The sequence below is a fragment of the Vibrio chemaguriensis genome, assembly GCF_012275705.1.
Taxonomy (GTDB): Bacteria; Pseudomonadota; Gammaproteobacteria; order Enterobacterales; family Vibrionaceae; genus Vibrio; species Vibrio diabolicus.
In genome coordinates this window covers 57672-115342 of the sequence record NZ_SHOE01000006.1, presented here as the reverse complement: position 1 = coordinate 115342, position 57671 = coordinate 57672, and the positions used below count along the sequence as shown (strand labels likewise).

The following is a 57671-nucleotide window of genomic DNA, read 5'->3' as shown; positions in this document are numbered from 1 at the left end:
CATCAATTAACCCACCTAAAACACGCAATTATCCTATCAATAATTTTCATGTTTTAAATTTGTTTTATTTTGCACCGTAAAAACATATGTTATGCGACCTATTTTTAATATTCTTTAAACTTGTCATTAAATTTTCATTGAAATAGCAGCTTACATTCCAAAAAAGCAAGCAAAGGGAAACGTTTGCCTTGGGTAACATTAGTAATCTTTAATATTTATTTTTGAAAAATAACTGGCGTTAAATTATTTGGGGAGATTTTAGTGAAGCTAAGTAATATTAGTATCGCGTGTTTTGGTTTGCTAATACCACTGGTTTCTAGCGCACAAACTTTAGAACAAGCAATAGCGACAACATTTGCAACGAACCCTGATATCAAAAGTGCGTTTAACGAGTATATGAGTAGTCGTTATATTATCGATAAATCACGTGGAGCATATAAACCTAGTCTCGATATTGACGCGGGTATCGGTTACGAGAGCATTCACCCTTCCGACTCTACTGGTAAGAGTGATACCGAGATGAGCCGCAAAGATATGGCAATTACTCTTACCCAGTTGATCTGGGATGGTTCAAAAACCCTATATGACATTGATCGTACCTCTGCAGATGCAGAGTCTGTGCGTTATCAGTTACTTGCAGATGCCCAAAATGTTGCGTTAGAAGTCATCAAAGCTTATTTGGATGTAGTAAAAACACAAAAGCTGACTGCGCTTTCCACTAGCAACCTAAACACACATAAGCGAATTTATACTGATATTAAAAAGCGTACAGAGTCAGGAATTGGCTCAGTTGCCGACCTTAACCAGGTTAAAGCTCGTTTAGCAAAAGCTCAAAGTAATGTTTTAGCTGCACAAAATAACCATAAAGACGCTCAAACAGCATTCTTTCGCTTAGTTGGTGAAGCACCAACTAACCTTATTTTTCCGCACGCAGACCAAAACTTTATCCCCAATTCTCTAGACGAGGCCCAATCGCAGGCTTTTGACAATCATCCTGTCATAAAAATAGCACTCGCAGATGTCGATTCTGCCAGGTTCCAATATAAACAAGCAGATGCAAACTATTTCCCAGTCATCTCATTTGAAGCGAAACAAAGCTGGAACGATGATGTAGGAGGAGTAAATGGTCTCAACTCTGAAACACAAGCAATGCTCCGTGTCCGATACAACCTTTACAACGGTGGCCGAGACTCTGCGAACAGCGACAGTATGGCCTATCAACTCAATAAAGCGAAAGACCTCAGAGAGCGAGCATACCGAAGTGTGGAGCAAGAGCTCCGCCTTTCGTGGAGCGCTCTTGAACTGACTAAACAACAAAAGTCTTTTTTAATACAACACGTTGATTCCATGTCAAACACCGTTATTGCATACCAAAAACAATATCGTATTGGAAAGCGCACCTTACTTGATCTGCTGAACACTGAAAACGAGTTGTTTGAATCACGCAAAAACTACTTAGAAACACAATTTGCACAGCAATACGCACAATATCGGACCCTGACTTCAACCGGGCAGCTTTTAGACGCATTGCGCGTCGACATACCGGAAGCGTGGACTCAATCGGTGGAGTACTAAATACAATGAAAAAGAACCTTCTAATCACTCTGGCTTTGGTCATAATGAGTCATCATAGTGCGTACGCACAAGATGAGCTGACGTACATTCCTATACCAAAGGCGAATCAGATTGCTGACCTAAACGACTTGGACAAAGATGGTGTGATAAACGCTCGTGATCTTTGCGCAGGCACTCCAATAGGGGCAGAAGTGGACAATGATGGTTGTGAAACCTATTTGCATAAAGAAGAGCAATACCAACTTAAGATTTTGTTTGATAATGACTCTGCTCTTATTAACCAAATTTTTAAAAACAAGATAGATGAGTTGGCTGCATTTCTTAAAAAGTATCCAACCACTTCTATAGAGATACAAGGATACGCAAGTAAGGTAGGACGCGCAGAATACAATTTAAACCTATCTCGCCATCGTGCAGAGAATGTACGCAATCTATTGATAAAAAAAGGAATCCCGGGTGACCGCCTCGCAATTATTGCTTTTGGCGACACACAGTTAGCAGAGCCGGGTATGGATCGTGTCAGCCACGCATTAAACCGCCGCGTTACTGCCACTGTTGTCGGCCAGCAAGGGATGGTTAAAGATGAGTGGACGATATTCACTACCTTCCCAGAAGTAAAATAAACTTATACCCCTGCTTATTTGCATAGATGAGTGGGGGTATTTTCATGTCATTACGCCTAACTAATTAGACACAACTAATAAAACAAACACTAACATTAATCATAACTCACTAATATTATAGTAAAAATTAAAAAGTGAGCCTTTGCTCTATATTAGTAGTAATATATTAGAGTCAAAATTAAAACCACCAATACTTTTAAATGGGAAGAAGATAAGCCAATCAATAACACTGAGGGGTTTAAGCAATCACCTTTCTTCACCACAATATGAAATCAATTTATTATATAGCTTTAATAAATCAATCATCTATTGAGGAAACATAATAAAACATGACAGAAACATGTCTTCGTAGATTGAGCCAGTTATTAAAACATTACAAACACTCTCAAACGTATCAGGTAAACCTCGACGATTTAGAACTGGTTTTTTCAACTTCTAGACGCAACATATCTAATATACTGAGAATACTTGACAGCTACAATTGGATCCACTGGGAGCCAGGTCGTGGCCGTGGGAAAGCCAGCACACTAAAAGTGACGGTAACAATACATCAAGCCCTATACTTTACGATTCGTAATGAAATCAACAATGGTAGCTTTGACGTCATCTCGAGGTTACTTGAGCATTACCGTAGCACTGCTGTAAGCGCACTTAGCCAAGCACTCGCAGAAGTTTCAGAAGAAAACAAAGATTCAAATACACTCATCGTCAGCCAGTATCCTTGGGTAGATGAGCTAACCCCTTCACTGACTTATCGCTTTTCAGAACTGCAGGTAATACGCAGCTTGTATGACACCCTATTTACCGTTGATCACTACGGTCAATTAAAAAATCACCTCGCTTGTGAGTACAAAAATGAAGGCAGTTGTATATATATTTGGCTCCGCCCTGATATCTACTGTCACGATGGGCTAACATTACAAGCAGAAGATGTCGTACACTCTTTAAATAAGCTCGTTACAACAGATGGCCCCGTCCAAAAATTACTTCAGCAAGTCACTCGTATCAGCTTCGATAATGCCAAACAAGCTATACGTATTGACTTAAAGCAGCCTAATAACTTATTCATTTACTGCTTAGCAACCGCAAATGCGTCTATCACTACTCGACGTCAGAAGAGCTTTAAAGGTCGCAGTATCACAATAGGTACTGGCCCATTTGTACTTAGGCATTGGGATACCGACAAAATAGTACTGAAGAAACATCATAACTATTTCGCAAAAAAGGCATTATTGGAGCAAATAACGCTCTCTCATCAAGGGACTGAGCTGGATCAATACATCAGTTATAATCAGGAAACTGACGATACCGAATGTTATATGATTCAGGCATTTTCTTTTCTAGCACGTAATCGTCGCGCCGAGTGCTCACTAAGCGAGCAAACTTGGCAGCGCCTATTTTCTTTTATCGAGAGTCGTAGATTTGAATTTGCCAAAGCGAATGGCTTGGAAACGATGCACATTCTCGATGATAGCTCTCACAACGAGAATGTTCCTCAGCTTGAGGGAGCGTTGGTCATAACCCATCCAAAGTGGACGATTGATTATTTAAGTAAAGCGAACCAATGGATCGTAGATTTAATCCGTCAAACTGGGTTGCATGTAGAATTTGTGGAGCTAACTGACGCTAGTAATCCTCAACTTGTAAAAGAACAAGCCGACTTGCTCTTTGTCGAAGATGTCGTTGAGCCACCTTTAACCTATGGAATTTATGAGTGGCTATTAACAGGTACAGGTATTCGATTTGCTCTTCACTCTGATGAATTTGAACAGCATGTTAATCACGTACACGATGCAGTCTCAGATCCCACGCCTGAAAAACGTTTGGAGGGAATACTCTCAGAGCTCAGAGATGATACAACAATCTTACCATTGTTCTGGGGGCAAGAAAAAATCACCAGAGCGAAAGGTGTAAGCGGTGTTCAACTCCGTAAATCTGGGTACAGTGATTTCTACAAACTAAGAGTCAGGGCCGGACAAGACTAATCTGTTAGAAGCTTCTGTTTGCTAATTACTTTTGTAATCTACGATGTGAGTTTTCAAAATAATGCTTAATCGCATTAAGCGAGCACAAAATTGAACTCACCGACGACTCGACCATCAATGTTGACAGGCTTAAACTGCAAATAATCACGGGCTTTTCCTCCCCACCACTCGTTACCAGTTCGCCCTTTCAAATAAAGCTGAGTCGTTAACAGCTCTTTCTCTCCACTCCATAGTTTGACGTGGATGTGGGGAGGTCGAGAGCTATATGGAACCGGAAATAACGTTTGAAAAAGGTAATTCCCATCTTCGTCAGTTAAAACTGCACCAAAGCCTGCGAAGTGAGGATCAAACTTATTATTGTTAGGTTGATTCGGGTGTTCATAGATGCCTTGTCCATCACATTGCCATATTTCTATTTTCATTCCAGACAATGGATTCCCTGCTGTATCCATTACCTTACCCTGAAGAAAAATGGGCTCACCAATAAGACCTTTCGACTGCAAAATCAAATTTTGACGAAATGGCACTGGAACCACGGGATAGAATGGTCCTTCCGTTTGAGGCGGTGTCGGCTTCATTGGGCTAGCGGATTTTAGCGAAGGCGCAAATATTAGCGACCATAAAGCTAAGAAGTGTCGACGTTCCATATCATCACCAGTGATTGTTTACCTTACTTAAGTTTGGTGATTCTTGATGATTTTTCCAGCATAGCAGCACACTAAAACAAATATGCCTCTGTTCAGGGCAACGCTGAACAGAGGCATTTACAAATTATCTGCTAATAATTAAACGGCTTCAAAGGCTAGTGCTTTCTTCTCTACCTGACGAAAAATAAGAGTGAGCACACCATTTACCGTTAAATAAAATGCGCCCGCAATACCAAATACCGTCAACGTATCGTAAGTTTGTGCGTTAATGCGCTGCGCGTAACCCATCAGATCCATGATCGTGATCGTGCTCGCTAATGACGTGCCTTTGAAGACCAAAATCACTTCGTTCGAATAAGCCGGAACGGCACGACGAATAGCGTATGGCAGCAGCACTTTTAGCGTTGCGGTTTTGTTCATCCCTAGAGCACGACACGCTTGCCATTGACCAGAAGGAATCGCGTTAAACGCGCCTTTAAACAGCTGAGTGCTGTACGCCGCGGTATTAAGCGCTAACGCTAACATCGCACAGAACCAAGGTTGGCTTAACCATGTCCAGAATACGCTTTCTCTTACGACATCAAACTGACCCGGACCGTAGTACACCAAAAAGATCTGTACCAACAAAGGCGTACCAGTGAACAAGGTGATGATGCCACGACTTACCCAATGCAAACCCGGAGTACGTAGGATCAGAGTTAGCGTCATCATCAAAGCAAGAATACACCCCACAACCAAAGAGGCCGCTGTCAATTGAAGGCTAGTGCCTAAGCCATCCAGCATTTGCCAAACGTGTTGTTCGTTCATGCGGTTGCCTCCTGTCCCATGCTCATACCTTGAATTGAGAACTTCTTATCAATCAGTTTGACGGCACGTTGTGTAATGAGTGTAATGACCAAATAAATTGCCGCAGCGGTTGCGTACCAAGTGAAAGCCTCGTGCGTAGCTGCAGACGTTAGCTGCGCTTGTTTCAGCAAATCCGTTACACCGATCAGTGATACAAGTGCGGTATCTTTCAGCAGAACCAACCATTGGTTAGTTAAGCCTGGTAGTGCGTGTCTTACAGCTTGAGGCAAAACAATGCGAACAAAAGCGTGTGCTTGACTGATGCCTAATGCACTTGCTGCTTCTCTCTGTCCTCTTCCTACGGCTTTCAATGCGCCACGTAGAGTTTGAGAAGCGTAGGAAGCGAAGATCAATGACAACGCCACCACGCCAGACAAGAACGGGCTTACCTCAATAAAGTCTCCGGTGATTAAAAACAGAACCTGCGTCGAACCAAAATAGATGAACAACACGACAAGGATTTCTGGCAAGCCACGTACAATCGTCACAAACGCCGTCATTGGCCATTTAACGAAAACGCGGCGAGACATTTCACCACTGGCGAATACCACTGCCAGAATCAAACCGACTAATAGGCTTGTGAAGGCTAGCTGGACAGTCATCCAACTAGCTTGAACAAGTGATAGAGAGTAACCCGTTAGTGCCATATTACTTACCGAAGTACTTGTTGTAGATTACGTCGTATTCACCGTTCGCTTTCACTGTTTTCAGTGCCGTGTTCAGCTTGTTCACTAACTCGTCGTTACCTTTATTTACCGCGATACCGAAACCGTTACCGAAGTATTTAGGATTAGTTACGTGTTCACCTACGTACGCTAGGTTGTCTTCTTTCTTGAACCATTCTGCTACGACTGCTGTGTCACCGAATACAGAATCAATACGGCCATTTTTCATATCGATGAACGCGTCTTGGTAGCTTGAGTAAGGAACCGCGGTTACGCCCGGCATTTGCTCAATCAGGTAACTTTGGTGTGTTGAACCATTTTGAACACCAACACGCTTACCTTCTAAACCTTTTTGGTCAGCCACTTTATCCTTAATAGATACAAATGCAGCTGAGTTATCGTAGTAAGGTGCAGAGAAATTAACTTGCTCTAAACGCGCTTCGGTAATGTCCATTGCAGAAATAGCAGCATCGTAACGCTTGAATTTTAATGCAGGGATCAGGCTGTCAAAAGATTGGTTGTGGAAAGTACATTTTGCTTCCATTTCTTTACACAATGCGTTCGCCAAATCGACATCGAAACCTTGAATTTGGTTGTTTTCATCCATGTACTCGAATGGTGCGTAAGTCGCTTCCATCGCGAATTTAATCTCTTCTTGTGCTGCTGCGTTTGCTGCCATGGTTGCAGAAGAAAGGCCGATTAGTGAAGCTAGTAGAATCTTTTTCATTGCAATACTCCGTGTGTACTTAGTGGGCTGACACTCGCAATGACAGCCGAGCTTATCTGTTAAATAGACTGAACTTTAAAAACGTAATTTAGTGATTTAGGTAATCAGCAAACTGAGTGGTTTGCGGGTTAACAAACGCGTCGTGCGTGCCATGCTCCACAATATGTCCTCTCTCGAGGTACAGAACGTGACTAGCAATCTTTTTAGCAAAATCGACTTCGTGAGTAACAACGACTTGAGTGATGCCGGTTTCGCTTAAATCGTTAATGATCTTAACCACTTGATTTGTGATCTCAGGGTCGAGCGCTGCGGTAGGCTCATCAAAAAGCAAGACTTCTGGTTTCATCATCAGTGCTCGAGCAATCGCCACACGTTGCTGTTGACCACCAGAAAGTTGCATCGGCCATGCATCCGCTTTGTCTGCCAAATGCAACGTTGCGAGAATTTGCATTGCCTGCTTCTTCGCTTCTTCTTTATCCATGCCAGAGACTTTTACTGGAGCCTCAATCAGGTTCTCCATCACTGTCATGTGTGGCCATAGGTTGTACTGTTGGAACACCATGCCCACTTTACGACGAAGCGCTAAACCTTGCTTCTCTTTGATTTCAGTTGAAAAGTCGAATGCGTCATCAGCGATGTTTAACTGGCCGTTATCCGCCCCTTCAAGAAGGTTAAGAACACGTAGCAGAGAGCTCTTCCCTGCGCCACTTGGACCGAGTAAAACCAGTGTTTCCCCGCTTTCACACTTAAAGCTGACATCGTGAAGCACTTGTGTCTCACCGTAGGATTTATTGATTCCGCTTACCTGAATAGTCATGCTGACATACCGCATTAATTGTCACTTGGTATTTATATTACTCAATTGGACTTTTTATGCAATAAAAATGTATAAAAATTTAACTTGTTAATTTTTTGTATGATCAGAAACCACCAAGACAGAGTATCTGACTGGTTTGAAGAGTTAGTTTTAACTGAATTTGTTGAAGAAAAATCCAACAACATGGTGACGACCGAAACAAGGTTAAAATGGTGGTTATTTTTGTGCTGACGTGTAGAGGAAGTTTTGACTCTATGAGGATGATCTATTCCAAGTACACCCGCTCATTTTTGCACAGCATCCCCTGTTAGTTTTCCTGTAAAGTCCTCTATGGCAGGGTCCTGATTACGACTTCGCGAATGGACTATAATTTCTCTTTGTATCTGACTCTTAATTTGAGTCATCTAAGTATTAATGGGATAACTCCATGTTGAAGTCGCATTGTTTTTCTCTCGTTACACTCATTTCTTTGAGCTTGCTTTCTGTACCCAACGTTTGGAGTAGAACAGCAATCGTGTTACCTGGGTTGCATGAACAGGGTATTGATCTTCAAGATAAGCCTATCTCTGCTGCCGCTGCACTTGAATGGGAGTTGGATAATGCCGATATCGTGTTTGGAGCTTACGAAAATAAGAGTGATAACGAGCGTGTAAAAGCGCTTGGTTACATGTACAACCAAAAGCTGGAACTTAACTCAGGTTGGCTGGAAAACGATATACGTAACCAAGCAGAAATAAATAACATCGATTATGAGGACTTTTTTCTTCATTTTTCGGAAGACACTGTCCTAGCTGAAGTCGACTCAAGCCATGGTGAAAATACCTTACTCAATCGAAAACCGATGATCGTTGGCTATACGGCTAGCGCTGACCACGCCGGTTTTTGGCTATATCAACCACCGCCATGGGATGCTGATGTATTCGGTCAGGCGAATAATGGTGGTGCCCTCTATGTTTATCACTCAGAGAAGTTCGACCGCTTGACCCTTACGTTTTCCCAGTTTGCTCAAGGTGGCAACTTCACAATTGAATACCCTTCTGCCATCGATTCATTCGGTCTGGTAACAGAATGGAAAAGCTTCGCAATTAAAAAAGACAAGACTGAAAACATGACTAAAAACCAAACGGTAAACTGGTCTGTTCCTTTGGATTGGGTTCGCGCTACGACACACGATGGTAGCGGACAAACCTATGGTGGCGGTCAGTATTTTGGGTCCACTTTTTTACGCGACGGCGGCCGCCTTTACGTTGCGAAAATTACTTGGCATGACGACAACATAGAAAACCGCCCACGCCTCGAAAACATTCAACTCAAAGATAGCTTCCCTGTCGCCAATGTCTCAGGAGCACCAACGGAGACACCTGAAGGTCAAACCATTCAGCGCTGGCGACAAATTCGAGGTTTTGACGAATCAGCCGATCGAAACCAAGATAATTATCTTTCTTGGCAAGAGTTCAAGAGCCGCTCAAATAAGAATGCAACCGCACGATTTCGTTGGGAGTCACGCGTTATTCCATTTGGTCGCATGTGGAATCAAACCTCTTCTTGGGCATTAACCAACCTCGGCAATCCCGATCTTGCCAACGCAATACACCACTATTACCAAGCTGAATGGGCAAAACAAGGTTTAAACGGTGCGTACAACGACGATACGAATAAGTTACTCGGAGAAAATCAGTTCTACGTTTATTCCGGTGGTACGGTGGATGAGCTTGGTTTGGTGGCGGGAAGCCAAGCCGCTGATGATGCATACAAAGCGCAATTCTCGGCGTTCTTAAACAAATTGGCGACGCTGGATGCGGATGCGTTAATTGGCCTCAACATAGGCGCGGCCAACTTATTCGGTCGTAACGGCCAAAACCACTTGGTTGGTGCTGGCTCCTTGTACTTGCGCGAGCACTACCTTTTCCCTTCTACCGGCTTTAGTGGCTATGCTGGCTTGGCTAAATTTTGGGATAACTCTGCACTCGCCAAAGTTGGCCAGAAAGTGATTTATCAAGCGACAACGCGTTATGGTCGCGTTCAATACTTTGGTAACACAGAAGACAATTGGAAACAGGACCAATACTCTGCACTAGCGGTGTTCTACTTAAACTATCACCCTGAGCGCAGTTACTTTAATCAGTGGAACAATGGCTACTTATATGGAAGTAATAACACAACAGGTGACAACTTCTGGAAGGCAGGCGTACCAAAGAATATTGCTTATCAACCTAGCACCTTGCTTGCCGTTGATTTAGGTACACCAGCCAATCAAACCCCAGAGGGGTATCAGGCGACTCCGGTAATGATGTCCACCAGCACGCCCTATTCCGCCGATTACACGGTGATTGGAGATGCTTCTATGAGCAAAGTGGCTCATCCTGACTTGCCTAATGGCGCTATCGATTTGTTACCAACCCATACGTACTTTGCGTATCGCTCAGAAGATACAGTAGTGATGCATGGCCCTACGGAGATGGTATTAGCCCGCGAATTCACCAAAGGCCGAGTGCTGTATCGGACTGATTTCTTTGGCAAGAATATCGATTATTTCTCCTCACCGAAGATAACTATCGCACTTCCAGAGCCTATGCGACCTGTAGATCAAGACGGTAACATCGGCGACTATGTTTCTCACATTGAGATCGGCGGCTACGAAGGGGTGTTCTTGCTGTATTAACTCCCTTTCAAACACTCTCACTCAACGCTTCATAAATCGCCGTTTTTATGCTTAACGTCACTGAAAAAACCTTGTTCACTGAATCTTTATAAACCGATGTATATACTGAAGTAAATGACAACGACAAGGAAATTCAGTCACATGAAGACGACACTTTCAATGCTCTCTGTTCTGCTGCTCTCAGCATTATCAACTCATGCAAATGCGGATGAATGTGGAAAAATAACCATCGCGGATATGAATTGGAATTCGGCCAGCTTAATGGCGCACATCGACCAATTTGTCTTAAATGAAGGCTACCAGTGCGATGCGGAATTGATCCCTGGTGATAGCGTTCCTACAGGCACCTCTATGATTGAAAAGGGGCAGCCTGACGTTGCGCCAGAGTTATGGACAAACGGTATTAAAGAAGCACTTGATAAAGGGATTGCGGATAAACGCTTGCGCATCGCTGGTGAGTCGCTTGTCAATGGCGGTGAAGAAGGCTTTTGGGTTCCCGCCTATCTGGTAAAACAGTATCCAGAGCTCGCGACGATAGAAGGCGTCATTAAACACGCCAAGCTGTTTGAACACCCTGAGGATGATGACAAGTTCGCCTTTTATAGCTGCCCTGCTGGTTGGACATGCCAAATCACCTCCGGTCACTTGTTTAATGCATTAGGGTTAAGTGAGCACGGCTTTGAGATGGTTGACCCAGGCTCTGGCGCAGCATTAGCTGGCACCATCGCCAAAGCCTATGATCGCAAAATGCCTTGGTTTGGTTACTACTGGTCACCAACACCCGTATTGGGCAAGTATGATATGGTCAAAGTGGATTTTGGTAGCGGAACGGATCTGGAAGAGTATCGCAACTGTACCACCCAGCCTGATTGTGCTTCACCAAAAGTAACAATGTACCCACCTTCTCCAGTTCGCACAGTAACAACTGAGGCATTTGCGAACAAAGAACCCCAAGCATTCGCGTACTTGCAGCAACGCGGATTTACCAACGAGCAAATGAGTGAAATGCTGGCCTGGATGGAAGATAACTACGCAGATGGTGAAGAAGCGATGTTTTACTTCTTTAATACCTATCCTGACTTATGGAAAGGTTGGGTATCTGAAGACGTAGCGGTGAGAATCGAAAAAGCGCTCTAGTGATTGACGTCTAACTCGTACCAAATAATTTAGCCTCCCATACCGTTTGAGTAAATAGTATTGGAGGCTAATCAACGATTCGTTAATACATGGTGTGACCATTCAATGTTTCTTTAGGAATCTCTTGCAGAGCGTCCCAATGTTCGACGATTTTCCCATTATGATCAAAACGAAAGAAATCCATCGTCACGTATTCAATATCATTAGGCCATGTTTGGTGAGTGTGTAGTGCCACCAAATTCCCCTCAGCAATGGCTCGCACAAACGTAATGTCTTTATTGGGATACTCGTTTTGCATCCGCTCAAAATACTCGATAAAAGCCTCGGGGCCATTTCCAACTAATGGATTGTGCTGGATGTACTCATCGCCAACGTACTCTTCAACCGCCTTTCTTGGGTTACCTCGATAGGCGGTTTCGTAAAACGCAATGGCATTTCTTTTGTTCTCTTGCAGGTCCATTTTTCTTCCCTATGTCGCTCTACTTGGTATTTAACGATAATCATAGCCTTAGAACCTAAGAAGTGACCGAACATCGCGCACAAAAAAGGCCGCTAAACCGCAGCCTTCATCACTTGAAACTTGTAATCACAGTCCCTTCAGAGCTTAAACCACACCACCAGCGCCCTGCATGGAACGCTCACTGTTCTCCACTAGCAATGCAGTTGCGGTTTGTTTCAATGTTTCCCACTCTTGGTCTTCGACAAAAATACCATTTTGCCAAGAGGCTTGTTGCGTGTTGCTTAACTCATCGCCTTCAATGTGAATGGTGTATCCCTGTGCGCTTTTCTCGATATCGAAATCGTTCACAGAGAGTTCGATAACCATACTATGCAAATTCGTATCATGCCCATCAAACTGATCCGAGAAAAAGACTTCTGGCGCGATTCGTCCACGGTTTAACACATAAAGCGTTCGTTTTGGACTAGAGCCATTGACCCATTGTGCACGGCACGCGATGCCTTTTGCAGAGAGCTTCAACAACTCACTAAAACCTAGCCAACGGTTATGGCACTGTTTCAATGTGATATTAATCGACTTGCTGTTGATCATTTTCTCAAGTGCGAAATCCAACACGGCGGGTAAGTGGCACGCCACACTGCCATTGTGCAAATCCATCTCGATACTCGATGGCGTGCTGTTGGTCACCGATACGGCGCAGTCCGAATCTAACCCAAGAAACAGGCTGGCGTTATTAAAGTGACGCACCCCGTGCAAGCCAACCATTTGCAAGTCCGCCACCATGTTCGCAATGACATCCGCCTCACCACAGTGACGGCGCATGCCAAGAAATGCCTTATTAACCGCGGCCACCAATTCGTTGTGAGAGACGATCATAATGCAAATCCTCCGTTGATTTTTTGATTGTCACTTTGCGCAATTTCTTCTCGTTCCGGCATGCTCGGGAAAATCCATGTGTCCGCCAGTTTAGGATCGTGAATTTCATCTAACAGCGGCGCACCTTGGAAGAAAGTAACTCGAACCCAACGATCCGAGCGCGGATCAAACTTAGTCGCACCAAAGATCGCCAACTTACAGCGCAATAAGTGCATTGGTAACGCATCTTTACGCAGCACGTTCATATGAATATCACCCATTGCTCGGTTGCCTAACGTCCATACGCGACGTGTGATCGAACGGTAAGTCGGATTTTGCAACAGAAACTCTGCTACGGACATTTCTTCATCACAACCAAGCAAGGCGTGGTACAAGCGATTCACTTGTCTGCCGATATCAAGCGGCAGCTCTTTTTCTTCTCCTGCTTCCTCACCACGAACACCAAGCCTTGGTTCTTCTTTGTCTTGTGAACGATACCAGAACCAGTAGTTGTTCTCGGCTAGTGAGTAATCCGCATCAATCGCCCAGCGGTATTTGCTTTGCAACACCTCAAGTAAATCTTGGATCTTTTTCCCGCCCGGAATCGATAACGTTTCATCCGTATTCATTTGGCTAGCAAATTCATCCACCAAAGATGGGTACAGTTCGATCAAGCAAGAGGTGAGGATTTCTTGGGCTTCCACACTCATTGTTTTCTTTTGCTCGACCAAACTCGCCCAGTTAGGATGTGATGCCATTAATGTTGTTAGCTCCGATAGCAGTTGTTTGATGTCTGCTATCGCTTGATGATTGAGCCTGTCTTGATGTTCATTGATGGTGATGACTTGCTCTAGATGGCGCTGTGCTTTTTGTAGTAATCCTTGCAAAGGAGCATGGAATGACGCTTCACACGGCATCGCAAAGACTCGCGCTACCGCACGCTCGCGAGAGGTCATCCATTGGTCAACGATGCACGGGTGATTAATCAAGTATGGAGCCATGCCTAAGCCAGTAGCATTGCCGACACCAAGGTAGCGCTGCAAGCCACGATGCAAAGCCACCGCGTTGTCGCCTCCTTGCTGAAGTGCTAGGTAGTGCACCCAATCCAGGCTGAATTCGCGCAACATATATACGGCACACATTTGCGCACTAAAAGACTGGCTGAAATCTGAGTTGTTCTCTAGCAGTTTGAAATCGGCGATGCCAAACTTGCCGTTCCCATAAACAGCTGTGGTACGCAGGATATAACCCACTTCCGCCAGCTCTTTTGGCTCGGGCTGCTTGCCTTGAGAAAGGGCGCTAACAATGTGTTCAAACACACGCACGCTTTTGTTTGCGCGAGCCAGAACAAGCACGTTATTCGGATTGCGTCCCGCTTCTTGCAGCGGTACATTTGCTCGCAATCTTTCCAACAAAGTAACATCAACATCGCCTTGAACCAGTGCGAATGTGACGTCCCACTTTTCAGCAATGACGCGGTCATTACGCTCGTCATCAGCAATTTCATCACAGAACACCACCAAATGATAAACGTGCTCTGGCGTGGTCAACTTGTAAATAACGTGACCATAACCACGCGGACAAAGTTGCCACTCATGCTTGGTTACTTGCCAGTTTTGGCTTGCCATATTACGAATCAGACTACGAACAAAGCTGATTCGGTTTTGGTGCATTGCGCCAAGCCTTTCGGCTGCCATGACAATCGCTGCGTCGCGCATAGTTGCTTCCGTATAAGTAGAACGATGTGCATCCATTTTGCTCACCACCTATTTGTTATTGTAAGAATACTAGGGTTTGTGCGGATGTAGGAGGAAAACACCCGCACAAGCTCCACGTTGTTTGAATTAGATAATTGTTATAGCCCTTGCTCTTTCGCCATTTTGATTGCGATTTGCGGTGCATTCCAAAGTGACGGCAACAGAATCAGCGAAACCGGAACCGCGGTAATCACAATGAAAGATTGCAGTGCAGAGATGCCGCCAGAGCCAAGCGAAATCAGGATCAGAGCTGTCACACCCATCATTACGCCCCAGAAGGTACGGATGATCGCATTCGGCTCCGTTTCACCACTGATCACGACACTGATTGTGTAGGTCATTGAGTCGCCCGTCGTGACGATGAAGATCGTGGTTAAAATCAGAAATAGAATTGAAGTCAGCATTGGCATTGGTAGTTGCTGAGTCACCGCAAGCAAAGCACCTGGCAAGTTAAAGCCTTCAAACGCCGCACTCACACTACCCGGCTCAGCAATTTCAAACGCAAGGCCAGAGCCGCCTACAATCGTGAACCAAAAACAGGTGGTGAGCGGAGCCACAATACTGATGGTTGAAATAACTTGGCGAATAGTGCGACCACGAGAAATACGCGCAATAAAGATTGCCATCATCGGACCATAACCAAGGAACCAGCCCCAGAAAAATACTGTCCACCAGCTTAGCCAACCTTCGTCACCGCGATAGGTCGCCATTGGGATAAAGTTATCCAACATGCTTCCGACCCCTTGAATGTATCCGTTAAAGATAAAATTCGTAGGACCAAAAAACAGGATGTAAACCATCAATGCCATTGCCAGAATCACGTTGTAACGACTAAGCAGTTGCATGCCTCGGCTTAATCCACTGAGTGCTGACAAGGTGTAAAGCGCAATCGCAAACAAGATGATGATAAGCTGAGTCGTAAAGCCATCAGGAATATCAAACAATGCATTTAACGCGTAGCTAACCTGCAAGCCAAGAAACCCAATTGGACCAATGGTGCCCGCGGCTACCGCGATAATGCAGCATGCGTCAATCAATGCACCGAGTTGGCCTTTAAGTGCTCGTTCGCCCAAGACTGGGTAAAGCAAAATACGGGGTTTTAGCGGTAAGCCTTTGTCGTAATGCAGGTGCATCACCACGATGGAAGTTAAGCTACCTACAATCGCCCAAGCCAGAAAGCCCCAGTGCATAAAGGATTGCGACAACGCATTCACCGCACCTTGCTGCGGGTTATCTTGCGCGCCGTATAGAGGTGGCGGGCTAACATAATGCGCGATAGGCTCAGCCGCGGCCCAGAAAACGCCACCACCAGCCAATAAGGTACAGAAAATAATCGCCATCCAGCGGAAAGAGTCCATTTCTGGTTTTGCAATCCCGCCCAACATCACCTTGCCTGTTCGCCCTGCAGCCAAGCCAAGACCAATAAGAAAAGTGAGAAGCAGCAGTAACTGCCAGTAAGGACCAAACACCTGAACTGCCCAGCCAAAGCCGGCGTTAACGATCGTAGATAACAACTCGCCGTCATAAAGTGCAATAGCAACGAACAACGCGATAAAACCACCGCTATACCAAAAGGCCGGGTTATTCAGTCCTAATTTGTCCGTCGTGTTTTCTGTTGTTGATGTGTTGTGTGTTGCTTTTGACTTGCCCGATGACACGCTCATCGTGGAAGCTTTCATGCTATTGGTTAAATCAGACATACTCTGGCTCCAGAGGTTCTTTGCAGCTGCCAAAGACTGGCTACAAATGTGAGTTTTACGCCTGCCGTATTGTTGTTATGTAGGCAGGCGGTTCCTAATTTTGGGTGTACTATGAAATAGGCTCTAATCCTTCTTTGAGGAAGTTAAACCAGTTTTCACCCAATATTTTTCCTGCCTCAGATTCACTGAATCCGTGACGCATTAATCCGTTGTAGATGTTCTCCATCCCTGCACTGCCGCAGAACCATGGCAGCGCATCTGGCCATCCCGAGTTACTTGCCGAACCTTCGCCGTAATCCATCGCTTTTGACCAACGACCGTTGCGCATCCACTCCAACACTTGTTGCGGCTGGTTTAAGCACAAATCGCTACCGATACCTAAATGGTCAACGCCAAACATGTCTGCGGTTTTCGCAACCATCTGGCAGAAATCATCCAGCGTGCACTGGCTGCCATTTGGCAAATGGAACGGATATAAACTGAATCCAATCAAACCACCGCGCTCCGTCAGTGCTTTGATCACGGTGTTGGACTTGTTACGCAGTGCGTCATGCGCAAACGTCGGGTTGGCATGGCTGATACAAATTGGACGCGAAGAAAGATCGATGGCTTCCAACGTAGAACGCTCTGCACTGTGGGACATATCAATGATCATCCCGACTCGGTTCATCTCTTCAATCGCTTGCTTACCAAAGCGAGTTACACCTGAATCGTTTTGTTCGTAACAACCTGTCGCCAGTAAGCTTTGGTTGTTGTAGGTCAATTGCATGATCAGCAGACCTTGGCGGCGCATCACTTCAATCAGACCAATTTCATCATCGATAGGTGAGCAATTCTGCGCGCCGAAGAAGATGCCGACTTTGCCTTCTGCTTTGGCTTTTTCTACATCTGCCATTGAATAAATAGGCATGATGAGGTCCGCATTTTGCTCGAAGCGCAAGTTCCATTCAGCAAAACGCGTTAAGGTTTCGCGCGCAGTTTCGTGGTAGACGATGGTGGCATGAACAGCGGTAATGCCACTCGCCTTAAGCGTTTGGAAATACTCTCGATCCCAATTGCAGTACTGCAATCCGTCAATCACAATCCGTTGTTGGTACATAACCACTCCTTAAACAATTTCTTAGCCTTTCAGTGCGGGTAACTGACACCATCAGCTACCCTGCTGTTCTTAGTAAGGGCGCTGATAAGCGGTTTTCACCACGGTGTAGAACTCTTTGGCGTACTGCCCTTGCTCACGAGGGCCAAAGCTAGATTCTTTACGGCCACCAAATGGGACGTGATAATCTGTACCCGCAGTTGGCAAGTTAACCATGACGCAGCCCGTTTGGACTTGCTGTTTGAAGATCGCGCTATTGCGCAGACTTTGCGTGATAATGCCGCCTGTCAGGCCAAAGCGCGTATCGTTCGCGACTGCAATCGCCTCATCCAAATCAGAAACGCGAATCACGCTTGCCATTGGTGCAAAGACTTCTTCTTGGTTCATTTCCCAGCTGTTTTGTGTGTTCAAGAACAGGGTTGGTGACATATAGTAACCGTCATGCTCTAGGCTCAGACGCTCACCACCGAAAGCCAGCTCCGCGCCTGCTTGGCGTGCGTTTTCAATCCACTCAAAGTTCGCATTCAGCTGGTTACCATCAACAACAGGGCCCATGAATACGCCCTCTTCCAGTGCGTGACCCACTTTTAATTCGCTCATGCGTTTGATTAGCGCTTCAACATACGCGTCGTGAATTCCGTCCATAACCACAAGACGAGAAGACGCGGTACATTTTTGACCTGCACCCGAGAATGAGCCTGCGATTGTTGCTTCGACCGCAATTTGAATATCTGCATCATCTGCCACTACGAGCGCGTTTTTACTGCCCATCTCTAGCTGACAACGCACAAAGTTTGGTGCCGTTGCCGCGGCGACTTTACGGCCTGTGTCCACAGAACCAGTGAAGCTCACGCCGTTCACATCTTTCGAATTGATAAGGGTATTACCAACTTGCGAACCGCTACCCAAAACGAGGTTAAACGTGCCAGCAGGTAAACCTTGGCGATGGATAATCTCAGTCAGTGCAACGGCACTTGCTGGAGTTAGGTTGGCAGGCTTCCAGACGACACTATTGCCAAACGCAAGTGCTGGCGCGATTTTCCAAGCCGCTGTTGCTGTTGGGAAGTTCCAAGGAGAGATAATGGCGATAACGCCGACGGCTTCGCGAGTAACTTCAACGGAGACACCTGGACGGACGGAAGCAGCGTTATCGCCAATTTGACGCAGTACCTCAGCAGCAAAGTATTGGAAGAATTGGCCGGCACGGTAAATCTCACCTCGACCTTCAGCAAATGGCTTGCCTTCTTCACGCGAAAGCAAGGTGCCCAATTCGTCACATCGTGCAATGAGCTCATCACCAATCGCTTGCAGCACTGCTTGTTTGCGCTCGATTGGTGTTTTTTCCCACTCTAGCTGCGCTGATTTAGCCGCTTGAATCGCTTGCTCTACTTGCGACACACTCGCTTGTGCGAAATCGCCAATGTTTTCGCTGATATCAGAAGGGTTAATATTGACGATGGTTTCCATGCCAGATTGCCATTCACCTGCTATATAGAGGGATTTTTCTGCTTGAACATTGTTAATAAAAGTCATGGTTCTTTCCTTGTTCTTCCGATTTGTGATGGCAAGCCACCCACTCACTGATCTCAATTATTCTTGTTGGATTTATTCTGGTTGGCTTGCCGACGCGTAGACGACAAACTCCACCAACATTTCTTCTCGTGCTAACCCTGCAACCACCATGGCGGCGCGATTTGGGTACGGCGCTTCAAAATATTCCGCGTACACTTGGTTAACGGTTTTTAAGTATTCTCTGTCGGTCACGTAAATCAGGACCTGCAATACAGAGTCCAAAGACTCCCCTGCACACTCCAGGGTGTGAATGAGATTGTTAAAGGTTTGACGTGTTTGTGCTTCGATGCCGCCTTCCACAACCGCGCCTGTGTCATCAATAGGAATTTGAGCCGTATACAGAGTTCCATTGTTAACAATCGCCCATTCAAGCGGCGCTTTAGAAGCAAATAGACTGGTTTTAACTGGGTGTTTTTTAGTAGGAGTATTCACGTGCCTTTCAACCTTTGTAACAGCTTTGTTTCAATATGGTTAAATGATGCACATTGACAGGCGATAAATCTAACGGTAAATTTTTTACATTTGATAAATAAAACTTATCACCTCATTGAGAATAACGTAAATAAAGGGATTAAGAGGCATTAGGGATGAGTATTAAGCTTCAACAATTAATGCATTTTGTGATGGTAGTCGAGGAAGGTGGGTTTCGAGCCGCTTCACATCGTGCAAATCGATCTCAGGCTGCGCTCTCCACGTCGATAAAAGAGCTAGAGAGAATGCTAGGACAAACGCTGTTTGAACCCGGCAACAAAACCAAATTAACGCCTTTTGGTGAGATTTGTTTGCCCAAGGTGGTTCAGTTTCTCAATATCTACAGTGCGCTGGACAACGATCTCAAAGCTGCCGCGGCCGGACAGCAAGGGAGAGTGCGAATTGCGAGCGTTCCTTCTGTTGCAGCGAAACTCATCCCGAGCGTGTTGGGTGCCTTTTGCGAGCAGTATCCAAATGTAGAAGTAAGCTTGATCGACGATAACGCGGCGGGCGTCGAGGCTCGCTTACTCTCCGGTGAAGTCGACTTGGCGCTCGGTAACCCCTCTCACCTTGATGAGGGCGGCATTGACTTTACACCGCTGTTGTCCGACCCCATTGGCGTGGTGTGTTTAAAAGATAACCCGATTGCCAATCAAACAGAGGGAATCGAGTGGCAAACTTTGCTCGAACAACCTTTTATTCGTAACGGCACCTGTACGCTTCTCGATCCAACCCCAGCCAGAGCACTGAGTGAGCAAGCGCTCTATTCGGTCGAGAATATCACTTCGCTGTTTTCTGTCTTAGAGCTTGGGATTGGTGTCACGACCCTACCGAAGCTTGCTTTCCCAACCAATGAAACACGCTTGGTTTGGATCCCACTTATCGATCCACCGCTTGAAAGGCAAATTGGTATCTTTACGTTGACCGACCGCACGATCTCGCCTCAAGCAAAAGCGTTTCATGATTTGTGTGTACGTTATCTAAACTATCAAGATGAAGAGACGTAGTTCGAAGGTTTTAGCTAACAGTGGCTCCATTAGATTTTAGAGCCACTGTTATTTGATATTAAGTGACAGATCCGGTCATATGAAATGACGACGCTCTTATTGCACTTATTCTGGCTTGATATTCTGATTCATTCTGAACAAGTTATTTGGATCAAACTTCTTCTTCACTGCTTGTAAACGCGCAAAGGTTGGACCGTAGGCAGACTCTGTACGTTCAGCTTCGTCTTGTGTAAGGAAGTTGATATACGCACCTCCACTGGCATACGGTTTGGTTTTGGCAAAAAAGTCTCTCGCCCACGCGATACAAGCTTGGTCATCTTCTGCGGAGTCCCATCTTCCATGCACATTTAATACATAGTTTGCATCACGGCTAGAATAAGCCATAGACTCAGGCTCAGGTCTAGAGGCAGCGCAGCCAAGAGAGGCGATAAAAATCTCACACTGAGGCGATGGTAACTTACCTGCGTATTCTATCGCTGCATCAATCACACCTTCGCTTAGCGAGTTAAAATTGTGCGATTTCCAATAGTTACGTGCGCCCGGAGTAAGCAATGGATCAAACGCTTGCTGCCACGCCGCAAATGGCTGTACACCAACGTGCTCACCATGTGCATCACCAAACTCTCTCAACGGTGCAATTAACTTCTCACCTTCAGCCGGGTCACCCGCATAACATATCGCGAGTACAACCACTTCTTTACCGTGAACGCTTTCAGGTAAGAATGGGAGTGGCGGCGCTTTCCGACTCACCATCCAGACACTTAGGTCATCAGGGGCCGACTCAGTGAATTTCGCAAACTGGGTGATAATGGATTTCGCTTGCTCAAATGGAAAGACAATGAGACCACTTAACACCTCTGGACCGACAGGATGTAGCTGGAATTCAAAACGCGTAACGATACCAAAGTTACCGCCGCCCCCACGTAACGCCCAGAACAAATCGGCATTTTCTGTCTCATTCGCGAGCAGTTGACGACCATCTGCAGTTACGACATTTGCAGAGACCAAGTTGTCTATCGTCATACCATATTTTCGGCTCAACCAACCAAAACCACCACCAAGCGTTAACCCCGCAATTCCCGTGGTTGAATTAATGCCGACAGGCGTTGCTAATCCATATTTTTGTGTGGCCTCATCGACATCAGCCAACGTACAGCCAGGTTCAACGAAAGCCCTTCTTTCGCTTTCATCCACTTGAACATGATTCAAAAGTGACAAGTCGATCATCACACCATGATCGCAAACCGCATTGCCCGCAATATTATGCCCACCACCTCGGACCGAAAGTAGCTGATTGTTATCCCGAGCAAAGTTAACCGCCATCACGACATCATCGGCAGACTTGCAGCGAGCGATAACACCGGGACTCCGATCTATCATGCCATTCCAGATTTGACGAACTTCGTCGTACGTAGGATCTCCGGGCAAAACAACATCACCCTGAAATTGATTTTTGAAGTGTTCAATGGTTGCATTTTCTAGACTATTCATATTAGTTGCCTCTCACGTTTTACATGAGGCTTGCAAAGCACAATGCAACGACAAGCTAATACAAGTCCCTCACAATTAAACGTGACGTTTGAGTAGCTATTTTCAGAAAATAAACAAGGCCCCACAGTAACGATACCGTAGGGTCACAAATTCCCTTACTCTCTTGGGTTCGATAAAGCTGAAACACAGTTATAAAAATCAGATAGTTATCGCAATGATACCGCACCTCAAAGCACCTTCTGTATTCTTTACCCTGCGTGACACTCGCACCTAATTATTAATAAGTTCATTGTAAGTTTAGAATGCAATTTAGTTTCAGATATGAAACTTTGTCTTATAATTAATATTTTTAATAATTAATTATATTACCTTTATTTATCAATTAAATAGGATTATAAAAATATTTTGGACTGCGAATAGTGAATAGTGAATAGCCGTTAGAGGCAGTGATATTGAATTAAATCGAATAGCCTTCTTAGTGCTTTAGAAGACTATTGCGCTATTTATCAGTGACATACCGCCACTTAAGATGGGTTATTTGCGACGATTTCGGTTCTTATACACCACGCAAAAGTTACCACGTTTGGTTCGGCATTTTGAGCAACGCTCGCAATCCACTGGCGCTCGATTACCCTCTTTCCAGCGTTTTATTAACTGAGGTTCAGCTAATAAAGGACGTGACACAGCAAAAAATTGGATATCTGTGTTTTCTGCAATTTTCTCAATCGCATCAATCTCACTCAACCCGCCGACAGTAATCACCGGTATGTTAACGTCCTGACTGATCACGTGCCCATATTCGTGAAAGTAACCTTCTTCTTGTAGTGTATAACCATCGAACGTTTCACCAACAAGTTCGTTTGCTTTGCCGTGAACATTGCCAGATACGATGATCGCATCAACGCCTACTTCTTCAAGTTTCTTACAGACGACGCGAGTTTCATCGAACGTTAAACCGCCGTCAAAGAACTCTGTTGCCGTCAGTTTAACGAGGATGGGAAATTCACTCCCAACCAGCTTTCTGGTTTCAGAAAAGATTTCTAAAAGGAAACGCATGCGATTTTCTAAGCTACCACCGTATTCGTCTTCGCGACGATTATAGTACGGGCTTAAAAACTGGTTAATTAAGTAAGTGTGTGCCGCATGAATCTCTACGCCGTCAAAACCAGCGTCTTGAGCACGTTTACTCGCCAATGCGAATGCCTTTACGATGTAATCGATCTCGTCCTTAGTCATCGCTTTGCCTTGCGTATTCGTGCCACGCTCAGGCACGTCACTCGGAGCGAAGATGACACGCTCACCGACGTTGTAGGTGGTTTTGGTTCCACCGTAAGCAATTTGCATTACGATTTTAGAATCGTGTTGATGTACTAGCTCTGTTAGCTTTTTGTATTCTTCAATAAAAGAGTCGTTGTAGATCCCCATCATCCCAGCGTTGGGTTTCTCTTCTTCCACGATATTGGCATAACCGGTAACAATTAGACCCACTTCACCTTTCGCCAACTCTTCGTAAATATCGTAAAGCTTATCCGTCATGTGGCCATCTTCGGTCGCCATGTTCTCCCACGTTGCGCTGCGCACAAAACGGTTCTTTAGGGTCATGTTGCCAATGCGGGCTTCGGAAAACAAAATGCTCAAAACCAGTCCTCTTAATGTTGTCTTTATGGTTCTATCTTTTCCCAAGTAACCAAGAACAAAAAAGGAACAGCGATACACAACGTATGGCTGTTCCTTCTCTGAATCCGTGAGACCTGCAAACTACAGGCGCACCTTAATGCCTCGTGGGTGGCAAAACTTTAATCTGGATTAAGGTTTAGTGAGATAAGCTTGTAAGCAAAGCAACTCGGCCGATTTCTCAGTTTACCTTCACTCTACATTCTGGGGGTAAGATCTTCTCTTTTTCGAATGAGACTTCACAATCCACAAGAGCGCTTCCTCCCCCATGTAGGTAAAAGTAATCAAGCACGAAAAATACTTTATTATCACGCTCTCCATACTCTTCTACAAAAACGCCAGCACTCTGGTTGAAATCCAGTTTTTCATTATCTAGAGAAATGGAGGAAACTCGAAATACATCATTTATTTCATAATCTGAACGATTAATTGTATCGACTTCAATCACTGGACTAATCTCCATGTTGTGGATAATAAGCCTGACAAGAATATCTCCAACGCGATAAGTTTCCACGGAGCTAACCGAGGACGGAACTTGGGCTAATACGCATGAAGAAATTGCAACAATTGAAAGAAGAGTAAAACGACGAAACATGAACCAAGACCATAGTAAAAAGGGATAATCATATTATCTCTTTTAGGCATGAATTCGAGTCTAGCAAAGCATGTAGCTCTCAGAATAGGAGCTACATGGAAGTGATATTAAAGAATTTCAAACTCAATAAATAAATGGCAACGGAATAAGCTCTAATCCTAGTACACCACTGATCCCCATCACCACTAGCAGTGAGACTTTAAACACCGACTTTGACCAAGCGATGTAGTTGCTGTCATCAATGCTGCGAAAGGTCACTTTCGTCCACATAAAGCAAACGACCGCTGCAACCGCTAAGTATTCATACCCGGCTTCACCAAGTAAAAATAACCCCAACGATACTGCTCCAAACGCCACGACATACGCTTTCATGTGTCGATGCGCTTTATGAATGCCCTCTTTAACTGGTAATACGGGAATCCCGGCTTCTCGGTAGTCTTGCATGCGGAACATGGCAATGGCATACGAGTGCGGCATTTGCCAGAGACAGAACATGGTAAAGAGTAAAATCGCTTCCAAGCTAATGAAGTTTGTTACCGCCAAGTAACCCACCAATGGCGGAACTGCGCCTGAGATACTTCCCACTAAGGTTCCATACACCGAGTTACGTTTGTACCACATCGTGTAAAAGAACACGTAATACACGTAGCCAAGCAACACGACGACAGCGGATAGTGGGTTTACTCGGATAAATAACAGTGCGGTGCCTACCAGCAATAAAGCAAGTGCATAAACAAACGCAATATCGATATTGATGTTGCCTTTCACTGTTTCACGATTTCGTGTACGTGCCATCTTTTGGTCGATATCACGATCAAAAATATTATTCACCACACAACCTGAAGCGATGACTAACCCCACACCAACTAACGTCGTAACGAACAACATTAGACTGGCTGGTTCTGTTTTTGCGGCGAGGAAGAACCCCGCCGCAACAGAAATCAGGTTGCCGAAAATAATGCCCGGTTTGGTGATAGACAAATAACTTTTCAGCATACCTTGGCCTACAACTTCATGTTGACGTTCATGTTGTAGATGATCCATACCGAGCCAGCGATAAGGATAAGTACAACAATGGCGGTAAACATCAGTGATACAAGGTTCCAACGTCCGTCGGATGTTTTCGTTTCCATGTGCAAGAAGTATTTGAAGTGAACAAATATCTGCACTAATGCACATCCAAATAGAATCGCATAGGTTGTTGTATCTGGTAATGATTTCGTCCAAACAAAGTAGAACGGAATTACCGTCAGAATCAGTGAGGCAATGAAGCCTTTCACGTAATCTGACGCACTGGTTTCTACATGTTGATCCATTACATTACCCCCAGTAAGTAAACGATGGTAAAGACACAAATCCAGACGATATCTAGAAAGTGCCAGAATAGGCTTAAGCAGTTAAAGCGCATTGCCATATTGTCGTTCAGACCTTTCGTCGACAGTTGGTGATACGCTACCGCTAACCAAATCAGACCAAAGGTTACGTGCAGGCCGTGCGTACCAACCAACGTAAAGAATGCCGATAGGAATGCACTTGTTTGTGGGCCATAACCTTCTTCAATCAGGTGATGGAACTCATAGACCTCCATACAGATAAAACCAAGACCAAGTGCGAACGTTACTAACATCCAACGTTTGAGACCAGCAACGTTGTTGCGCTTCATCGCGATAATGCCAAAACCAAATGTGATACTGCTAAACAGCAGCAGCATGGTTTCGACAAACACGAATGGGAGTTCGAAAATGTCTTTACCTGTTGGGCCCGCAATTGAATTGCTCGACAGCACAGCGTATGTCGCGAACAAGGTCGCAAACAGCACGCAGTCACTCATCAGGTAAACCCAGAAACCAAATAGCTTGTTGCCATTCGTGTCATGGTGGTGATCATGGTCGTGATGTGCTGCGATATTAGTTTGCATACGTCACCTCCAGATCATCTTTACTTTCGCTGTCTTTCACTGAGTTTTTCTTCGCTTCTTCAAACTGAGCTCGACGCTCGGCCTCAATTGCTTTGATCTCTTCAACTTCCACGTAGTAATCCACGTCATCGTTGTAGCTATGCTGAATACACGTCACGACAATACCGACCAAACTTGCCGCCGCTAGCCACCAGATGTACCAAATCATGCCGAAGCCAAATAGGAGCGACCAAGCCGACACGTAGATGCCTGTTGCCGTGTTTTTTGGCATATGAATACGTTCGTATTCCACTTCTTTAGTTGGATCGAACTCGCCACTTTGTTTCTGGTACCAGAACGCATCCAGCACATCACCTTTTGGCAGGTGCGCAAAGTTGTAGAACGGCGGTGGAGACGATGTTGCCCACTCAAGAGTACGACCACCCCACGGATCACCAGTTAGGTCACGGTTTTGCTCGCGGTCACGGATACTCACGTAAATTTGGATGAACTGAGACAATACGCCCAGCGCAATCACAACCGTACCTGCTGCGGCAATCGACAACAGTGGGAAGTATTCAGGGTTGATGTCTTGGCTTAAACGACGAGTCATCCCCATAAAGCCCAGCGCGTAAAGCGGTAGGAACGCCATTAAGAAACCAATAATCCAAAGATAGAACGCACGTTTGCCCCAAGTTTCATTCATGGTGAAACCTGTCGCTTTCGGGAACCAGTAAGTGATCGCAGCGAAACATCCAAACACCACACCACCGATGATAACGTTGTGGAAGTGAGCAATCAGGAATACTGAGTTATGCAGAACGAAATCTGCACCCGGAACAGCCATGAGTACGCCTGTCATACCACCAACAGTAAAGGTGATCAGGAAGCCCACCGTCCACATCATTGGCGTCGTAAAGCGAATGCGACCTTTGTACATGGTGAATAGCCAGTTGAAGATCTTCACCCCTGTTGGGATAGAAATAATCATCGTGGCAATACCGAAGAAGGCATTTACGTTCGCGCCAGATCCCATCGTAAAGAAGTGGTGTAGCCAAACGACAAACGCAAGAATCGTGATAACTACGGTAGCCCAAACTAGCGATGTGTAACCGAACAACTTTTTACGCGAGAAGGTTGCGGTGACTTCTGAGAACACACCAAAAATTGGCAAGACCAAAATGTACACTTCTGGATGGCCCCAAGCCCAAATCAGGTTGACGTACATCATTACGTTGCCGCCAAGATCATTGGTAAAGAAGTGCATGCCTAGGTATCTATCCAGCGTTAGCAGAGCGATAGTCACCGTTAGGATTGGGAATGAAATGATGATCAAAATGTTTGCACACAGAGACGCCCAAGTGAAAACTGGCATCTTCATCATTGGCATAGACGGTGTACGCATACGCAAAATGGTCGCGAAGAAGTTCACGCCTGTTAACGTCGTACCGACACCTGATATCTGCAGCGCCCAAATCCAATAGTCGACCCCGACTCCTGGGCTGGCCTCAATACCTGAAAGCGGCGGATACGCTAGCCAGCCGGTGCGACCAAATTCACCCAAGCCGAGAGACATGTTTGTTAGAATGACACCAACAACAAACAGCCAAAAGCTCAAGTTATTCAGATACGGGAAAGCTACGTCACGCGCACCAATCTGTAATGGCACGATGATGTTCATCAGACCAATGACCAATGGCATCGCTACGAAGAAGATCATGATCACGCCATGGGCAGTAAAAATTTGATCGTAGTGATGCGGTGGCAAGTAACCTGCTTCACCCGCAGAAGAAAGGAGTTGCTGACTACGCATCATGACTGCGTCAGCAAAACCACGAACAAGCATCACCATCGCTACTGCGATGTACATGAAGCCAAGTTTTTTATGGTCTACTGAAGTAAACCATTCATTCCACAAATATTGCCACTTTCCGGCTTTAGTTACCGCGTAAACTACGGCTAAACCAACCAGCGCCACAACCGCTAAGGTGATGACGATAATAGGTTCGTGGAATGGAACTGAATCAAGAGTTAATCTTCCAAACATTACGATTATCCTTGGTTTTCAGGCAAACAGTTCATTGAACCAGGATGCTGAGTCACAACGTCGGTGAACAAGAACGGAGGAACGCTAGAGAACAAAGTGACTGGCTCTGCGATACTTGGCGCTGCCAGTGAGCTGTATTGCTCCCAATCTTCAATACGATCAGGGCTCGCCTTCACTTTCTGCACCCAATTTAGGAACGCAGCACGATCAGACATTGCTGAAGCTGTGAACTTCATTTGCGAAAAGCCTTCGCCGCTGTAGTTCGATGCAAAACCCTTGTAGTCACCTTCGTGGTTCGCTATCAGGTTGAGCTTGGTTACCATTCCTGGCATCGCGTAGATCTGTGTACCTAAACGAGGGATGAAAAACGCGTTCATGATGTTGTCCGAAGTCAGTTTGAACTGCACTGGCACGTCTTTCGGGAACGCCACATAGTTCACCGTCGCAATGTTTTCTTCTGGATAGATGAACAACCATTTCCAATCGAGTGACACCACTTCGATCGTCATTGGTTTAACATCACTTTCCAATGGTTTGGAGGGCTCTAGTTCATGAGTCGAACGCCATGTGATCGTCGCAAGAATCGCAATGATGATGATTGGAATTGTCCATACCACCACTTCGATTTTGGTCGAGTGTGACCACTCGGGAGCGTACTCTTCTTCAGTGTTAGAGGCGCGGTATCGGTAAGCGAAGTAAATCGTCATTAAAATCACAGGGATTACAACGATCAACATCAGCAAAAGAGCAGTAATAATTAGCTCTTTTTCCTGCACACCAATGGCACCTTTGGGGTCAAGTAAAGCTGAATTACATCCTGAGAGCATAAGTATGACGGACGCCAAACTTCCCCTCGACAAGATGCGTTTATATCTTGAGGCTTCCATTAACTTTCTCGATGGTTGTCTGGTTTCAAAGCCAATGCCAATCACAGTAAATAAGAGCTCAGAAACAGCGCAGGGGAATGTTTGATAAAAAGGCAAAAATTTTGATAAGTATTTATTCTACTTACAAATTTTTCAGCGCCGTTATCAAGCATCTTAACCAGCTAGAATGAACAATTACTTGCTACGATTGGTATCAAGCTAAGAACCAGTTGTTATAGTCATTAGAATGTTTATGTGTTGAGCATGAGTAACGTCGGGATCAGAGCGAAACAAAACGGAATTGAGTGGAGATCAAAACCACACTATTAGTGTGAGTTTATTGTTACACTTTGAAACACAATGTTACATTTGGCGCATTATGAGGAGTAAAAAGTTAAAGCTCATTAGCCACAACTGGAAACTAACCTTCCATTAATGAAACTCACACTCTTTCAATAGGACATTAACCTCAACACGAACTTCACGTGCTTCAAAGTTAATGTCTTTTGAAACAGACAGTTGCAAATTCATTTTGATGAGACTGACTATCAACTGCATTTACATAGATAGCTTGAGTACGAAGGGGAAATTAAAAGTGGTAAATTGTGATCAATATCAAATTAATGATTTCACTTAGTATTTGAGTGGTATTTACTTCTCATTATTTACTTTTGGCAAACCATTCGCAGAGCGAATCCAAACATGAGTAATAAACACACTTACGTTGCCCAGAACTGGCTCTCGGAAAAATAGGAAATGATGAAAGGGAAAGAAGCTTGTCATTCCGGTCTGTAAACCTAACCCTAGGGCTTTTACATACGAATGCCGCCATCCACTTCTAAAACTCTGCCAGTAAAGTAATCACTCTCAAGAATGTATTTTACTGCATGCGCGATTTCACTTGTTTCACCCATCCTTCCAATTGGGATCATCTTTTCTAGTCGTTCTATGGCTTCTGGTTTCATTTGCTCTGCCATCGCGGTATGTACCACACCTGGTGCAATCGCCGCCGCGCGGATACCGTATCTTGCTAACTCACGGGCCCACGTTGTCGCCATGGTTGCGACCGCCGCTTTAGATGCAGAATAATTGGTTTGACCGATATTCCCTGCTCTCGCGACACTAGAAATATTGATGATAACGCCTTGTGAACCGCTCTCAATCATCTTGACGGCAGCTTCACGCCCACACAAAAATGTCCCCGTAACGTTGACGTTCATGACCAAATTGAATTGATCCAAAGACATCTTACTGATCACGCCGTCTTTTGATTTTACAAGTAACCCATCTCTTAGCACGCCAGCGTTATTGACTAGCCCATTGAGTTGGCCAAAATCTTGGATAACCGCTTCAAACGTGGTTTCAACATCGATTTCGCTCGTTACATCCACTTGATAAGTCAACGCTTTTGCGCTCAGCATTCGGCACTGCTCTTGAGTTTCCATTAAGCCGCTAGCGTTTACATCTAATAACGCTAAATCTGCACCGGCTTGAGCAAGCGTAATTGCCATCATTTGCCCAAGTCCCTGCCCTGCACCTGTAATGGCAATGACACTATTTTTAATATCCATAGTTACTGCACTCCGTCGCTAATAATGTTCCCTATTTCAAGCCTGTTTCGGTGGTCCGAAATGATGAGTTTTACTTCACCATTTCAGACGGCTTTGTAGCAAAACTCAGTCTAGCCCTTCTTACTCTTGTAAAACTCAAACAAGCTTGAGAAGTCGAGCTCACCGTGGCCGCTCGCGTTGTGGAAAGAATATAAATTACGCGCCAGTGAGCCCATCGGAACCGAAGAGTGTGTTTGTAACGCCGCATCTAACCCCAAACCGAGATCTTTCAACATGAGTTTGCTCATAAAGCCCGGTTGGTAATCGTTGCTGGCTGGTGCACTGTCCATCACTCCTGGGCAAGGATTGTAAAGCTCCAATGCCCAATTTCGGCCAGAGCTTTGCAGCATGATGTTTGATAACACTTTGGGATCGAGCCCATGATCGATACCTAGATTTAGCGCCTCGCACGTACCAGACATTAAAATGCCAAGCATAAGGTTGTTACAGATTTTCGCCATTTGACCATCGCCCGCTTTACCGGCATGGAAAACATTTTTCCCCATGTACTGCAAAATGGCATTGGCTTTAGAAAATGCTTCATCCGAGCCACCAACAATAAAGGTTAATGTCGCCGCTTTAGCGCCGGCAACACCACCCGAAACGGGCGCGTCGACAAACAGCACGCGTTTATTTGCCGCTTCATTGGCGACTAATCGCGCAGAGTCCGGATCAATGGTTGAACAATCAATCATCAAGGTACTTGGCGAGACAAGATTGAGGACACCTACGCCGCCGTGTAAGTCACCAAGATACACGGAACGAACGTGAGAACCTGCTGGTAGCATCGTGATGACTGTGCTTGCACCATCCACGACTTCCTCAATAGAGCTCGCCACCACCGCACCAAAAGGTGCAAGTTGCTTTGCCGCTTCGCTATCGACATCAAATACTTGCACGTTAAATCCAGACGCTAATAAGTTTTGCGCCATCGGATGCCCCATTCTTCCTAAACCGATAAATGCGATGGTACTCATGATCATTCTCCTTATTGACCTAGTGTTTGTTCACCCAAATCAGCAAGCGGATGTTCGTCATCCGGCCAAAGTGAGGTAAACAAGGTATCGATGACATCTTCATCGACTTCACTGACACTGTTAAACATCCAGTTAGGTTCGCCATCCCGGTCAATAAGCCGAGAACGGACGCCCTCTTTAAACTCACCTAATAAGGCGCTGCGAACCGATAAACTCAGCTCCAATCGGAAGCAATCTGCAAGTGGTAAGCTGTGGTATTCTTTCACTTGTCTGAAGCAAATATGCGCGGTGATTGGACTGCCCGCGGCGAACGTTTGTTTCGCGTTTTCTATCCACTGACTGTTCCCTTCGATAGCCATGACTCGCTGTGCTATCGCATTAAGATCAAAGCCTTTGCACGCTTCCTCTATCTGATCTAAGTATGGACAAATTTGCGTGGTTGGTTTGCTATCAATAACCTGTTCTTCCATTAATTGTAGTAGCGCAGTTACCAACTCTTTCGCATCTTCTTTGCCCCACTGGAGCCGCTTTAGCTCATCCAGTAAGGTGGGATACTGCTCTTCCAACAGTAACCAATCGGCCAAACCAATAGTGACAGCGTCACTTGAATTCACCATTGAACCTGTCAATCCGAGGAATAAACCCACTTGCGGATCTATCTGGCTTAAAAACCACGTACCTCCCACATCAGGATACAGTCCGATATTGATTTCTGGCATAGCAAGGCGTGATGTTGTTGTCACAACTTTATGGCTGGTTCCCATAAAAAGTCCCATTCCACCGCCCATGACAATACCTTCTCCCCAACCGATAATAGGCTTGTTGTAAGTGTGAATGAGATAGTCACACTCATACTCCAACGAGAAATAGTCCGTACAGAACTCTACGATTTTTTCTTTACTCTCGTTATGCATGACGTGATACATAGCTCGAACATCGCCACCAGCACAGAATGCTTTTTCTCCAGCGCCAGTGAGTACCACACAAGTCACATGCGGATCGTCTTGCCACTTGATAAGCTGATCGTTAAGTTGGACTAACATGTCATACGTCAATGCATTCAATGAAGCGGTGTTGTCTAACGTTGCGATACCAATGCGGTGCACGCCATCTAAGCACTCTATTTCACTGATGGTTACCATCCCTGCCATGTGGCCTCCTATCGATTTTTCCATTGCGGTGGGCGTTTTTCTAAAAAGGCGCGAACACCCTCAACTTGATCTTCCGTATCAAAAAGATTCAGAAACAACTCTCGCTCTTTCATTAAGCCGTGCTTAAGTGGCGCAGAGCGCATATTTTGAATGAGCGCCTTACATGCGGCGACAGAAGATGGTGACTGGTTCGCAACAGATTCAGCAAGCTCCAACGCTTTACTTAACGCTTCGCCTTTGGGAACCAACTCCTCAGCCAAGCCTAGTTCTTTTGCTTTGTCAGCGCTAACTTGTTCTCCACATAAAATGATGCGCTTTGCCCAGCCTTCTCCTACTAACGCTGTGAGGTTTTGGGTACCGCCAGCGCAGGGCAAAAGTCCGACTTTGGCTTCAGGTAAAGCAAGTACCGCTTGCTCTTCAACTACTCGAATATCACAAGCTAATGCCACTTCTAAACCTCCGCCCATGGCGTAACCATTAATGGCGGCAATGGAAACACCACGGAATTCCGAGAGTGTTTCAAACGCTTCACCAAAGCATCGCGCCATGTCTAACGCAACCGCTTTGTCACCATCAGAAAATAGCTTGAGATCCGCACCAGCAGAGAAAAACTTTTCTCCACTGCCGGTTAAAACCAGTGCGTAGACCTGCTTATCATCGTTAAGTGTGAGTATCAGCGACTTCAGTGCCTTGAGGCTCTCTGCTGTCCACGTATTGGCTGGCGGGTTGTTCATCGTCACCACCGCAACGTGATTAGCGATCGTATGTTGAATGGCTTCTTGGGTTAATGGCATATATGAATCCTTTCTCAATGAACAAATCCAATACTTCGCTACAGCAAGGTCGACTCCTCAGAGAGCAAACGGCGCGCGATGATTAAACGCATAATTTCGTTCGTTCCCTCCAGAATTTGATGCACACGCACATCTCTGAAATGACGTTCCATTGGATACTCTTTGATATAACCATAGCCGCCATAAAGCTGCAGCGCTTGGTCGCAAACCTGAAAGCCCACATCGGTTGCGAACCGTTTTGCCATCGCGCAATAAGCAGTGGCATCTGGGTCATTTCGGTCGAGCTTACTGGCGGCATAGCGCACCAACTGCCGCGCAGCCACTAGCTCTGTCGCCATGTCTGCCAATTTGAATTGTAAGGCTTGAAACTGCGCAAGCGGCTTGCCGAACTGCTTACGTTCTTGAATATACCGTGCCGCCTGATTAAGGGCCTGTTGAGCCGTACCGACGGAGCAGGTCGCAATATTTATACGCCCTCCATCAAGCCCTTTCATCGCAAAGACAAAACCTTGCCCTTCTTCGCCCAGTAAATGGCTAGCTGGAACAACGACATTTTCAAAAGTAACCGCTCGTGTTGGTTGGCTATTCCAACCCATTTTGGGTTCTTTGCGCCCATAGCTGATACCACCTGCTTGAGCAGGAACAACAAATGCAGACACGCCTTTGGCACCCGCTTCTCCAGTTCTCGCCATCACGACCAAAACATCTGTCTCTCCTGCGCCAGAGATAAAGGTTTTGCCACCGTTGAGCACATACTTATCCCCCTTTTTTGTAGCGGAAGTGGTCAGTGCAGCGGCGTCTGATCCTGCGTTGGGCTCAGTTAAGCAATAGGAGCCTAACCACTCCCCCGTAACTAATTTCGGACAGAACTGCGTTTTGGCTTCATCGGTAGCAAAACTGGCTATCATCCAACTGACCATGTTGTGAATCGTCATAAACGCCGTAGTGGACGTACATCCCATGGCCAGTTGTTCAAAGATAATTGAAGCATCTAAGCGACTCAGCCCTAGGCCACCTTGCGCTTCTGGAGTGTAGAGACTGAGAAACCCCAGTTCTCCCGCCTCTCTCAATACATCTTTGGGGAAGATCTGTTTTTCATCCCACTCCGCCGCCATCGGTGCTAAACAATCATCGGCAAATTGCTGAGCGGTATCGGCAAATGCACGTTGATCTTCATTAAGTTCAAAGTCCATAAAAGCTCCTTCTATTCACTCAGCGCAGTTGGATGGTCAAATTAGGCCCCGTTGGAATATCGTCATCAAACCAACGTGCCGTCACCGTTTTAGTCTCGGTATAAAAACGTACCGCTTGTTTACCATACGCATGTAAATCACCATAGAAACTGCCTCTCCAACCAGTAAAGGAGAAAAATGGTAAAGGGACTGGAATTGGCACATTGATCCCGACCTGACCAACTTGAATGTCATGCTGATATTTTCTTGCAGCAGCGCCATTAGCCGTAAAAATGGAAGTGCCGTTCCCGTATGGGTTGCGATTCACTAACTCAATGGCTTCTTGTAACGTATCCACTTCCATGCAAACCAAAACGGGGCCAAATATCTCTTGGGTGTAAATCGACATATTCGCTGTTACACCGCTAAACAAGGTTGGGCCAATCCAGTTTCCATCGGGAAAGCCTTCCACTTCACACTGACTGCCATCCAGTTCACACACTGCGCCTTGTTGTTTGCCATCTTCAATTAGGTCCAATACGCGTTGTTTAGCTTGTTCACTGATGAGTGGGCCATAAGCAGCTTGCTCATCGTCCCAAGGCCCTGGGTGTACTTTCGCCATTGCCTGTTTGAGGTCTGTAATCCATTGTTTTGAATCGCCGACAAATACCGCAACAGAAATCGCCATACAGCGTTGCCCCGCCGCCCCAACGGAGGACCCCACTAGGTTATTCACCACTTGTTCTTTGTTCGCATCAGGCATGATCACCATGTGATTTTTAGCACCAGCAAAAGCTTGAACGCGTTTAAAGTGTTTCGTACCCGTGGTGTAGATATAACGGGCAACAGGAACCGAGCCAACAAATGACACCGCTCGAATGTCAGGATGAGCCAGTAGGAAGTCGACTTGGTCTTTGCAACCGTGAACGATTTGCAACACTCCTTTCGGCGCGCCAGCTTGCTCAAATAGTTCGGCTAGACGGATAGAAGTCAACGGCACTTGTTCGGAAGGTTTGAGCACAAACGTATTGCCCGCCGCGATAGCGATTGGGAACATCCACAACGGAATCATGGCAGGAAAGTTAAACGGCGTAATGCCGCAACACACACCTAGGGGCTGAATCATTGAGTAACTATCAATATCCGTGGCAACATTTTCGACGGTTTCGCCCATCATATTGCTGGCAATGTTTGCAGCCTGCTCAACCACCTCTATGCCTCGCCACACATCGCCTTTAGCATCCACTAAAATCTTACCCGTTTCATGAGAAAGCAGTGTGGCAAGCTCATCATGATGTTCTTTGAGAAGGTGCTGATAACGAAGCATGACTCTGGCACGCTCGGATACTGCCACTTCCTTCCAGGATTGGAATGTCTCTTTCGCATTATCAATGGCGGCTTCCATCTCGTGGTCCGTTGAGCAGGGAACGTACGCAATGACATCATTAGTGGCAGGATTGGTCACCTCGATCCAATCCGAAGTCTGAGATTCACGAAACTCTCCACCAATAAACAAGGGAACCAAACGAGTCATCATTTACTCCTTTCTGATTTCAATTAAAGCGGTATTTCAATGCCTATCGCCGTTGCCTCTCCACCACCGATACAAAGTGACGCAACGCCTCGCATCACTTTTTTGGCGTCTAGATCACCGTCGGTACCTAAAGCTTGTAGCTGACGCAAACTATGAATCAATGTCACCAGAATTCGTGCGCCACTTGCGCCTATCGGATGCCCGAGCGCACACGCTCCGCCTTTAATATTGACTTTGCTCATATCAAGCCCAAGCTCTGCTACCGCGATTTGTGTCACGACAGCAAAGGCTTCATTGATTTCCCACAGATCCACTTCGTCAATTGACCAATCCAATTGAGACAACAACTGTTCAATCGCATAAACGGGAGCCAAAGTATATTCAGCAGGTTTTCTGGCGTGTGTGGCGTGAGACTTGATAACGGCGAGTGGCTCAAGACCTTGGTGGAGCGCAGTCTCTTCATCCATTAGAACAAGCGCTGCAGCGCCATCGGAAATCGCACTCGAATTAGCAGCGGTCACCGTGCCTTTTTTATCAAATGCAGGTTTGAGTTGAGGGATTTTATCCAGATCAATCGAGCGCGGGTGCTCATCGTAATCCAGCGTTCCTTGTTCAGACTTGGTGTTGAGTTCAATCGGTGAGAGCTCGTCGGAAAATAAGCCTCGCTCTTGAGCTTCCAACGCACGTTTTGCCGACATCACTGCCCATTCGTCCATTTGCTCTCTGGTAAACTTAAGCCTGTCTGCGACGTGCTGAGCATAAACACCCATTAAGTGCCCTTCGTACGCATCTTGCAATCCATCGAGAAACATGTGGTCATACGTCGACTGGTGGCCCATGCGCATTCCCTTTCTCGCTTCTTTCAATAAATACGGCGCATTGGTCATACTCTCCATACCACCAGCAATGGCCGTTCGAATCGTTCCAGCTTTGATAAGATCGTGCGCCAACATGACGCTCTTCATGCCGGAACCACACACTTTATTGATAGTCGTGCACCCTACACTCATGGGTAAATCCGCACCAATTGCCGCTTGTCTCGCCGGGGCTTGCCCACAACCCGCAGGGAGCACACATCCCATGAAAACTTCATCTACAGACGTCACATTCACTTCATGCGTCGCAGCCTTTATCGCTAATGCACCTAATTGGGGAGCGGAGTAAGTTTGCAACTTTCCTTGAAAGCGCCCGATCGGCGTTCTCTTCGCGCTGACAATCCAGATGTCTTTTTCCATGATTCGCATTCCCTTGAGGTATATGTGAACACTAGACTGACTGATGACGCCCTTGCATGACATTGCTTACCAAGTGCTACGCCAGTCTTTGTCGCCCTTTCTCACTGACAAACTTTCATACTGCGATTTCTTGACGTTTACGTAAGCATAGCACTAGCCTTTACAATGAGATGAAAAAACACACCAAGTAGGCGTTTATCTTTCAAAATTTGCGTTCGGCCTTTCCGTTGAAGGTTCGATTTCCAGAAACTGGATTTTTATTCGAGGTAAGTATGTTATGGAAAAATACAAGATCAGTGACCTCGCCAAGGAGTTTGATATTACCACTCGCAGTATCCGGTTTTATGAGGATGTAGGTCTGATTGAACCAGAGCGAAAAGGCAACATGCGCGTTTATCAACGCAGAGATAAAATTCGTCTCAAACTGATTTTGAGAGGGAAACGGCTCGGTTTTTCACTGGCAGAAATTCGTGAACTTTTCGAGCTCTATGACATGCAACAAACCGAAGGACAGTTATTGAAAATGCTCAATATCATTGAAGAGAAACAAGCAGTCCTACAACAGCAACTCAATGACATCAGCGTCGTAATGGCAGAGTTGAATGCCGCTAAAGAACACTGTATTCAAACACTCAAAAGCAAAGAGACATAACCGCTATACTCAAATAGCGACACTGCAATCGGCTTTTCCACCTTACCTCTGATATCGGGAGACGTTATGAAAAGCACCTACGCCCCACTGAATTTCGGACTTGGTGATACCATCGATATGCTCCGAGACCAAGTTAATGCCTTTTCTACGGAACATATTGCTCCCATCGCCGCAGATATAGACCGCGATAACCAGTTTCCGAAGCATTTGTGGCCTTTGTTTGGAGATATGGGGTTGCTCGGTGTCACCGTCGATGAAGAACTTGGTGGTGCAGGCATGGGATACCTTGCTCACGTTGTAGCGATGGAAGAGATCAGCCGAGCCTCTGCCTCCGTCGCTTTAAGCTACGGCGCTCATTCTAATCTGTGCGTCAACCAAATCTTTCGCAATGGCACGCCTTCTCAACGCAAGAAATACCTTCCCAAACTCATTGATGGTACGCACGTTGGCGCCCTAGCTATGAGTGAGCCCAATGCAGGTTCAGACGTGATAAGCATGCAACTGAAAGCGGAGAACAAGGGCGACCATTTTGTACTGAATGGCAACAAAATGTGGATCACCAACGGTCCCGACGCTGACATAGTAGTGCTTTACGCTAAAACGGATGTCAATGCAGGTTCACGAGGTATTACCGCATTCATTGTTGAACGCAACGTCGAAGGTTTCAGCCATGCTCAAAAGCTGGACAAACTAGGCATGAGAGGCTCGAACACTTGCGAACTCGTGTTTAACAATTGCGTAGTGCCGAAAGAGAATATTCTTGGCGAGCTGAATCAAGGCGTCGAGGTGTTAATGAGTGGGCTGGATTACGAGCGCGTCGTCCTCGCTGCCGGACCACTCGGGATAATGCAAGCTTGCATGGACATTGTGGTCCCGTACGTACATGAACGAAAGCAGTTTGGAAAATCCATTGGCGAGTTTCAGTTAGTTCAGGGCAAGATCGCCGATATGTACTCTCAAATGAGTGCAGCAAAAGCGTATGTATATACCGTCGCAGCGGCTTGTGATCGAGGTAACGCAACACGCAAAGATGCCGCAGGAGCGATTCTGTACAGTGCAGAACTCGCCACACAAATGGCACTCGATGCAATCCAATTGCTCGGTGGGAATGGCTACATCAATGAATACCCTGCTGGTCGTTTGCTACGTGATGCAAAGCTTTATGAAATCGGCGCGGGTACCTCAGAGATTCGCCGCATGTTAATAGGCCGAGAACTGTTCGAAGAATCTCGCTAAATGAACATACGACAAGGAAGTCATTATGGCCATTATCAAAAGTAAAACTAAGCCAACTGACGAGTTATTTCTTTCCAATAAAGCTGCGATGGAAACGTTGGTCACTCAACTGAATCAACATATCGAGACCATCAAACAGGGAGGCGGTGAAAAAGCCATTCAGCACCAGAGGCAAAAAGGAAAACTCCCCGCACGAGAACGCATCGCGCGCTTGCTTGATGACAACACTGATTTTCTTGAAATTAGCCAGTTTGCCGCCCGGCAAGTGTATGACGAATCCATCCCCTGCGCTGGCGTTATCGCCGGCATTGGTTTCATAGCGGGGATTCAATGTATGGTCATCGCCAACGATGCTTCGGTAAAAGGCGGAACCTACTACCCACTCACGGTAAAAAAACACCTTAGAGCGCAAGAGATAGCCCAACGTTGCCAACTCCCCTGCGTATACTTGGTGGACTCCGGTGGCGCAAATCTCCCTCATCAGTCCGACGTCTTCCCCGACAAAGAACACTTTGGTCGCATTTTCTTTAACCAAGCGAGGATGTCAGCAAAAGGCATCCCTCAGGTTGCTGTTGTGATGGGGCTTTGCACTGCTGGGGGCGCATATGTTCCTGCCATGGCGGATGTGTCCATTATGGTCAAAGAGCAAGGCACCATATTTTTGGCGGGACCGCCTCTGGTGAAAGCGGCCACTGGCGAAGTCGTGACGGGTGAAGAGCTCGGCGGTGCAGACGTGCATTGTCGTAAATCTGGTGTTGCTGATTATTACGCTGAAAATGATGAGCATGCCCTAATGCTTGCCCGAGAAGCCATTGCCAATGCCAATAGAGCGAAACCGATTAAGCCGGAAAACACCGTGCTACCTCCCCGCTACGATGCTGAAGAAATCTACGGAATCGTGAATGCCAACTTACGACTATCATTCGACGTTCGAGAAATCATTGCCCGCATCGTCGATGATTCTGATTTTGACGAATTCAAAGCCTTGTACGGCAGAACGTTAGTGTGTGGCTTTGCTCGCGTTCACGGACACTTGATCGGCATTGTGGCAAACAACGGCATCTTGTTTTCTGAATCGGCACAAAAGGGCGCGCACTTTATTGAACTTTGCGCCAAACGGAAAACACCGCTTCTCTTTCTCCAAAACATTACCGGATTTATGGTTGGGAAAAAGGTGGAAGAAGAAGGCATCGCAAAACATGGCGCCAAGCTGGTGATGGCCGTCGCTTGTGCTGACGTACCAAAGTTTACCGTAATCATCGGTGGGTCGTACGGCGCTGGCAATTATGGCATGTGCGGCCGAGCTTATGATCCAACCATGATGTGGATGTGGCCGAACGCTCGTATTTCTGTGATGGGCGGAGAACAAGCGGCAGGCGTCTTAACACAAGTTCGAAAAGACGCGAAGGAACGCCAGGGAGAAGCGTGGTCAGAGCAAGAAGAACACACTTTTAGAGAATCGATCATAGACTTGTATGAAACACAAGGACATCCCTATTTTGCGAGCGCTCGGCTATGGGATGATGGAATTATTGACCCCAAACAAACGCGTCAGGTGTTGAGTCAGGCGCTAACGGCAGCATTAAATGCTCCCATTCCTGATAGCGAGTTTGGCGTCTTCAGAATGTAAATATCCAAAGATGAATTAAGGAAGTTAGTATGCAGGAAATGCAACCAAGCATTATTCCCAACGCCCAAAGGCAAGATGATGTTCTTTGGCATGTCGATGACAATGGCGTAGCAACCATCACTCTAAACAGAACAGCCAAGCACAATGCTTTTGACGCTTGTACGATCGACTTGCTGATCCACCGCCTAGATTATCTCGCTTTACGAACGGATGTGCGATGCTTGGTATTAAAAAGTAACGGCAAGCACTTTTCATCCGGGGCCGACCTGAATTGGATGCAGTCGATGGCCGACAGCACGAGGCAAGATAATTTCGTTGATGCCCAAAACTTGGCAAGACTCATGGAAACACTAGATTCGTTCCCTCAACCCACCATCGCGGTTGTACAAGGCTCCGCTTACGGCGGCGCGCTGGGATTGATTTGTTGCAGTGATATCGCCATCGCGAGCCAATGTGCTAACTTTTGCTTAAGTGAAGTTAAGCTTGGTTTAGTTCCGGCAACCATTGCGCCTTACGTCATGCGCGCGATGGGGAATCGACAAGCTAGACGCTATATCTTAAGTGGTGAAGTCATTTCAGCCGAGGATGCCGAACGGTTTGGTATTGTGCACGAAGTGAAAGAAGCCAAACAACTTGAAAATGCGGTCGATAGCGTGATCAAGACGTTACTACTTAATAGCCCAGATGCGATGCGCAAAGCGAAAACGCTCTGTCACCAATGTCATCAAAACCCCATCGATCAACAACTGATTCACTATACCAGCAAGCTCATTGCGGACATTAGGGTATCGCCACAAGGCCAAGATGGCTTGCAAGCGTTTCTTGAAAAACGAAGCCCAAGTTGGGTAACCAAATCACAGGACAAGTAATGCTGCCTTCCAAAGTAAATATTGTCGAAGTAGGTCCACGAGATGGGTTGCAAAATGAATCTCCTGTTGCGACCCAGACTAAAATCCGGTTGATCAACTTACTCTCTGATACTGGGCTAACGCATATTGAGGCGGGCTCTTTTGTTTCGCCCAAATGGGTGCCACAAATGGCGGACTCAACAGAGGTCATGAAAGCAATAACAAGGCGAAATCATGTTACTTATTCTGCCCTGACACCAAACCTAAAAGGCTTCGAACAAGCCTTGGAGGCTGGTGCCAATCAGGTCGCAATTTTCACTTCATCATCAGAAGGATTCTGCCAACACAATATCAATTGCTCGATTGCAGAAAGTTTAACTCGCTTCGAGCCTGTAATGCGATTAGCCACCAAACACGGCATCCCTGTTCGAGGCTATCTATCCTGCGTTGCCGATTGCCCATACGACGGTCCGACAGACCCTAGACAGGTGGCGAGCGTGACCAAATCGCTCATCGATTTAGGGTGCTATGAAGTATCCCTAGGCGATACCATCGGCACAGGCACGCCAAATCGAATTGCAGCTATGCTAGAAGCCGTCATGTTGGTTACACCTCTCCCCCTGCTTGCTGTCCATTTCCACGATACATGGGGACAAGCGCTCGCCAATATTCATCAAGCATTGAGTATGGGCATCAATACCATCGACAGCAGTGTCTCTGGGCTGGGTGGATGTCCATACGCTCATGGTGCCTCGGGGAATGTCGCGACGGAGGATGTACTGTATTTATGCCAAGGATTAGGGATCGAAACGGGGATCGACTTGGAGCTGTTAGCAAAAGCTGGCTGGATGATCAGCGAAGAGCTTAATCGAGAGCCCACGTCAAAAGTATCGCTAGCTTTGCGTAACCGTATGACATCTCTAACGTAAGACGTTTATTAAACCTCGTAGTTTGCTTTGATACCGATATCAAAATGAAGTGGCATCCGCCACTTTGATATAGACAGGAAGCCCATAATTAAGCCAGACAACCCTGTCGCAATAGTCGCTACCGTCAGTATTTCGAAACAAAACGCAAAGGTTGCGATGGAAAGTAGCACTGGCACCGCTTTCAAGCCTGGAACTTTAAAACAAAAGGACTCTTTCAGCGCCACACCGGAAAAAGTGACAAAGACAAAACCGAGAGAAAGCCACACGCGGGATAAGTCTGGATCGCTCACCATGAAGAGCAGTCCCACCCAAGTTGACCAGCTGATGACAGTACGCACAGTTTTACTGTAGACATGGATATTGGCTGCAGTTAATACACCTGCAATGGCGATGATCAGCAACACATTTCGATCATAAAATGCCGAACCTTCAATGAGGTGCAAACCCGATATCGTCATCGCGATAAGCCCAAAGGCAAATACGCTAATTCCTAAACGGTATAAACAGACACTTAAAATATCTAAAAAGTCTAGTGACTCCTGATGCTCAGTATTGGCCATGCTTCACTCCTAAATTGTTCCCTACCCACATTTCTTGAAGCTACCTAGGGATAGACAAACGAAATCGACCGCCAGTACGATAAATAATAAGAGAGAATAAGATAAGCACACAGCCTACTAGCTTATTTGCCGTTAGCACTTCGCCATACCACAGCACGCTTAGAATGACGGTCCAAACTGGCTCTAATATCATGATCAAGGCAGCATTACCTGCCTGAACAAATTTTTGCCCCATGGTTTGCATTACGTAACGCAAGCTCGTCGCTAGCAAAGTGCTCAACGCGAACCACCACCAAATGGAGGAGTCAACCTCTGCCGGAAAAGACTCCATAAAGAAAGAAACCAACAAACCTAAACAACCAGCAGAAAAAAGCTGCACGCAAGTAAGCAGCAACACAGGCAATTTTTGAGAATATTTACTGTTCACATTAAAGTGAAGCGCAAGAACCAGTGCCGCCCCAAGAAACCAAAATTGACTGGCCGATTGCTTCCAACCGCCAACTAAAGAGAGACAGGCGAGACCTAATACCGCGATAGGCAAAGAAAGCCAGAAAATTCGTTGTGGTCGTTGACGAAACATAACCCACGCAACAATCGGTACAAATAGCATGGAGAGACTCATGATAAATGCGCCTTCCCCGAGCGTGTCGCTGATGGAGATGGCGTAAATCCATGTCATAACGGCACTGCCTAACAGGAGCCCGACACCACCAGCAGAAAGCACATCTTTCAAATTCGCTTTGAGCAAAGGTCGATAGCACAACGGCAGCAGACAGAGCGATGCAATAGTAAATCGCGCTCCGATAAAGCCGAAAGGTGGTAAGCCCTGTATTGTTTCCTTAGAAAAGATCCAACCAAGTGCCGCGATCATCGTTGTCGCAACCAGAATAACCGTCGCTTTGCGTTCTGAGTTAAACATAAGTACTCACAAAATATGGAACACAGTATCGCAGCAAGGGAAGTTTGCTGCGCTGTTGTATCAATTTGAAAGGAGTTTCTGTCGAGCGGAAGTGAAAGCCCGATTCTCTCCTGTGTTGTTGTTAAGCAGATTGAAGTTCTGCGGTCGGATACATTAAAGGCAGGCAAAGTCTTAAGGCAAGCGTTTTCGTATACTAAATTGCCTAAGCATCTTATGCATTAAACAAACTGGCTAAAACTTGGACCGGATGTCGAACTACCTCTCCTTCAAAACGCTTAACTTGACTGCGACAGGAATACCCCGTTGCTAACACACGCTCAGTGGGCAGGTTCTTTATATTCGGTTTCCAACTCAGCTGATAAATAGCTTCAGACGTACTTTTCTTATCCACTTCATGGCCGAATGTCCCCGCCATACCGCAACATCCCGTAGGTATCACATGCAGCTTTAAGCCAAAGTAATGAAAAATAGACTGCCAAGATTTCTCAGTCTCCGGTATTTTGGTCTTTTCTGTGCAATGCGCCATCAAATACCAAGGCTCTTCGTCTGATACAATTACTGGCGGCCATTCATTGAGTGTATCCACCAGCCACTCATGAGCCGTATAAACTGTAAATTCGCCCCGCTTTTCTTTTAGAGCCTGACGGTATTCATCACGATAACAAAGCACTAAGGCTGCATCGATACCGATCATAGGAATTTCAAGCTCAGCAACTTGTTTGAGAAAATCCGAGGTGTTTTGTGCATTTCTGGCAAATGCCTTAAGGAAACCTTTTACATGTTGAGCTTTCCCATTGGGTTTGAAAGGCAGAACAACAGGGTGTTTCCCTAACCGCTGCAATAACTGAATAAAGTCCGCAACCAACTCGGCTTCATAAAAGCTGGTAAATGGATCTTGAACAATCAAGACGTAATTTTGCTTCACTTCTGGGGAAAGCGATTCTAGATACGCAAAGTCGAACGGGCTCACGCCAAGTGCCTGACATCGACTTTGCAACGTAGGGATCGATAGCACTGGCGAATCAACAAAACCGATGGATGTCTCTAATACCTGCGTAACAGGCCTACTAGATGCAATTCGATTAACCAGCTTGGGGGCTTTTGCCATAATCGGCAGCAGTTGCTCAATATTCGACACCAGATAGTCGCGCAGAGGTCTGCGATAACGCGAGTGATAGACGTGTAAAAAACGCGCTCTAAAATCAGGTACATCAACTTTAACAGGGCACTGACTCACACACGCTTTGCACGCTAGACAACCGCTCATCACCTCATAAACTTCATGCGATAGGTCATCAGATGCGGGGCGAGATATCAGTTGACTCAGCTTCTGAGCCAAAAGCTTAACCGATAACGTTTGATTGAGAAGTTGCTGTTCGTTAGCGAGCAAATCGAAGCCACTGTCATTAAGGCGACGCAGCCATTCACGCATTATCCCCGCCCTCCCTTTCGGAGAGTGGCGACGATCGGCTGTTACTTTAAATGATGGACACATTGGGCTATCAGCATCGTAATTAAAACACAGCCCATTGCCATTGCAAGACAGCACGGGCTTAAGCGACTCTCGGACTTCTACGGGGATCTGACGATCATAGTAGCCACGCTTAGTCGCTGTGACTTTTACCATTTCAGCATCGCTATTCAGTGGCGTGCAAATCTTCCCCGGGTTCATTTTATTGTCGGGGTCAAATGCCGCTTTAATACGCCTTAATTCAGTAAAGAGCTCATCACCAAAGAAGGCTGGTCCATATTCTGAGCGATATCCTTTACCGTGCTCTCCCCACATTAAACCATTGCATTTTGCCACCAATGCGACCACATCATCGGACAGTTGATGCATCAACGCTTCTTGTTCGGGGTCACACATATCGAGCGCTGGACGCACGTGAAGAACGCCTGCATCCACATGCCCAAACATGCCATAATGCAGGTTATTGCGGTCTAGCAACGTACGAAATTCCGCGATAAAGTCCGCCAAATTTTCAGGCGGTACACAGGTATCTTCCGCGAATGCAATCGGCTTTGCCTGACCTTTGGTCGCGCCAAGCAGCCCAACCGCTTTCTTGCGCATACCATAAATGGCTTGGATGTCTTGGGGTTCACGACAGACTTGATAACCTATGATACCACTGCGTCGGTGAGCCATTTCTTTATCGAGAATTGAAAGTAAGCGTTCAACTTTATCCTCAATATCATCGTCGTGACTGCCTGCGAACTCGACAAAGTTAATCCCTTGCATCTCTTTGCCCCGCACATCTGAGATCGCATGTTTTACCGAGTGCCAGACAATGTCTTCTCTTGCAAGATTAAGCACCTTTGCATCAACCGTCTCTACCGATAGCGCCTCTGCTTCGACCATCAAGGGAGCATTTCGCAATGCAGAATCAAAGCTATCGTATTTAACGTTCACTAACCGTCGCGTGGTAGGTATTCGCGTAAGATTGAGCTTGGCTTCAGTGATAAAAGCTAACGTACCTTCAGAGCCACATAATATTCTCGTGACGTCAAACTCTTCACTCTTGTCGTTGATGGCATTTTTTAGGTCATAACCAGTAAGAAATCGGTTCAGAGGAGGAAACTTATCCAGAGTCTGTTGACGCTTGTCTCGACAAACTTCCTCCGTAATTTTTAACGCTCGCGATACTGCATCACTGTTTAACCATTTGTTTTGTTGAATTGCTTCGGTATCGAGCACCGAACCATCCGCCAATACGGCTTTGAGCGCCAACACATGATCCGAGGTTTTACCATACTGCAAAGAGCCTTGGCCTGATGCATCGGTATTAATCATCCCACCTAATGTTGCGCGGTTGCTGGTCGACAGATCTGGCGAGAAGAAATAACCATAAGGGCGAACGATGTCGTTGAGTTGATCTTTGACTATCCCTGTTTCCACTCTCACCCAGCCTTCCTGCTCGTTAATCTCTAACACTCGATTCATGTAGCGAGACAGGTCAACCACAATCCCCGAGTTCAATGATTGTCCGTTGGTGCCCGTTCCGCCTCCTCTGGGCGAAAAGGTCAGGTGCTTAAATTCATCACGTGCACTGACCTTGCCAAGTATTACCACATCATGATGGTTGGCAGGAAAGACGACCGACAACGGAAGTTGCTGGTAGACGCTGTTGTCAGTCGCCATACTCAATCGAGTGGTATAGCGAGCATCAGTATCCCCCTTGAAACCAAGCTGTTTAAGGGTGTTAAAGAACTTGATAACCACAGGATCAGAGGAAACCTGTAGCGGAAGTGCAGGAAGCATAATTTGAATCGGTGCCTTACGGTTGTCTTTTTAGGTTCGTAACATGAATGCGGAGTTAAAAGTGGTAGAGGCGCTTGGGGTTATCGACCAGAATCTTGCCAAACAGTGTCGTATCTTGCGTCCAGTGCCACAAGGTATCTAATAGCTGGCCATCATTTGGCATCTCAGCAGCAAAACATGGATGAGGCCAATCCGAGCCCCAGACGCATTGCTCTTCATTCGCTTCTAACAAAGCTTGAGCAAACGAAGAAACGTCATCATAAGGCGGAGATTGAAGCGACAAACGATACGGCGCCGACAATTTTGTCCACACTTTCCCTTCGGCCTTAAGCTTCAATAAGGTTTGAAAACCAGGATGAGAAATCAGCTTGTTTGTTGGCATATGTCCAAGATGATCAATCACTACGGGCACGGGTAAAGCCCTTAATCGGCGATATAAGTCATCAAACTGCGAAACATCAATTAAGCATTGAAGGTGCCAGTGTCGCTCTGCAAGGCGAGCCGCTAAACGTTCAACATCTCGCCACTCAATACCACCTTTAAACAGCAAATTCATCCGCACCCCACAAAATCCGGCTTCTTGTAGCTCATCCAGCGTTTGCTCGGACACATCCGCATCCACGACCGCGACGCCTTTGTAGTCGTAACCTTGCTGGCGTAAATACCGTAATGTATCAAGATGCAACTGGTTGTCATTGCCATACACACTCGGCTGAACCAGCACGCCATGACGGATGCCTAATTGCTGGTGCAAATGCAGGTACGCGCCGACGCTGGCATCAGGTGGTGTGTAGGTTCGCGTTTCACAGTACGGATAACGTGAAGAAAAAACGTGGGCGTGACAATCAACCGCGCCTTCAGGAATCGCGATTGTTGGTTTATTTACAAATGGGTCAGCCGCTTCACAAAATGGAATTATGCTCATCGAAAATCATCCTGTCAGAAAGGTAGAGGTGCCATCAACGAAAGCACCTCTTAAAGACTTAACTGAAGTTCTCACTCAACCAGTTCGCGATCACGCCAGAGAACTGAATAAACTTAGGATCGTCGTCCAACATCCACTCGGTGTGACCACCTTCCGGCAGTAAGAATAGAGATTTCGGCCCAGGGTATTTCGCGTACAGCGACTTGGCTTCGGTCACTGGGTGAAGGTCGTTTTCAGCACCGTGCGCAATCAAGATTGGCGCGTCTGCAAATCGCTCATCCAGTAGAGCTTCCGGTTTGAAATTGATGAGAGAATCCGCAAAATCCAGATCAGATGTCACTCCGTAGCCCGGCGCTTTGACCAGTTCAGTGAATACATATTCGCGGCTTACTGGATCAAGCGGGTAGATTTCAAATGGATCAATCCCCTGCTTTTCTCCACCAAGAGCAAGACGTGTACGCTCTTCTAACATAAATTGACGGAACGCTTTCCAGCCGTGCTCGCCACGTTGAGCAACCTGAACACGTACCGCATCATAAAAGCCGTTCATGGAGATAAGTCCATCAATCGCATCTTGGCAAACTCGGTAAGCATCAAGAATTAATCCCCCCGCCATGCCCCAGCCAGCCAGTACGACTTTGCGGCCTTCCTCGTCAGCGCGCTGTTTCACAACCGCAACCGCATTAGCGATGTCGCGTACTTGTTCATCCAGGATAACTCGCTCACGAATACCCTCAGATTCGCCAAAGCCACGGTAGTCAAATCCGAATACCGTAAAGCCCTTCGCAGTTAAGGCTCTCGCGTAACGCTCTGGGTGAATATTTTTTTGCCCAGTAAAGCCTGAGCAGACAATAACGATCGGTAAGTCTGGGTTGTTAACGTTCTCGTCAGTAAAGAAAGCGCCATCAAGGCGTAGACCATCACTAATTACTGGGGCTTTTTGTTCAATCATAATTATCTCGTCCAAATGAATGTGTATGCTCGACAAAGAACTCCTTGTCTTAAGTCACATCATGTTCGAATTTTGATAGCAATAATTTAACAATTGCGACATTCTTATCCAGAAATACGACATAGATGAACTGCCCACTTGGTGACCACAGAGAATGAAAACGACACACACGTATCGCATTGGTTTTTTCCTTATTCCTGATTTTTCGATGCTCTCTTTTTCGGCAGTTATCGAACCTCTTCGAATGGCAAATCGCCTCGCTGGTTGCGATTTGTATCAGTGGGATATTTATGGATTCGAAGATAAAGAAGTGTCGGCCAGTAATGGCGTTTCATTCTCGCCAACGCAGTCAGTCAACAACATTGCTCATTTAGACTTACTGCTGGTTGTAGCGGGTATTGGCGCCCACGTTGCTGCCGCGAGTGGCTCGGTGAATCAGTGGTTAAAACAGGCGCTTCGTCAAGGCATCGCCGTGGGCTCGACTTCGACAGGCAGCGTGTTGCTAGCAAAAGCTGGCCTGTTAAAAAACAAAACGTGTACCGTGCATTGGGAGTCCGCCAACAGCCTGGCAGAGGAGTTTCCAAACATTAACGTGACCAGTGAGTTGTACGAATTCGACCCACGCACACCAACTTGTTCGGGCGGCTTAGCCGGTTTGGATATGATGCTTCATTTAATTACAAACCAACATGGGAGCGACTTGGCGAATCAAGTGGCTGAGCAATGCATTCACCCTGCGATTCGACCGGCGCATGATAAACAGCGGATGTCGTTAATCCGTAAACACAACATCCGCCACCCGCGCCTGCTCGACGCTGTAGAGATCATGGAAGCCAACATGGAAGAGCCGCTAAAGTGCTATGAAATTGGCGAACAAGTAGGATTATCGGTCAGGCAGATGGAAAGATTATTTTTGCAATACTTGCAAGACAAACCAGGTAATTACTACCTTCAATTGCGCTTAGAACGTGCTCAACATTTGTTGTTGCAAACCATGCTGTCCATTACTCAAATCAGCACCGCTTGTGGGTTCAGTTCTACATCGTATTTTGCGCGCTGCTACAAGAAACGCTATGAAAAAACGCCGCGTGAAGAGCGACGTTTAGCTTAAGATTGAGTAAAAGAAAAGAAGTTCGATCTCTTCGATCTCATCGTGATGTGTCAGACGGCTTATCAGACAAAGTGCCTTGGTAAAGCAGTGATAGCCAAGCAAGTACCTGCTCTTTACTGGCTTTATCAAGTTGCAAACAGCCCTCTTCTATCGCTGACACGCGCGAAGCGGACAATTCTTTCTCTGCCAAAGTGCGAAACTTACCTTGCATCTCGTCTCGACTGAGAGGATTTTCAGGATTACCTCGCGCAATACAGGGAGGCGAAGTCAGTTTGTCGCCATTTTTCAACGTCACCACGACATGCGCCCAGCGTTCGGCTGGAAACTTATCATTGTAAGCAGGCTCTTCAATTAACTTCATCCGCTCCGTAATTGCCAAGCGAGCAGGATCTTTCAGTCCTTTGGTAACGGCTTCTACCGTGACCGTATTATCCATGACCACACTCGCGACTGAAAATGGCAAACTGTACTGAGCCTGCTCGGTTGTCTCAGGGCGCTTGGTATGCAGGCACACCGCCTGGTGAAAGCTGTGAACTTCGATAAGTTCAATCTCATCAGGTTTTAGTTTATTTTCTTGTTGCAGTGCTCTCACCGCTTCAACCGCAGGTTGAGCCCAACGACAAACCGGATACGGTTTAAAGTATTGCTCCAGAATATACCAGCGCTGCCCTAAATCTGCCCACAAAGCGTGAGTTTGTTGGTCCAGCAGAGTCACGGCTGGCGCGCCAGTAAATCCTTCTTCTGCCAGCTCTGCACTGGCAAAGCCCGCCATTGCTCCCCAGCCAGAGCCGTCTTTGAGCATGGTTGGATGTTCAATACAACGCATCATTTGGCTGCGTGGACCATAAAACTCAGCAATGCCGAGCGCATGCTCTGTTTGTGCCTCCGTTAATTCTTTTCTTCTTGCAGATACTGCGGCGACGCCCAGCGCATTCCAAGCACCAGAAGTATGGTAGTCACAAGCGGTTTGATGCAGCGCGATTCCGGCGCGAGTTGCTATTTCGTAGCCAATGACGAGGGACGTTAATAACTCTTCTCCCGTAACTGCTGACTCATGCATACTGGCGAGCAGCCCCGGCAAAACAGCAACGCCTACATGGCCTTTCGTCAGGACTTGGCCGTCGTGCGCGTCCATACTGTCAATCAACATGCCGCCATATAGAGTCGCCCCACAACCACTAGCCGTGTGATCAGAAAACAGCATCGGCGTATCACCGGCAAACTGCTTCTGCGCGAGTTTGGCTACCATGTTTTGCAGCTGCGTCGCTTTACCAGCTGCGGCGACACCTAACAAATCCAAGACGCAATATTTCGCTTGTTCAATAACGTCAGCGGGAAGCTGTTCAAAGGTTAATTCGTGAATAAATCGATGAATAGATTGCATCGTCTACTGCTCCAGTTTTAGCGTTTTGCCTTCGACAATAGTGTTGTGATCAATGGTGTATTGCTGTCTCGCATGGTAGGCAGCTCGAATCTGGCTTTATCAATATCGTCCAATGACAAGGTTGCAGTTATCAAGGTTTCACCGTCTTCTGCCTGCGCCAATAGCTCACCCGTTGCAGACAAAATACAGCTTCCTCCCCAAAACCACGCTTCGCCCTCAGGCCCGTAACGGTTGGCCATCAAAACTGGAGTTCCGTAGAGCACCGCATAAAATTTAACGTTAACTAACCAGTTGTCTTCATTGGAAAAATCTTTACTGACAATACTGCTGGCCGAGTTGATCGGCGCAAGCAAGATTTCAGGCTTATCGAGTAATGCGCAATGAACCAAAGGTGGATTCCATAAATCGGCACAAATTAAAACCGAGCCTCGCCAATTATCATCAAGACAAACACTGGTGGTGGCATCTCCCGAATGAAACCACTTGCCCTCTTCAAGCCCACCATAGGTTGGTAAATTGATTTTGCGATGCACAGCAACCACCGTACCACCGAGCAACCAAGCCATAGCGTTGTAGTATTCTCCCGGAGCGGCCTGTTCAACAAAGCCGACAATCACGGACATGTGCGGTGCAAGTTGCGCAAGCTCTTTAAGCCGAGCATCATCACGCTTCATGGCAACTTCACGCACAGAAGATTGGAGCTGGTATCCGGTCAAGGAGAGTTCAGGAAACAGCAATAGCTGCGACCCCAACGCCGCAGCTTGCTTTATGTAATCCTGATGAGTATTAAGATTGGCATTCACATCGCCTAACTGGGCGTTGATTTGGGCCACACTGACTTGCAGGATAATCATGGTATTACCCCAAGTTATGCTCAGATAGGAACTGGCTTGCGACTTCTGAGATCGAACGTCGCTCCACATCAACTTGTTGATTCAAAGTCGACATCGTATCGCCATCGATCGCCGCAGAAAGCGCGTTCATTTGCTCGGCAAGCTCTGGGTTCGCATCTAGCGTTTCTTGACGAACCACAGGTGTGATCGCGTAATCAGGGAAGAACTGTTTGTCATCCGTTAAAACGGTAAAACCGAATGCTTTGATACGACCATCTGTTGCAAATACAAGCGCAGCATCGACTTCTTTCCCTTTTAGCGCATCATAAGTTAACCCCGTATCCATACGTTTCACTTGGTCTCTTGAAGCTTTAAATTTGTAGGTTTTCTGTAAAGGTCGGAAGCCATCTTTTCGTGCATAGAATTCCGCATTCAAAGCAATGGTCATTGGCGGGTCTTGGCGCATTTGCTCGGCGAAGTCGGATAAGGTTGAGATGCCACGTTGTTTCGCATCGTCACTGCGCATAGCGAGCGCGTAGGTGTTGTTCGCTTTTGAAGGGTTAAGCCAAACTAGGCCTTTCTTGGCATCCAGTTCCTTAACGCGTTGATACACTTGCTCTGCTGGGAGCTTGTCTTTGACTTTGTTGTAAATGATCAGTGATGTGCCCGTGTATTCCCAATAAAGATCAATCTGGCCGTTTTCTTGCGCTTTACGCAAAACCGCACTGCCCATGCCCGAACGTTTATCAACGTCGTAGCCTTTTTTGGTTAAATATTGAGACGTGATCTCCGTTAAAAGCTGTTGTTCTGTAAAGTTTTTACCACCTACGACGATTTCCGCAGATGCGTGAAAACTTGAAAGCAGTACACCAACGGCCAGCAAGCGGCGAGTAATTTGCTTCAACATGTTTGACTCCTGTCTGTGTTCAATTTTTAGGATTGTTATTGTCTAGCTCTAATAGGGTTACAGCCTTTAGGTACAGTGACATAGGAAACGGCTCCTACCACACTGTCGATAGCGATAGCCAGCATCGCTGTAGGAATAGCGCCTGCCAGCATCATGATGGGTTCATCCAGATCAATACCGGTAAAAATGAGCTCCCCTAACCCACCACCACCAATTAAGAAGGCCAGTGGAACGGTGCCCACGTTGACAGCTAACGCCGTGCGGATACCGGCAAAAATGACGAACAGCGCATTAGGAATTTCAACCTGAAACAACATTTGTAACTCGGTCATACCAATGCCTGACGCCGCTTCTTTTAAATGAGCGGGCACTTCTTTCAGTCCAATATAGGTGTTTCTGACAATCGGTAACAACGAGGCAATCGTCAGCCCAAATACCGCTGGCACGGTGCCAATGCCAAGAAAGCTCATTGCCAGCGCAAGAATGGCTAAAGTAGGAATCGTGGTCCCCACATTCAAAATCTGCATCGCCGATTCTGCGACTTTCTGAAAACGGGGACGGCTGAGCAATACGCCGACGGGAATCGCGATTAGGATCGCCAATCCACCAGACAGCAGCACCAGTTCAATGTGCTGAACCGTCAAATAAACAATGTCTTCTTGGTAGTAGAGGAAATCATCGATCGTACCCGCGCCTTGTAAATAAATACCCAACGCAAAGACACACGCTAATAAAACGAAATAGTAGGTTTGTTTGAGCTGATTGGTCACGATGCCTCCTTAGCCTGATGCAATGGCTGTGGCTCACTAAGAGAGGTATCGCGCTGATAAGTTGCGCCTAGATAATGGGTAATGCCGCGCTGTGTGACTTCGCCCACTAAGCGGCCATTCTCGTCAACACACGGCATCCAAACAATGTCGTGCGTGAACATCTTCGACGCGACTTTACGCAGATCATCCGTGGTTCGGGCGATTGTTTTCAGGCCGACATAATGTTCACCGCAGTACCCCTTCATATTGATTGCGGTAGCTTTTGGCACATAACCGATAGGTTGGTGTTGGTCATTCACTAATATCACGGCGTCGCGATACCCATACGCGTCAATTTTGGTTAGGGCGTCGGCAAGCGTATCGTTAGGTTTCACGTACGCAAAAGTGGTCTGCATGACGGATTCAGCTGTAACTAAGCGAAGACGTTTAAGTGCGCGATCATCTCCGACAAAGTTTTTCACGAAATCATCTTTCGGGTGTGCGAGCAAATCGTCAGGCGTATCGTACTGAACCAGGTGACCATCACGGAAAATCGCAATTCTATCGGCCATTTTGACCGCTTCATCAATGTCATGACTGACAAACATGATGGTCTTGTTGAGCTCTTGCTGCATTTTAAGGAACTCATCCTGGATTACTTCACGGTTGATCGGGTCAATCGCGCCAAAAGGTTCATCCATCAGCATAACGGGAGGATCCGCAGCTAGCGCTCGGGCAACACCAATTCGTTGCTGCTGTCCGCCAGACAACTCATTTGGATAACGATTAAGGAAGACACTAGGATCAAGAGCCACCATCTCCAATAGCTCTTTTGCACGCGTCATGTACCTTGCCTTATCCCATCCTAATAACTTGGGAACCACCGCGATGTTTTCGCCGATCGTCATGTTGGGAAATAAGCCAATTTGCTGAATAACATAGCCAATGTTGCGGCGCAGAGTAACCGTATCCATCCCAGAAGTATCTTCACCACCAAGGTAGATCTTGCCCGATGTCGCGGGAATAATTCGGTTGACCATTTTCAGCGTGGTGGTTTTGCCACAACCGGATGGGCCAAGTAACACACATATTTCACCACTGGGAACTTCCATCTCAATGTGATCTGCGGCAGTCACCGGGCCATTAGGCGTTTCAAAAATTTTGGTTAGCTTGTCAATTTTGATCATTTGAATGTCCCTATTATTTGTCCTTTATCAAGCAGCGGTTAGGCCCGGTGGCGTTAATCTTTTTTGTAGTCGAATCAATCCGTAATCCGCGATGATAGCCAGAAGGCTGACGGCGATGGCACCAACGATCAGTTGTCGAGGATCACTTTGCGATATGCCACGGCTGATAAACACGCCCAACCCTCCTGCTCCGATATACGCGGCGATCGCCATAACGCCAATATTCATTACTACTGCCGTTCTCACACCCGCCATAATCACCGGAATCGCCAACGGAATTTCCACCATTTTCAAACGCTGAAAAGGCGTCATCCCGATGCCTCGAGCTGCCTCTCGGAGTGACGGTTCTACGTTGTGAATGGCGGTATAAGTGTTGCGAATAATAGGCAGCTGAGAATAAAGCAGTACGGTAATCACGGCGGGCACGTAGCCAATCCCATGACCAATGGTCGATAAGAGAGGAATCATCAAACCAAACAGTGCGATTGAAGGAATGGTGATAATGATGGACGCTACGTAAAGCACCACTTTCGCAACGCGCTCATTTTGTGTGATAAGAATGCCGATAGGTACGCCAGTTAAGATGGCAAGCCCAACAGCCAGAGCGACCAAAGAGATGTGCTCCATGGTAAGCGTACCTAGCAGCGCTAAGTTATCTATGGTGAAATTTAGTAAGTCCAAGTAGGTCTCCCCCAACTGTGATTCGCAACCAAGTTAACAGGAGATTAAATTACGCTACTTTTTATTAACAGTGTTGTAAAATAGCGACACGTTAAGATAGAAATACGAAATATTAAGGAGGGAAATAATTGGCTTTCTCATCACCAAAAAAAGCGCTTTATTGGCGATGAGCAGCAGTAGTAAACAAGTTGATTATATCGGAACTGAAAAAAGCCATTGATAGCATGAAGAACCAACTACAATGAGCGGTTAAATTGCTCCACAGCCTCTACGACACGGCTAGCGCCATCTTGTATTTCGTTCATCACATTCCCCGCTTTTTCTGAAAGTTCTAGCGTATCTAGTGCTTCTTTTTGACATTTGGCGATCAGTTGGACAGCATTATCGGTTCGCTCTAAGTTTTCAGTTACCATTGTGACAATTTCATCAGTGGTCGCATTGGTTCTTGTGGCAAGCTGTCTCACCTCGTCAGCCACCACGGCAAAGCCTCTACCATGCTCACCCGCGCGAGCTGCTTCTATCGCCGCATTTAACGCTAGTAAGTTAGTTTGGTCTGCAATGCCACTGATGCTATTAACCAGTTCACTAATGCGTGATGAGTGCGCTTTGAGCTCGTCAATGGCCGTATTCGCTTGCTGCATCTGGTCAGACAGTGTTTGCACCTTTTCTAGCGTCGAACCTATCACTTGCTGACCTTGCAGTGTTTGTGTTCCGGTCTCTTGAGAAACTTCATTAGCCAATTGCGCAGCCTGAGCCATTTGCTGCTCTTGCATCACCTGCTGGGTGATGTCGGTCGCGAACTTGACGACCTTGTAGAGCTCTCCTCTATCGTTATGGATAGGATTATAGGAGGCTTCTAACCATACTTCTTCACCGTAACGGTTAACTCGCTTAAATCGGTCTGAAGCAAACTGTCCTTTTGCCAAACGTTGCCAGAACTCGCGATAAGCTTCAGAACCAGCCTCTTCCTGATCGCAGAACATACGATGATGCTTCCCTTTAATTTGATCCAGTGTATAACCCATCGTACTAAGGAAATTATCATTGGCCTTTAATACATTACCATCTAACGTGAACTCAATAACCGCCATAGAACGGCTCAACGCATTCAGCATGTCCTCTTGCTCACGCGATGCTTTGATCGTTCGCGTAAGCTCAGAAGCAAACACAAAAAAGCTTTCGACTTCTTGATGTTCGTTTAAAACAGGCTGGATAACCGTTCGTAACCACGCTTCTTCGCCGTTGCCTTTAAGTACTTGCATCG

Annotated in this window: 51 protein-coding genes (1 of these 51 only partly in view); 12 read left to right on the top strand and 39 right to left on the bottom strand. The window is 46.3% G+C overall.

The features are described 5' to 3' along the window. Positions 1–261: 261 nt before the first annotated feature. The 3 genes from EX191_RS07980 (at position 262) to EX191_RS07970 (ending at position 4183) form a co-directional block, all read left to right on the top strand. A complete protein-coding gene (locus EX191_RS07980; protein WP_193447511.1) occupies positions 262–1575 on the top strand; it encodes a TolC family outer membrane protein in 1314 nt (437 codons plus the stop codon). A 5-nt stretch (positions 1576–1580) separates the two neighbouring features. Next, complete coding sequence (locus EX191_RS07975; RefSeq protein WP_193447510.1) at positions 1581–2198, top strand: OmpA family protein; 618 nt, start codon at positions 1581–1583, stop codon at positions 2196–2198. A 329-nt stretch (positions 2199–2527) separates the two neighbouring features. Further along, positions 2528–4183 (top strand): ABC transporter substrate-binding protein, encoded by a 1656-nt coding sequence (locus EX191_RS07970; RefSeq protein ID WP_193447509.1) that lies wholly within the window; start codon positions 2528–2530, stop codon positions 4181–4183. Between the two features lie 74 nt (positions 4184–4257). Here EX191_RS07970 and EX191_RS07965 read toward each other — a convergent pair whose 3' ends face one another. The 5 genes from EX191_RS07965 to artP all read right to left on the bottom strand — a co-directional run bounded on the left by EX191_RS07965 (position 4258) and on the right by artP (position 7885). Further along, positions 4258–4830 carry a protocatechuate 3,4-dioxygenase gene (locus EX191_RS07965; RefSeq protein ID WP_164665706.1) on the bottom strand — a complete coding sequence of 191 codons (573 nt, stop codon included), beginning with the start codon at positions 4828–4830 and terminating at the stop codon, positions 4258–4260. Positions 4831–4968: 138 nt separating this feature from the next. Next, entirely contained in the window at positions 4969–5637 is a 669-nt protein-coding gene (gene artM, locus EX191_RS07960; protein WP_193447508.1) for an arginine ABC transporter permease ArtM, read from the bottom strand. Continuing rightward, a complete protein-coding gene (gene artQ / locus EX191_RS07955) occupies positions 5634–6323 on the bottom strand; it encodes an arginine ABC transporter permease ArtQ (protein WP_005431570.1) in 690 nt (229 codons plus the stop codon). The genes artM and artQ overlap by 4 nt, the downstream gene beginning before the upstream one ends. A 1-nt stretch (position 6324) precedes the next feature. Next, on the bottom strand, positions 6325–7068 hold the full coding sequence (locus EX191_RS07950; protein WP_071234349.1) for an arginine ABC transporter substrate-binding protein: 744 nt from the start codon (positions 7066–7068) through the stop codon (positions 6325–6327). Positions 7069–7156: 88 nt separating this feature from the next. Beyond that, complete coding sequence (gene artP / locus EX191_RS07945) at positions 7157–7885, bottom strand: arginine ABC transporter ATP-binding protein ArtP (protein WP_341480770.1); 729 nt, start codon at positions 7883–7885, stop codon at positions 7157–7159. Positions 7886–8312: 427 nt separating this feature from the next. Here artP and EX191_RS07940 point away from each other — a divergent pair, with 427 nt between their 5' ends. Both EX191_RS07940 and EX191_RS07935 read left to right on the top strand, forming a co-directional pair. After that, a complete protein-coding gene (locus EX191_RS07940) occupies positions 8313–10547 on the top strand; it encodes a hypothetical protein (RefSeq protein WP_193447506.1) in 2235 nt (744 codons plus the stop codon). A 141-nt stretch (positions 10548–10688) separates the two neighbouring features. Next, the gene (locus EX191_RS07935) at positions 10689–11684 is read left to right on the top strand and encodes an ABC transporter substrate-binding protein (protein WP_193447505.1); all 996 of its coding nucleotides are present in this window, start codon (positions 10689–10691) and stop codon (positions 11682–11684) included. Positions 11685–11766: 82 nt separating this feature from the next. Here EX191_RS07935 and EX191_RS07930 read toward each other — a convergent pair whose 3' ends face one another. The 7 genes from EX191_RS07930 to EX191_RS07900 form a co-directional block, all read right to left on the bottom strand. Continuing rightward, positions 11767–12144, bottom strand: a complete 378-nt coding sequence (locus EX191_RS07930; RefSeq protein ID WP_193447504.1) for a nuclear transport factor 2 family protein — start codon at positions 12142–12144, stop codon at positions 11767–11769. A gap of 144 nt (positions 12145–12288) precedes the next feature. After that, on the bottom strand, positions 12289–13020 hold the full coding sequence (locus EX191_RS07925) for a DUF3726 domain-containing protein (RefSeq protein WP_085343646.1): 732 nt from the start codon (positions 13018–13020) through the stop codon (positions 12289–12291). Further along, a complete protein-coding gene (locus tag EX191_RS07920) occupies positions 13017–14753 on the bottom strand; it encodes a hypothetical protein (RefSeq protein ID WP_193447503.1) in 1737 nt (578 codons plus the stop codon). The genes EX191_RS07925 and EX191_RS07920 overlap by 4 nt, the downstream gene beginning before the upstream one ends. Positions 14754–14854: 101 nt before the next feature. After that, the gene (locus EX191_RS07915; RefSeq protein ID WP_005390956.1) at positions 14855–16456 is read right to left on the bottom strand and encodes a BCCT family transporter; all 1602 of its coding nucleotides are present in this window, start codon (positions 16454–16456) and stop codon (positions 14855–14857) included. A gap of 109 nt (positions 16457–16565) precedes the next feature. Then, positions 16566–17555, bottom strand: coding sequence for a membrane dipeptidase (locus EX191_RS07910; protein ID WP_005390958.1), 990 nt, complete (start codon positions 17553–17555; stop codon positions 16566–16568). Between the two features lie 69 nt (positions 17556–17624). Then, positions 17625–19085, bottom strand: a complete 1461-nt coding sequence (locus tag EX191_RS07905) for an aldehyde dehydrogenase family protein (protein WP_193447502.1) — start codon at positions 19083–19085, stop codon at positions 17625–17627. 72 nt (positions 19086–19157) lie between these two features. After that, positions 19158–19556: a RidA family protein gene (locus EX191_RS07900; RefSeq protein ID WP_005375789.1), complete on the bottom strand. Its 399-nt coding sequence runs from the start codon at positions 19554–19556 to the stop codon at positions 19158–19160. 155 nt (positions 19557–19711) lie between these two features. Here EX191_RS07900 and EX191_RS07895 point away from each other — a divergent pair, with 155 nt between their 5' ends. Continuing rightward, a complete protein-coding gene (locus tag EX191_RS07895) occupies positions 19712–20602 on the top strand; it encodes a LysR family transcriptional regulator (protein ID WP_104973784.1) in 891 nt (296 codons plus the stop codon). A 105-nt stretch (positions 20603–20707) separates the two neighbouring features. Here the strand turns inward: EX191_RS07895 and EX191_RS07890 are convergent, their stop codons facing one another. The 15 genes from EX191_RS07890 to EX191_RS07820 all read right to left on the bottom strand — a co-directional run bounded on the left by EX191_RS07890 (position 20708) and on the right by EX191_RS07820 (position 37645). Then, on the bottom strand, positions 20708–22093 hold the full coding sequence (locus tag EX191_RS07890) for an FAD-binding oxidoreductase (RefSeq protein ID WP_193447501.1): 1386 nt from the start codon (positions 22091–22093) through the stop codon (positions 20708–20710). A gap of 534 nt (positions 22094–22627) precedes the next feature. Next, entirely contained in the window at positions 22628–23731 is a 1104-nt protein-coding gene (locus EX191_RS07885; RefSeq protein ID WP_193447500.1) for an NADH:flavin oxidoreductase, read from the bottom strand. Between the two features lie 217 nt (positions 23732–23948). Further along, positions 23949–24362 (bottom strand): hypothetical protein, encoded by a 414-nt coding sequence (locus tag EX191_RS07880; RefSeq protein ID WP_243238662.1) that lies wholly within the window; start codon positions 24360–24362, stop codon positions 23949–23951. A gap of 123 nt (positions 24363–24485) precedes the next feature. Then, entirely contained in the window at positions 24486–25406 is a 921-nt protein-coding gene (gene cyoE / locus EX191_RS07875; RefSeq protein ID WP_031780178.1) for a heme o synthase, read from the bottom strand. Beyond that, positions 25367–25678, bottom strand: coding sequence for a cytochrome o ubiquinol oxidase subunit IV (gene cyoD, locus EX191_RS07870; RefSeq protein ID WP_012842490.1), 312 nt, complete (start codon positions 25676–25678; stop codon positions 25367–25369). The genes cyoE and cyoD overlap by 40 nt, the downstream gene beginning before the upstream one ends. Continuing rightward, on the bottom strand, positions 25678–26280 hold the full coding sequence (gene cyoC, locus EX191_RS07865; RefSeq protein ID WP_005375782.1) for a cytochrome o ubiquinol oxidase subunit III: 603 nt from the start codon (positions 26278–26280) through the stop codon (positions 25678–25680). The genes cyoD and cyoC overlap by 1 nt, the downstream gene beginning before the upstream one ends. Next, a complete protein-coding gene (cyoB, locus tag EX191_RS07860) occupies positions 26270–28306 on the bottom strand; it encodes a cytochrome o ubiquinol oxidase subunit I (RefSeq protein ID WP_193447499.1) in 2037 nt (678 codons plus the stop codon). The genes cyoC and cyoB overlap by 11 nt, the downstream gene beginning before the upstream one ends. A gap of 5 nt (positions 28307–28311) precedes the next feature. Further along, complete coding sequence (gene cyoA, locus EX191_RS07855; protein ID WP_005388604.1) at positions 28312–29193, bottom strand: ubiquinol oxidase subunit II; 882 nt, start codon at positions 29191–29193, stop codon at positions 28312–28314. Positions 29194–29984: 791 nt separating this feature from the next. Further along, on the bottom strand, positions 29985–30743 hold the full coding sequence (locus EX191_RS07850; protein WP_193447498.1) for an SDR family oxidoreductase: 759 nt from the start codon (positions 30741–30743) through the stop codon (positions 29985–29987). 110 nt (positions 30744–30853) lie between these two features. Then, positions 30854–31759, bottom strand: a complete 906-nt coding sequence (mmsB, locus tag EX191_RS07845) for a 3-hydroxyisobutyrate dehydrogenase (protein WP_005390978.1) — start codon at positions 31757–31759, stop codon at positions 30854–30856. Between the two features lie 11 nt (positions 31760–31770). Then, the gene (locus tag EX191_RS07840) at positions 31771–32910 is read right to left on the bottom strand and encodes an enoyl-CoA hydratase/isomerase family protein (RefSeq protein ID WP_193447497.1); all 1140 of its coding nucleotides are present in this window, start codon (positions 32908–32910) and stop codon (positions 31771–31773) included. Between the two features lie 8 nt (positions 32911–32918). Continuing rightward, positions 32919–33704, bottom strand: a complete 786-nt coding sequence (locus tag EX191_RS07835) for an enoyl-CoA hydratase (protein ID WP_006742441.1) — start codon at positions 33702–33704, stop codon at positions 32919–32921. Positions 33705–33742: 38 nt separating this feature from the next. Next, on the bottom strand, positions 33743–34897 hold the full coding sequence (locus EX191_RS07830) for an acyl-CoA dehydrogenase family protein (protein WP_193447496.1): 1155 nt from the start codon (positions 34895–34897) through the stop codon (positions 33743–33745). Positions 34898–34916: 19 nt separating this feature from the next. After that, entirely contained in the window at positions 34917–36410 is a 1494-nt protein-coding gene (locus EX191_RS07825; protein WP_193447495.1) for a CoA-acylating methylmalonate-semialdehyde dehydrogenase, read from the bottom strand. Positions 36411–36433: 23 nt separating this feature from the next. Further along, a complete protein-coding gene (locus EX191_RS07820; RefSeq protein WP_193447494.1) occupies positions 36434–37645 on the bottom strand; it encodes a thiolase family protein in 1212 nt (403 codons plus the stop codon). A 277-nt stretch (positions 37646–37922) separates the two neighbouring features. Here EX191_RS07820 and EX191_RS07815 point away from each other — a divergent pair, with 277 nt between their 5' ends. The 5 genes from EX191_RS07815 to EX191_RS07795 all read left to right on the top strand — a co-directional run bounded on the left by EX191_RS07815 (position 37923) and on the right by EX191_RS07795 (position 42940). Then, positions 37923–38297 (top strand): MerR family transcriptional regulator, encoded by a 375-nt coding sequence (locus EX191_RS07815; RefSeq protein ID WP_193447493.1) that lies wholly within the window; start codon positions 37923–37925, stop codon positions 38295–38297. A gap of 66 nt (positions 38298–38363) precedes the next feature. Next, entirely contained in the window at positions 38364–39533 is a 1170-nt protein-coding gene (locus EX191_RS07810; RefSeq protein WP_193447492.1) for an isovaleryl-CoA dehydrogenase, read from the top strand. 25 nt (positions 39534–39558) lie between these two features. Beyond that, entirely contained in the window at positions 39559–41163 is a 1605-nt protein-coding gene (locus EX191_RS07805) for a carboxyl transferase domain-containing protein (RefSeq protein ID WP_193447491.1), read from the top strand. A gap of 29 nt (positions 41164–41192) precedes the next feature. Beyond that, on the top strand, positions 41193–42032 hold the full coding sequence (locus EX191_RS07800; protein ID WP_048625205.1) for an enoyl-CoA hydratase-related protein: 840 nt from the start codon (positions 41193–41195) through the stop codon (positions 42030–42032). Continuing rightward, positions 42032–42940 carry a hydroxymethylglutaryl-CoA lyase gene (locus tag EX191_RS07795; RefSeq protein WP_193447535.1) on the top strand — a complete coding sequence of 303 codons (909 nt, stop codon included), beginning with the start codon at positions 42032–42034 and terminating at the stop codon, positions 42938–42940. Before EX191_RS07800 ends, EX191_RS07795 begins: the two co-directional genes overlap by 1 nt. An 8-nt stretch (positions 42941–42948) precedes the next feature. Here EX191_RS07795 and EX191_RS07790 read toward each other — a convergent pair whose 3' ends face one another. The 5 genes from EX191_RS07790 to EX191_RS07770 all read right to left on the bottom strand — a co-directional run bounded on the left by EX191_RS07790 (position 42949) and on the right by EX191_RS07770 (position 49555). After that, positions 42949–43500: a DUF2301 domain-containing membrane protein gene (locus EX191_RS07790; protein WP_167427601.1), complete on the bottom strand. Its 552-nt coding sequence runs from the start codon at positions 43498–43500 to the stop codon at positions 42949–42951. 40 nt (positions 43501–43540) lie between these two features. Further along, positions 43541–44419, bottom strand: a complete 879-nt coding sequence (locus tag EX191_RS07785) for a DMT family transporter (protein WP_046873653.1) — start codon at positions 44417–44419, stop codon at positions 43541–43543. Between the two features lie 211 nt (positions 44420–44630). Beyond that, positions 44631–47678 carry a D-2-hydroxyglutarate dehydrogenase YdiJ gene (ydiJ, locus tag EX191_RS07780; RefSeq protein ID WP_193447490.1) on the bottom strand — a complete coding sequence of 1016 codons (3048 nt, stop codon included), beginning with the start codon at positions 47676–47678 and terminating at the stop codon, positions 44631–44633. A gap of 55 nt (positions 47679–47733) precedes the next feature. Next, positions 47734–48603 (bottom strand): amidohydrolase family protein, encoded by an 870-nt coding sequence (locus EX191_RS07775; protein WP_167427602.1) that lies wholly within the window; start codon positions 48601–48603, stop codon positions 47734–47736. A gap of 58 nt (positions 48604–48661) precedes the next feature. Then, positions 48662–49555 (bottom strand): alpha/beta hydrolase, encoded by an 894-nt coding sequence (locus tag EX191_RS07770; protein ID WP_005375755.1) that lies wholly within the window; start codon positions 49553–49555, stop codon positions 48662–48664. A gap of 154 nt (positions 49556–49709) precedes the next feature. On the opposite strand from EX191_RS07770, the gene EX191_RS07765 reads away from it, so the two are divergent. Further along, on the top strand, positions 49710–50666 hold the full coding sequence (locus EX191_RS07765; protein ID WP_005375751.1) for a GlxA family transcriptional regulator: 957 nt from the start codon (positions 49710–49712) through the stop codon (positions 50664–50666). 37 nt (positions 50667–50703) lie between these two features. On the opposite strand, the gene EX191_RS07760 is transcribed toward EX191_RS07765, so the two are convergent. The 7 genes from EX191_RS07760 to EX191_RS07730 form a co-directional block, all read right to left on the bottom strand. Further along, positions 50704–52050 (bottom strand): MmgE/PrpD family protein, encoded by a 1347-nt coding sequence (locus EX191_RS07760; protein ID WP_167427603.1) that lies wholly within the window; start codon positions 52048–52050, stop codon positions 50704–50706. A gap of 17 nt (positions 52051–52067) precedes the next feature. Then, positions 52068–52904, bottom strand: coding sequence for a nitrilase-related carbon-nitrogen hydrolase (locus EX191_RS07755; RefSeq protein WP_193447489.1), 837 nt, complete (start codon positions 52902–52904; stop codon positions 52068–52070). Positions 52905–52908: 4 nt separating this feature from the next. Next, positions 52909–53790 (bottom strand): glycine betaine ABC transporter substrate-binding protein, encoded by an 882-nt coding sequence (locus EX191_RS07750; RefSeq protein ID WP_046873659.1) that lies wholly within the window; start codon positions 53788–53790, stop codon positions 52909–52911. Positions 53791–53825: 35 nt separating this feature from the next. Then, positions 53826–54560, bottom strand: coding sequence for an ABC transporter permease (locus EX191_RS07745; RefSeq protein WP_046873660.1), 735 nt, complete (start codon positions 54558–54560; stop codon positions 53826–53828). Next, positions 54557–55726 carry an ABC transporter ATP-binding protein gene (locus EX191_RS07740; protein WP_048625214.1) on the bottom strand — a complete coding sequence of 390 codons (1170 nt, stop codon included), beginning with the start codon at positions 55724–55726 and terminating at the stop codon, positions 54557–54559. Before EX191_RS07740 ends, EX191_RS07745 begins: the two co-directional genes overlap by 4 nt. 27 nt (positions 55727–55753) lie before the next feature. Continuing rightward, positions 55754–56353, bottom strand: a complete 600-nt coding sequence (locus EX191_RS07735; RefSeq protein WP_012842483.1) for an ABC transporter permease — start codon at positions 56351–56353, stop codon at positions 55754–55756. A gap of 290 nt (positions 56354–56643) precedes the next feature. Further along, positions 56644–57671 carry the 3' portion of a methyl-accepting chemotaxis protein gene (locus EX191_RS07730; RefSeq protein ID WP_006742423.1) on the bottom strand. Its footprint extends 286 nt past the window's final position, so the window shows 1028 of its 1314 coding nt (coding positions 287–1314); the start codon falls outside the window, past its right edge; the stop codon is at positions 56644–56646.

Coding starts and splice junctions, on each gene's coding strand:
- EX191_RS07975 (WP_193447510.1), top strand. CDS start 1,581: ATGAAAAAGAACCTTCTAATCACTCTGGCTTTGGTCATAATGAGTCAT.
- EX191_RS07970 (WP_193447509.1), top strand. CDS start 2,528: ATGACAGAAACATGTCTTCGTAGATTGAGCCAGTTATTAAAACATTAC.
- EX191_RS07965 (WP_164665706.1), bottom strand. CDS start 4,830: ATGGAACGTCGACACTTCTTAGCTTTATGGTCGCTAATATTTGCGCCT.
- artM (WP_193447508.1), bottom strand. CDS start 5,637: ATGAACGAACAACACGTTTGGCAAATGCTGGATGGCTTAGGCACTAGC.
- artQ (WP_005431570.1), bottom strand. CDS start 6,323: ATGGCACTAACGGGTTACTCTCTATCACTTGTTCAAGCTAGTTGGATG.
- EX191_RS07950 (WP_071234349.1), bottom strand. CDS start 7,068: ATGAAAAAGATTCTACTAGCTTCACTAATCGGCCTTTCTTCTGCAACC.
- artP (WP_341480770.1), bottom strand. CDS start 7,885: ATGACTATTCAGGTAAGCGGAATCAATAAATCCTACGGTGAGACACAA.
- EX191_RS07940 (WP_193447506.1), top strand. CDS start 8,313: ATGTTGAAGTCGCATTGTTTTTCTCTCGTTACACTCATTTCTTTGAGC.
- EX191_RS07935 (WP_193447505.1), top strand. CDS start 10,689: ATGAAGACGACACTTTCAATGCTCTCTGTTCTGCTGCTCTCAGCATTA.
- EX191_RS07930 (WP_193447504.1), bottom strand. CDS start 12,144: ATGGACCTGCAAGAGAACAAAAGAAATGCCATTGCGTTTTACGAAACC.
- EX191_RS07925 (WP_085343646.1), bottom strand. CDS start 13,020: ATGATCGTCTCTCACAACGAATTGGTGGCCGCGGTTAATAAGGCATTT.
- EX191_RS07920 (WP_193447503.1), bottom strand. CDS start 14,753: ATGGATGCACATCGTTCTACTTATACGGAAGCAACTATGCGCGACGCA.
- EX191_RS07915 (WP_005390956.1), bottom strand. CDS start 16,456: ATGTCTGATTTAACCAATAGCATGAAAGCTTCCACGATGAGCGTGTCA.
- EX191_RS07910 (WP_005390958.1), bottom strand. CDS start 17,555: ATGTACCAACAACGGATTGTGATTGACGGATTGCAGTACTGCAATTGG.
- EX191_RS07905 (WP_193447502.1), bottom strand. CDS start 19,085: ATGACTTTTATTAACAATGTTCAAGCAGAAAAATCCCTCTATATAGCA.
- EX191_RS07895 (WP_104973784.1), top strand. CDS start 19,712: ATGAGTATTAAGCTTCAACAATTAATGCATTTTGTGATGGTAGTCGAG.
- EX191_RS07890 (WP_193447501.1), bottom strand. CDS start 22,093: ATGAATAGTCTAGAAAATGCAACCATTGAACACTTCAAAAATCAATTT.
- EX191_RS07880 (WP_243238662.1), bottom strand. CDS start 24,362: ATGTTTCGTCGTTTTACTCTTCTTTCAATTGTTGCAATTTCTTCATGC.
- cyoE (WP_031780178.1), bottom strand. CDS start 25,406: ATGGATCATCTACAACATGAACGTCAACATGAAGTTGTAGGCCAAGGT.
- cyoD (WP_012842490.1), bottom strand. CDS start 25,678: ATGGATCAACATGTAGAAACCAGTGCGTCAGATTACGTGAAAGGCTTC.
- cyoC (WP_005375782.1), bottom strand. CDS start 26,280: ATGCAAACTAATATCGCAGCACATCACGACCATGATCACCACCATGAC.
- cyoB (WP_193447499.1), bottom strand. CDS start 28,306: ATGTTTGGAAGATTAACTCTTGATTCAGTTCCATTCCACGAACCTATT.
- cyoA (WP_005388604.1), bottom strand. CDS start 29,193: ATGGAAGCCTCAAGATATAAACGCATCTTGTCGAGGGGAAGTTTGGCG.
- EX191_RS07850 (WP_193447498.1), bottom strand. CDS start 30,743: ATGGATATTAAAAATAGTGTCATTGCCATTACAGGTGCAGGGCAGGGA.
- mmsB (WP_005390978.1), bottom strand. CDS start 31,759: ATGAGTACCATCGCATTTATCGGTTTAGGAAGAATGGGGCATCCGATG.
- EX191_RS07840 (WP_193447497.1), bottom strand. CDS start 32,910: ATGGCAGGGATGGTAACCATCAGTGAAATAGAGTGCTTAGATGGCGTG.
- EX191_RS07835 (WP_006742441.1), bottom strand. CDS start 33,704: ATGCCATTAACCCAAGAAGCCATTCAACATACGATCGCTAATCACGTT.
- EX191_RS07830 (WP_193447496.1), bottom strand. CDS start 34,897: ATGGACTTTGAACTTAATGAAGATCAACGTGCATTTGCCGATACCGCT.
- EX191_RS07825 (WP_193447495.1), bottom strand. CDS start 36,410: ATGACTCGTTTGGTTCCCTTGTTTATTGGTGGAGAGTTTCGTGAATCT.
- EX191_RS07820 (WP_193447494.1), bottom strand. CDS start 37,645: ATGGAAAAAGACATCTGGATTGTCAGCGCGAAGAGAACGCCGATCGGG.
- EX191_RS07815 (WP_193447493.1), top strand. CDS start 37,923: ATGGAAAAATACAAGATCAGTGACCTCGCCAAGGAGTTTGATATTACC.
- EX191_RS07810 (WP_193447492.1), top strand. CDS start 38,364: ATGAAAAGCACCTACGCCCCACTGAATTTCGGACTTGGTGATACCATC.
- EX191_RS07805 (WP_193447491.1), top strand. CDS start 39,559: ATGGCCATTATCAAAAGTAAAACTAAGCCAACTGACGAGTTATTTCTT.
- EX191_RS07800 (WP_048625205.1), top strand. CDS start 41,193: ATGCAGGAAATGCAACCAAGCATTATTCCCAACGCCCAAAGGCAAGAT.
- EX191_RS07795 (WP_193447535.1), top strand. CDS start 42,032: ATGCTGCCTTCCAAAGTAAATATTGTCGAAGTAGGTCCACGAGATGGG.
- EX191_RS07790 (WP_167427601.1), bottom strand. CDS start 43,500: ATGGCCAATACTGAGCATCAGGAGTCACTAGACTTTTTAGATATTTTA.
- EX191_RS07785 (WP_046873653.1), bottom strand. CDS start 44,419: ATGTTTAACTCAGAACGCAAAGCGACGGTTATTCTGGTTGCGACAACG.
- ydiJ (WP_193447490.1), bottom strand. CDS start 47,678: ATGCTTCCTGCACTTCCGCTACAGGTTTCCTCTGATCCTGTGGTTATC.
- EX191_RS07775 (WP_167427602.1), bottom strand. CDS start 48,603: ATGAGCATAATTCCATTTTGTGAAGCGGCTGACCCATTTGTAAATAAA.
- EX191_RS07770 (WP_005375755.1), bottom strand. CDS start 49,555: ATGATTGAACAAAAAGCCCCAGTAATTAGTGATGGTCTACGCCTTGAT.
- EX191_RS07765 (WP_005375751.1), top strand. CDS start 49,710: ATGAAAACGACACACACGTATCGCATTGGTTTTTTCCTTATTCCTGAT.
- EX191_RS07760 (WP_167427603.1), bottom strand. CDS start 52,050: ATGCAATCTATTCATCGATTTATTCACGAATTAACCTTTGAACAGCTT.
- EX191_RS07755 (WP_193447489.1), bottom strand. CDS start 52,904: ATGATTATCCTGCAAGTCAGTGTGGCCCAAATCAACGCCCAGTTAGGC.
- EX191_RS07750 (WP_046873659.1), bottom strand. CDS start 53,790: ATGTTGAAGCAAATTACTCGCCGCTTGCTGGCCGTTGGTGTACTGCTT.
- EX191_RS07740 (WP_048625214.1), bottom strand. CDS start 55,726: ATGATCAAAATTGACAAGCTAACCAAAATTTTTGAAACGCCTAATGGC.
- EX191_RS07735 (WP_012842483.1), bottom strand. CDS start 56,353: ATGGAGCACATCTCTTTGGTCGCTCTGGCTGTTGGGCTTGCCATCTTA.